This is a genomic window from Sphingobium sp. CFD-2 (assembly GCF_024611135.1).
GTDB lineage: Bacteria > Pseudomonadota > Alphaproteobacteria > Sphingomonadales > Sphingomonadaceae > Sphingobium > Sphingobium fuliginis.
The window spans coordinates 1-54,999 of the sequence record NZ_CP084409.1 but is presented as its reverse complement, the minus strand read 5'-3'; the positions used below and the strand labels follow the sequence as shown (position 1 = coordinate 54,999).

At 61.5% G+C, this 54,999-nt stretch carries 65 protein-coding genes and 1 pseudogene (1 of these 66 only partly in view); 24 read left to right on the top strand and 42 right to left on the bottom strand.

All coding sequences use genetic code 11. The features are described from left to right. Window positions 1-2,308, bottom strand: partial view of a CehA/McbA family metallohydrolase gene (locus LDB29_RS28525; protein ID WP_306812611.1) — the 5' portion only. 263 nt of this gene lie to the left of the window's left edge; the window shows 2,308 of its 2,571 coding nt (coding positions 1-2,308); it begins with the start codon at window positions 2,306-2,308; its stop codon lies off the left edge, out of view. Between the two features lie 38 nt (window positions 2,309-2,346). Beyond that, window positions 2,347-3,741, bottom strand: coding sequence for a glutamine synthetase family protein (locus tag LDB29_RS28520; RefSeq protein WP_257558806.1), 1,395 nt, complete (start codon window positions 3,739-3,741; stop codon window positions 2,347-2,349). On the opposite strand from LDB29_RS28520, the gene LDB29_RS28515 reads away from it, so the two are divergent. From LDB29_RS28515 to LDB29_RS28420, 20 genes are all read left to right on the top strand, one after another. After that, window positions 3,718-4,482 (top strand): IS6-like element IS6100 family transposase, encoded by a 765-nt coding sequence (locus LDB29_RS28515; protein WP_001389365.1) that lies wholly within the window; start codon window positions 3,718-3,720, stop codon window positions 4,480-4,482. The two genes, LDB29_RS28520 and LDB29_RS28515, sit on opposite strands and share 24 nt — an antisense overlap. A 213-nt stretch (window positions 4,483-4,695) precedes the next feature. After that, window positions 4,696-5,004 (top strand): hypothetical protein, encoded by a 309-nt coding sequence (locus LDB29_RS28510; protein ID WP_056379785.1) that lies wholly within the window; start codon window positions 4,696-4,698, stop codon window positions 5,002-5,004. 59 nt (window positions 5,005-5,063) lie between these two features. Then, window positions 5,064-5,387: a hypothetical protein gene (locus LDB29_RS28505; RefSeq protein ID WP_004213198.1), complete on the top strand. Its 324-nt coding sequence runs from the start codon at window positions 5,064-5,066 to the stop codon at window positions 5,385-5,387. Between the two features lie 14 nt (window positions 5,388-5,401). Further along, the gene (locus LDB29_RS28500) at window positions 5,402-6,067 is read left to right on the top strand and encodes a lytic transglycosylase domain-containing protein (RefSeq protein WP_056379784.1); all 666 of its coding nucleotides are present in this window, start codon (window positions 5,402-5,404) and stop codon (window positions 6,065-6,067) included. A 21-nt stretch (window positions 6,068-6,088) separates the two neighbouring features. Next, on the top strand, window positions 6,089-6,430 hold the full coding sequence (locus LDB29_RS28495; protein ID WP_056379783.1) for a TrbC/VirB2 family protein: 342 nt from the start codon (window positions 6,089-6,091) through the stop codon (window positions 6,428-6,430). A gap of 6 nt (window positions 6,431-6,436) precedes the next feature. After that, window positions 6,437-6,781 (top strand): type IV secretion system protein VirB3, encoded by a 345-nt coding sequence (locus LDB29_RS28490; RefSeq protein ID WP_006949650.1) that lies wholly within the window; start codon window positions 6,437-6,439, stop codon window positions 6,779-6,781. Further along, window positions 6,768-9,152 (top strand): VirB4 family type IV secretion/conjugal transfer ATPase, encoded by a 2,385-nt coding sequence (locus LDB29_RS28485; protein ID WP_006949654.1) that lies wholly within the window; start codon window positions 6,768-6,770, stop codon window positions 9,150-9,152. Before LDB29_RS28490 ends, LDB29_RS28485 begins: the two co-directional genes overlap by 14 nt. 13 nt (window positions 9,153-9,165) lie before the next feature. Next, on the top strand, window positions 9,166-9,879 hold the full coding sequence (locus LDB29_RS28480; RefSeq protein WP_021223006.1) for a type IV secretion system protein: 714 nt from the start codon (window positions 9,166-9,168) through the stop codon (window positions 9,877-9,879). A gap of 2 nt (window positions 9,880-9,881) precedes the next feature. Beyond that, window positions 9,882-10,187 (top strand): hypothetical protein, encoded by a 306-nt coding sequence (locus LDB29_RS28475; protein WP_056379782.1) that lies wholly within the window; start codon window positions 9,882-9,884, stop codon window positions 10,185-10,187. A gap of 40 nt (window positions 10,188-10,227) precedes the next feature. After that, window positions 10,228-11,244: a type IV secretion system protein gene (locus LDB29_RS28470; RefSeq protein ID WP_056379780.1), complete on the top strand. Its 1,017-nt coding sequence runs from the start codon at window positions 10,228-10,230 to the stop codon at window positions 11,242-11,244. A 340-nt stretch (window positions 11,245-11,584) separates the two neighbouring features. Further along, entirely contained in the window at window positions 11,585-12,268 is a 684-nt protein-coding gene (locus tag LDB29_RS28465) for a virB8 family protein (RefSeq protein WP_004213217.1), read from the top strand. Beyond that, window positions 12,265-13,107 (top strand): TrbG/VirB9 family P-type conjugative transfer protein, encoded by an 843-nt coding sequence (locus tag LDB29_RS28460; protein WP_021223056.1) that lies wholly within the window; start codon window positions 12,265-12,267, stop codon window positions 13,105-13,107. Before LDB29_RS28465 ends, LDB29_RS28460 begins: the two co-directional genes overlap by 4 nt. A 1-nt stretch (window position 13,108) precedes the next feature. Continuing rightward, window positions 13,109-14,377: a type IV secretion system protein VirB10 gene (gene virB10 / locus LDB29_RS28455; RefSeq protein ID WP_056379778.1), complete on the top strand. Its 1,269-nt coding sequence runs from the start codon at window positions 13,109-13,111 to the stop codon at window positions 14,375-14,377. Beyond that, a complete protein-coding gene (virB11, locus tag LDB29_RS28450; protein WP_056379775.1) occupies window positions 14,374-15,366 on the top strand; it encodes a P-type DNA transfer ATPase VirB11 in 993 nt (330 codons plus the stop codon). The genes virB10 and virB11 overlap by 4 nt, the downstream gene beginning before the upstream one ends. Continuing rightward, complete coding sequence (locus tag LDB29_RS28445) at window positions 15,344-17,245, top strand: type IV secretory system conjugative DNA transfer family protein (protein WP_056379774.1); 1,902 nt, start codon at window positions 15,344-15,346, stop codon at window positions 17,243-17,245. Before virB11 ends, LDB29_RS28445 begins: the two co-directional genes overlap by 23 nt. Beyond that, window positions 17,235-18,443, top strand: coding sequence for an LPD7 domain-containing protein (locus tag LDB29_RS28440; RefSeq protein WP_159832024.1), 1,209 nt, complete (start codon window positions 17,235-17,237; stop codon window positions 18,441-18,443). The genes LDB29_RS28445 and LDB29_RS28440 overlap by 11 nt, the downstream gene beginning before the upstream one ends. 38 nt (window positions 18,444-18,481) lie before the next feature. Next, on the top strand, window positions 18,482-18,931 hold the full coding sequence (locus LDB29_RS28435) for a hypothetical protein (protein ID WP_056379772.1): 450 nt from the start codon (window positions 18,482-18,484) through the stop codon (window positions 18,929-18,931). Window positions 18,932-18,990: 59 nt separating this feature from the next. Then, window positions 18,991-19,221, top strand: coding sequence for a hypothetical protein (locus LDB29_RS28430; RefSeq protein WP_056379769.1), 231 nt, complete (start codon window positions 18,991-18,993; stop codon window positions 19,219-19,221). Window positions 19,222-19,315: 94 nt separating this feature from the next. Beyond that, entirely contained in the window at window positions 19,316-19,678 is a 363-nt protein-coding gene (locus LDB29_RS28425) for a helix-turn-helix domain-containing protein (RefSeq protein WP_070936432.1), read from the top strand. Further along, window positions 19,614-20,261: an IS630 family transposase gene (locus LDB29_RS28420; RefSeq protein WP_056379675.1), complete on the top strand. Its 648-nt coding sequence runs from the start codon at window positions 19,614-19,616 to the stop codon at window positions 20,259-20,261. Before LDB29_RS28425 ends, LDB29_RS28420 begins: the two co-directional genes overlap by 65 nt. A gap of 12 nt (window positions 20,262-20,273) precedes the next feature. Here the strand turns inward: LDB29_RS28420 and LDB29_RS28415 are convergent, their stop codons facing one another. The 9 genes from LDB29_RS28415 to LDB29_RS28375 all read right to left on the bottom strand — a co-directional run bounded on the left by LDB29_RS28415 (window position 20,274) and on the right by LDB29_RS28375 (window position 26,702). Next, window positions 20,274-21,317: a relaxase/mobilization nuclease domain-containing protein gene (locus LDB29_RS28415; RefSeq protein ID WP_056379678.1), complete on the bottom strand. Its 1,044-nt coding sequence runs from the start codon at window positions 21,315-21,317 to the stop codon at window positions 20,274-20,276. Continuing rightward, window positions 21,304-21,855, bottom strand: a complete 552-nt coding sequence (gene mobC, locus LDB29_RS28410; RefSeq protein ID WP_021223042.1) for a plasmid mobilization relaxosome protein MobC — start codon at window positions 21,853-21,855, stop codon at window positions 21,304-21,306. Before mobC ends, LDB29_RS28415 begins: the two co-directional genes overlap by 14 nt. A 190-nt stretch (window positions 21,856-22,045) precedes the next feature. After that, entirely contained in the window at window positions 22,046-23,071 is a 1,026-nt protein-coding gene (locus tag LDB29_RS28405) for a ParB/RepB/Spo0J family partition protein (RefSeq protein ID WP_056379680.1), read from the bottom strand. Next, window positions 23,068-23,826 (bottom strand): ParA family protein, encoded by a 759-nt coding sequence (locus LDB29_RS28400; RefSeq protein ID WP_191225260.1) that lies wholly within the window; start codon window positions 23,824-23,826, stop codon window positions 23,068-23,070. The genes LDB29_RS28405 and LDB29_RS28400 overlap by 4 nt, the downstream gene beginning before the upstream one ends. 30 nt (window positions 23,827-23,856) lie before the next feature. Beyond that, window positions 23,857-24,147, bottom strand: coding sequence for a hypothetical protein (locus tag LDB29_RS28395; RefSeq protein ID WP_056379681.1), 291 nt, complete (start codon window positions 24,145-24,147; stop codon window positions 23,857-23,859). A gap of 66 nt (window positions 24,148-24,213) precedes the next feature. Further along, on the bottom strand, window positions 24,214-24,465 hold the full coding sequence (locus LDB29_RS28390) for a helix-turn-helix transcriptional regulator (protein WP_007016081.1): 252 nt from the start codon (window positions 24,463-24,465) through the stop codon (window positions 24,214-24,216). 106 nt (window positions 24,466-24,571) lie between these two features. Further along, window positions 24,572-24,886 (bottom strand): single-stranded DNA-binding protein, encoded by a 315-nt coding sequence (locus LDB29_RS28385; RefSeq protein ID WP_056379684.1) that lies wholly within the window; start codon window positions 24,884-24,886, stop codon window positions 24,572-24,574. Window positions 24,887-25,279: 393 nt separating this feature from the next. After that, a complete protein-coding gene (locus LDB29_RS28380) occupies window positions 25,280-25,978 on the bottom strand; it encodes a recombinase family protein (protein ID WP_021223037.1) in 699 nt (232 codons plus the stop codon). Beyond that, window positions 25,968-26,702 (bottom strand): sigma factor-like helix-turn-helix DNA-binding protein, encoded by a 735-nt coding sequence (locus LDB29_RS28375; RefSeq protein ID WP_056379686.1) that lies wholly within the window; start codon window positions 26,700-26,702, stop codon window positions 25,968-25,970. Before LDB29_RS28375 ends, LDB29_RS28380 begins: the two co-directional genes overlap by 11 nt. A gap of 155 nt (window positions 26,703-26,857) precedes the next feature. Between LDB29_RS28375 and LDB29_RS28370 the strand changes: the two genes are divergently transcribed. Together LDB29_RS28370 and LDB29_RS28365 are read left to right on the top strand one after the other, a co-directional pair. After that, window positions 26,858-27,115, top strand: a complete 258-nt coding sequence (locus LDB29_RS28370) for a helix-turn-helix domain-containing protein (protein ID WP_056379689.1) — start codon at window positions 26,858-26,860, stop codon at window positions 27,113-27,115. A gap of 32 nt (window positions 27,116-27,147) precedes the next feature. Next, complete coding sequence (locus tag LDB29_RS28365) at window positions 27,148-27,408, top strand: hypothetical protein (protein WP_226998750.1); 261 nt, start codon at window positions 27,148-27,150, stop codon at window positions 27,406-27,408. A 15-nt stretch (window positions 27,409-27,423) separates the two neighbouring features. On the opposite strand, the gene LDB29_RS28360 is transcribed toward LDB29_RS28365, so the two are convergent. From LDB29_RS28360 to LDB29_RS28310, 11 genes are all read right to left on the bottom strand, one after another. Beyond that, the gene (locus tag LDB29_RS28360) at window positions 27,424-27,663 is read right to left on the bottom strand and encodes a hypothetical protein (protein ID WP_056379691.1); all 240 of its coding nucleotides are present in this window, start codon (window positions 27,661-27,663) and stop codon (window positions 27,424-27,426) included. A 62-nt stretch (window positions 27,664-27,725) separates the two neighbouring features. Continuing rightward, the gene (locus tag LDB29_RS28355; RefSeq protein WP_004213291.1) at window positions 27,726-27,947 is read right to left on the bottom strand and encodes a hypothetical protein; all 222 of its coding nucleotides are present in this window, start codon (window positions 27,945-27,947) and stop codon (window positions 27,726-27,728) included. A gap of 231 nt (window positions 27,948-28,178) precedes the next feature. Continuing rightward, a complete protein-coding gene (locus tag LDB29_RS28350) occupies window positions 28,179-28,652 on the bottom strand; it encodes a hypothetical protein (RefSeq protein WP_072598985.1) in 474 nt (157 codons plus the stop codon). A gap of 617 nt (window positions 28,653-29,269) precedes the next feature. Then, window positions 29,270-29,587, bottom strand: coding sequence for a hypothetical protein (locus tag LDB29_RS28345; protein ID WP_021223033.1), 318 nt, complete (start codon window positions 29,585-29,587; stop codon window positions 29,270-29,272). 221 nt (window positions 29,588-29,808) lie between these two features. Then, entirely contained in the window at window positions 29,809-30,087 is a 279-nt protein-coding gene (locus LDB29_RS28340) for a hypothetical protein (protein WP_191225261.1), read from the bottom strand. A gap of 52 nt (window positions 30,088-30,139) precedes the next feature. Then, window positions 30,140-30,763 (bottom strand): DUF6884 domain-containing protein, encoded by a 624-nt coding sequence (locus tag LDB29_RS28335; RefSeq protein ID WP_031293059.1) that lies wholly within the window; start codon window positions 30,761-30,763, stop codon window positions 30,140-30,142. Between the two features lie 11 nt (window positions 30,764-30,774). After that, window positions 30,775-31,584, bottom strand: a complete 810-nt coding sequence (locus LDB29_RS28330) for a hypothetical protein (RefSeq protein WP_056379693.1) — start codon at window positions 31,582-31,584, stop codon at window positions 30,775-30,777. Then, the gene (locus tag LDB29_RS28325) at window positions 31,581-31,829 is read right to left on the bottom strand and encodes a hypothetical protein (protein ID WP_021223029.1); all 249 of its coding nucleotides are present in this window, start codon (window positions 31,827-31,829) and stop codon (window positions 31,581-31,583) included. The genes LDB29_RS28330 and LDB29_RS28325 overlap by 4 nt, the downstream gene beginning before the upstream one ends. 316 nt (window positions 31,830-32,145) lie before the next feature. Further along, window positions 32,146-33,597 carry a DUF4942 domain-containing protein gene (locus LDB29_RS28320; RefSeq protein WP_257558832.1) on the bottom strand — a complete coding sequence of 484 codons (1,452 nt, stop codon included), beginning with the start codon at window positions 33,595-33,597 and terminating at the stop codon, window positions 32,146-32,148. 2 nt (window positions 33,598-33,599) lie between these two features. Next, complete coding sequence (locus LDB29_RS28315; protein ID WP_022684511.1) at window positions 33,600-33,860, bottom strand: hypothetical protein; 261 nt, start codon at window positions 33,858-33,860, stop codon at window positions 33,600-33,602. A 399-nt stretch (window positions 33,861-34,259) separates the two neighbouring features. Continuing rightward, on the bottom strand, window positions 34,260-34,496 hold the full coding sequence (locus LDB29_RS28310) for a hypothetical protein (protein WP_022684645.1): 237 nt from the start codon (window positions 34,494-34,496) through the stop codon (window positions 34,260-34,262). A 465-nt stretch (window positions 34,497-34,961) separates the two neighbouring features. On the opposite strand from LDB29_RS28310, the gene LDB29_RS28305 reads away from it, so the two are divergent. Continuing rightward, a complete protein-coding gene (locus tag LDB29_RS28305; RefSeq protein ID WP_257558829.1) occupies window positions 34,962-35,252 on the top strand; it encodes a hypothetical protein in 291 nt (96 codons plus the stop codon). Window positions 35,253-35,264: 12 nt separating this feature from the next. Here the strand turns inward: LDB29_RS28305 and LDB29_RS28300 are convergent, their stop codons facing one another. From LDB29_RS28300 to LDB29_RS28230, 15 genes and pseudogenes are all read right to left on the bottom strand, one after another. Further along, window positions 35,265-35,798, bottom strand: a complete 534-nt coding sequence (locus LDB29_RS28300; RefSeq protein ID WP_257558828.1) for a hypothetical protein — start codon at window positions 35,796-35,798, stop codon at window positions 35,265-35,267. Continuing rightward, the gene (locus LDB29_RS28295; RefSeq protein WP_004213310.1) at window positions 35,795-36,004 is read right to left on the bottom strand and encodes a hypothetical protein; all 210 of its coding nucleotides are present in this window, start codon (window positions 36,002-36,004) and stop codon (window positions 35,795-35,797) included. Before LDB29_RS28295 ends, LDB29_RS28300 begins: the two co-directional genes overlap by 4 nt. Before the next feature lie 12 nt (window positions 36,005-36,016). After that, entirely contained in the window at window positions 36,017-36,283 is a 267-nt protein-coding gene (locus tag LDB29_RS28290; RefSeq protein WP_257558827.1) for a hypothetical protein, read from the bottom strand. Continuing rightward, window positions 36,280-36,567, bottom strand: a complete 288-nt coding sequence (locus tag LDB29_RS28285) for a hypothetical protein (protein WP_006953883.1) — start codon at window positions 36,565-36,567, stop codon at window positions 36,280-36,282. The genes LDB29_RS28290 and LDB29_RS28285 overlap by 4 nt, the downstream gene beginning before the upstream one ends. 11 nt (window positions 36,568-36,578) lie before the next feature. Then, window positions 36,579-36,968 carry a DUF3768 domain-containing protein gene (locus LDB29_RS28280; RefSeq protein WP_056379706.1) on the bottom strand — a complete coding sequence of 130 codons (390 nt, stop codon included), beginning with the start codon at window positions 36,966-36,968 and terminating at the stop codon, window positions 36,579-36,581. A 328-nt stretch (window positions 36,969-37,296) separates the two neighbouring features. Beyond that, window positions 37,297-38,577 (bottom strand): Fic family protein, encoded by a 1,281-nt coding sequence (locus LDB29_RS28275; RefSeq protein ID WP_257558826.1) that lies wholly within the window; start codon window positions 38,575-38,577, stop codon window positions 37,297-37,299. Window positions 38,578-38,580: 3 nt separating this feature from the next. Then, window positions 38,581-38,841, bottom strand: coding sequence for a hypothetical protein (locus LDB29_RS28270; RefSeq protein WP_006968047.1), 261 nt, complete (start codon window positions 38,839-38,841; stop codon window positions 38,581-38,583). A gap of 147 nt (window positions 38,842-38,988) precedes the next feature. Next, window positions 38,989-39,231: a zincin-like metallopeptidase domain-containing protein gene (locus tag LDB29_RS28265; protein WP_257558820.1), complete on the bottom strand. Its 243-nt coding sequence runs from the start codon at window positions 39,229-39,231 to the stop codon at window positions 38,989-38,991. A 324-nt stretch (window positions 39,232-39,555) separates the two neighbouring features. Then, on the bottom strand, window positions 39,556-40,422 hold the full coding sequence (locus tag LDB29_RS28260; RefSeq protein WP_257558350.1) for an ArdC family protein: 867 nt from the start codon (window positions 40,420-40,422) through the stop codon (window positions 39,556-39,558). 169 nt (window positions 40,423-40,591) lie between these two features. Next, window positions 40,592-42,754, bottom strand: coding sequence for an integrase (locus LDB29_RS28255; protein ID WP_257558349.1), 2,163 nt, complete (start codon window positions 42,752-42,754; stop codon window positions 40,592-40,594). Beyond that, window positions 42,751-44,538, bottom strand: coding sequence for a hypothetical protein (locus LDB29_RS28250; protein WP_257558348.1), 1,788 nt, complete (start codon window positions 44,536-44,538; stop codon window positions 42,751-42,753). The genes LDB29_RS28255 and LDB29_RS28250 overlap by 4 nt, the downstream gene beginning before the upstream one ends. Then, on the bottom strand, window positions 44,535-45,881 hold the full coding sequence (locus LDB29_RS28245; protein ID WP_257558347.1) for a site-specific integrase: 1,347 nt from the start codon (window positions 45,879-45,881) through the stop codon (window positions 44,535-44,537). Before LDB29_RS28245 ends, LDB29_RS28250 begins: the two co-directional genes overlap by 4 nt. A gap of 156 nt (window positions 45,882-46,037) precedes the next feature. Then, a complete protein-coding gene (locus tag LDB29_RS28240; protein WP_257558817.1) occupies window positions 46,038-46,430 on the bottom strand; it encodes a zincin-like metallopeptidase domain-containing protein in 393 nt (130 codons plus the stop codon). Then, on the bottom strand, window positions 46,418-48,469 hold the full coding sequence (locus tag LDB29_RS28235; protein WP_257558685.1) for a reverse transcriptase/maturase family protein: 2,052 nt from the start codon (window positions 48,467-48,469) through the stop codon (window positions 46,418-46,420). Before LDB29_RS28235 ends, LDB29_RS28240 begins: the two co-directional genes overlap by 13 nt. A 503-nt stretch (window positions 48,470-48,972) precedes the next feature. Continuing rightward, window positions 48,973-49,335 (bottom strand): annotated as a pseudogene (locus LDB29_RS28230) (ArdC-like ssDNA-binding domain-containing protein); the annotation flags it as partial. 338 nt (window positions 49,336-49,673) lie between these two features. Here LDB29_RS28230 and LDB29_RS28225 point away from each other — a divergent pair. Continuing rightward, a complete protein-coding gene (locus LDB29_RS28225; protein ID WP_139181870.1) occupies window positions 49,674-50,063 on the top strand; it encodes a hypothetical protein in 390 nt (129 codons plus the stop codon). 80 nt (window positions 50,064-50,143) lie between these two features. Here the strand turns inward: LDB29_RS28225 and LDB29_RS28220 are convergent, their stop codons facing one another. From LDB29_RS28220 to LDB29_RS28200, 5 genes are all read right to left on the bottom strand, one after another. Further along, the gene (locus tag LDB29_RS28220) at window positions 50,144-51,919 is read right to left on the bottom strand and encodes a ParB/RepB/Spo0J family partition protein (RefSeq protein WP_056379709.1); all 1,776 of its coding nucleotides are present in this window, start codon (window positions 51,917-51,919) and stop codon (window positions 50,144-50,146) included. A 283-nt stretch (window positions 51,920-52,202) separates the two neighbouring features. Beyond that, a complete protein-coding gene (locus LDB29_RS28215) occupies window positions 52,203-52,523 on the bottom strand; it encodes a hypothetical protein (protein ID WP_056379711.1) in 321 nt (106 codons plus the stop codon). 116 nt (window positions 52,524-52,639) lie between these two features. After that, on the bottom strand, window positions 52,640-53,230 hold the full coding sequence (locus tag LDB29_RS28210; protein ID WP_020819817.1) for a thermonuclease family protein: 591 nt from the start codon (window positions 53,228-53,230) through the stop codon (window positions 52,640-52,642). After that, entirely contained in the window at window positions 53,224-54,105 is an 882-nt protein-coding gene (locus LDB29_RS28205) for a toprim domain-containing protein (RefSeq protein ID WP_056379713.1), read from the bottom strand. The genes LDB29_RS28210 and LDB29_RS28205 overlap by 7 nt, the downstream gene beginning before the upstream one ends. Window positions 54,106-54,216: 111 nt before the next feature. Further along, window positions 54,217-54,978: a replication initiation protein gene (locus tag LDB29_RS28200; protein ID WP_235538614.1), complete on the bottom strand. Its 762-nt coding sequence runs from the start codon at window positions 54,976-54,978 to the stop codon at window positions 54,217-54,219. Between the last annotated feature and the right edge of the window lie 21 nt (window positions 54,979-54,999).

The window sequence follows — 54,999 nt, the reverse complement described above, 5'->3', positions numbered from 1 at the left end:
TACCCTTGCCATAGGCACGTACGGCCAACCACATCGATCCCGACGGCTTGAACTTGTGCAGTAGCCGCAATTCGGACGCGTGGCTCGTCCCGCTGACGAGCTTCAGAACCTCACCATGACCGACGAGTTCGGCGCGGTCGATCGCATCGAAATCGGGATTCGCGCGGATCACCGCGTCGACCGTTATTTCATCGCCCGCCCGAATGTGATATTCGGTCGCCTTCTTGTCTCCGTTGACGGAATAGTCGGCCGACAGCCAGTTGGTGATGAACGACCTGCGCGACCTGAGCCCGTCGAACCAGGCGCTCGGCGAAGGCGATCCGCCAACGTCGACGTAAACCCGCTCCGCGCCCGGGAAGTCGATGTAGGGATAATCGGAACCGGCGCTCGGCAGCAGCTTGAAGCCCATGTTGAGGAAGTCGTAGAGATAGGCCGTGTTCATCGTGCCATATTGAAGCATTTCGACGAAGTCGACCTTGCCTCTCGGCACGTCAAGCGCCAGACTGTAGTCGACGTTGAAGATGTCCAATGCGACGTGGGCGTATCCCCAAAGCCCACCATCGGCGCGGATCATGTCTGATGTCGCGTCGTAGATGAAATAGTCCTTCTCAGGCCAATGGAACTTCTTGGCATTCAGGCCGATCGAATGGCCACGGTGCGATGTTCGCGGTGATTCCTGGCCGGAGACGAGGAAGTGGCCGCCATTTCCATAATGCCCTTCTTTGCCGAAACCATATTGCTTGAACTGCGACCCTTTGAGATTCCCCGCTTCCAGGAGATTGGCGACCCCTAGGTCTTCCGCACGCATATAGGCGAGAATCTTGTCGTTCTCCGCTGGCGTGGAGCGGCCGATATGAATATGGTCGTCACCCGAAAGCCAGCCCTGCTTCGGCAAATCGGTCCACCGCTCCATCTTCACCTGGATGGACTGCGGCGTTCCGGGGGCAATACGGACCTTGCGCTTCTGGATTCGATACTCCGGTCCCTTCATGACGAACAGGTCATATTCGCCCGCGGGCACGTCCGCCGCATAGTTCGTATCGACGAAGAACACATATCTGCCGTTCGCCGACCATCCCTTTGGGACGGAGACCATGGGGAGATTGCGTGTATACTCCGTGTAGCGCTGAACGGTGAGCGCGCTGCGGCCCGCAAGCGGCGCCCAGCCGTCGGACCGATAGAGGCCAACCCGCGCCGCGGTCGGTCGGCCGGCCTCATCAAGCACCTGCAATGCGAACTTCCCGGGCGAAGGCGCCTGCGGCTTGCTGGCTTCGCGGCGGACCTTGACGTCGCAAAGCGTCACCTCGCCGCCATCATTCGATCGTGGAAGCTGGCTCCCGAGCCCCCCGACCGCAAAGTCCGTTCCGTAATATTTCCGGTTGGCGAAGCGTGCGCGGTCGAGGCGCACGGTCTCGGTATGCCAGCTTCCCTTGTTGTTCGCATCGAAGCGAACCTTTTTCGCGGTCGGCTGCACGGCCTGATCGTAGGAAAAGACGAACCCGTCAGTCTCGGGACGAAAGAAGGTGAGATCGACCAAGATCGTTTCATCGATATCAAAGGCGAACCGATCGTCGACATCGAACAGCAGATAGGCGCCGGTGATGCATTGCCGGTTCTCGTGCTGCGTCATCCGGGCCGAGGGGCTCCAACTGATGAAGTTTCCACCGCCGTGAAAATCGAAGTTCAGGGAGACCGTTCTTTTGATCTCGGGGCTTGGCTTCCAGCCATGCTCTATCTTGCCTAGTGGCCCCGTCGAATGCGCAAGCGCAGGTCCGCTGGCCATGAGGCTGGCGATGGCCGCGTGGATGATCAGACGTGTGACATACATATGGCGCTCCCTGATCGTTGAGCGTGCCGGCGCGCCGTTCTTCGCGACAGTCGCGCTGCCGCGCCTGCATTTTTCCGGCCGTGGGTTCGGTCTCGTGATCGAAGGCGACAACCACTTCAGAGATTCCACTCCTAGACGAAACTGACCGCTTTCGTTACGCCCGACCCGGCCATCTAGTGCCGCCGCCAGAGCCTGGGCTCCGAAACAGATACCCACGACCGGTGCAGCAGAAGTTGCGCGGACGTCACGAATGAAGGCAAACAGGCGTTGAGTCAATGGGGCATCAAGGTCATCTACTACCGATTTTTCACTGCCGCTGATGACATAACCGTCATAATCCTTTACCTGCTCAGCAAAGTTAGGGTCGGCGGGAGACAGGACATCCCATTGCCCCGTACCGTCAGATAATTGACCCAGCATGTAGTCCCGATATTCCAGCAACATGTTGTCGGAACACCATATCAATGCAAACTTTTTCATAACTGTCCTTATGCGATGTGTCTGCTGCGGCTACGCATTTACATCAATTCAAAATATTCGCGGTGTTCCCATTCGGTAACCTCGTCTTGCTGCATGTCGACCTCGCCTTCAGCGGCCACAAAGCGTTGCCATTCGCTACGACGTAAATGCAGCCAATAATCGATGAACTTGTCACCAAAGGCTTCGCGGTAGAAGCTTGAAGACTCAAGGGCGTCAAGTGCCTGCGACAGGTTTACGGGCAACGAGCTCACACTGGACTCGTACGGCGATTCAACGGGTTGGCCGGGGTCAAGCTGGCGCCGGATACCATCAAGGCCGGCAAAAATTTGTGATGCAAGGTACAGGTACGGATTGGCCGCGGGTTCACCGGCACGGTTTTCAACACGGCTGGCGTTATCGCCGGGCGCGGAAATTACTCGCGCCATGGCAGCACGGTTATCAATACCCCAGGTCATACGATCAGGGGCCAGTGAATACGGGCGACGACGGCGATAACCATTGATGGTGGGTGTCGTGAAACTTGATGCTGGCCCGGCATGCTCAAGCAAACCCGCCACATACGATAGGCCGGTCGGTGACAAGGCATCGTTCCCGGTGGGAACAAACAGATTCGTGCCTGTTATTTTGTCGTTCAGAGATTGATGCAGATGCCAGCCAGAAGCATAAAAACCGGCAATTTTTGGCTTACACATAAAACTGGCCAAATAACCGTTGCGCCGGCAGATTTGCTTGACTGCATTGCGGAACAGCACCATCGTATCGGCCACATTCATCCCGCTCATGACATCAAACGTAGTTTCCATCTGGCTTGGCGCCCATTCATCCTCGATACTGCGCAGCGGCATGCCCAGAGCCAGAACATGATCGCGGATAGTGGACATTAGCGGTTCGACCTCATCAAGGTGGTTTTCCAGCAAGTAGGAATAACCTTTGGCAACCGGCATGACCTTGGGAGGTGCTGCTGGTGTGCCAGGTCCACCCAGCGTTTCTGGTTCAAGACATGGATCAACAATACGTGTGAGGTACCACTCAACCTCAAGACCGGCCTTAAATTCGTAGCCCATATCGCTGGCTTCTTGCAAGGCCTTTTTAAGAATTGCGCGCGGGCTCAATGCAAACGGTTTGCCGCTGCGCATGTACAAATCGGCCAGCATCCAGCCGGTACGATCGGCCCACGGCAAAATGCGAAACGTGGTCGGGTCAGGGACCATCACGACACTAGGGCTGCCAGACAGCTCCGAGTCGCCAAAGCCACCTCCGGCCTGAAACGGGTTGAATACAATGGCGCTGGCCGTATCGAAAAAGAACGGTGCCATCGTGACTTCAGATCCGCTTGAAAACGCTGACTGGCTCTGTTGCAAAAATCGTGAAGCTTGAGCATGCTTGGCGGAGATTGGACGGACGGAACGATGACGGATTTCAAGTGGCGCCATTTCCAGGGTGATGTGATCCTGTGGGCGGTGCGCTGGTATTGTCGCTATCCGATCAGCTATCGCGACCTTGAGGAAATGCTGGCGGAACGCGGCATTTCGGTCGACCATACGACGATCTATCGCTGGGTCCAGTGCTACGCCCCGGAGATGGAGAAGCGGCTGCGCTGGTTCTGGCGGCGTGGCTTTGATCCGAGCTGGCGCCTGGATGAAACCTACGTCAAGGTGCGGGGCAAGTGGACCTACCTGTACCGGGCAGTCGACAAGCGGGGCGACACGATCGATTTCTACCTGTCGCCGACCCGCAGCGCCAAGGCAGCGAAGCGGTTCCTGGGCAAGGCCCTGCGAGGCCTGAAGCACTGGGAAAAGCCTGCCACGCTCAATACCGACAAAGCGCCGAGCTATGGTGCAGCGATCACCGAATTGAAGCGCGAAGGAAAGCTGGACCGGGAGACGGCCCACCGGCAGGTGAAGTATCTCAATAACGTGATCGAGGCCGATCACGGAAAGCTCAAGATACTGATCAAGCCGGTGCGCGGTTTCAAATCGATCCCCACGGCCTATGCCACGATCAAGGGATTCGAAGTCATGCGAGCCCTGCGCAAAGGACAGGCTCGCCCCTGGTGCCTGCAGCCCGGCATCAGGGGCGAGGTGCGCCTTGTGGAGAGAGCTTTTGGCATTGGGCCCTCGGCGCTGACGGAGGCCATGGGCATGCTCAACCACCATTTCGCAGCAGCCGCCTGATCGGCGCAGAGCGACAGCCTACCTCTGACTGCCGCCAATCTTTGCAACAGAGCCCGTTGTCTGGCGTACCATCCACGCGATGCCCTCTTATAAGCGTGCGCGCACATTTCATGGCGTTTATGTGCGCGCACGGCAAGAGACGACAAGCCGGGTTGCCCTCGCCGTCAAAGCGAGGATAGACATATCCTAATCGGTAAAAGGGAATAAATCACGATGCCGCATAGCGACGATTGGCAGTATGATCCGATCCTTGAGCGCGAACTAACCACCCGCCGCCCCGCTGGGGGATTGATCCAAGCGGTCGAGATTGCGCAGCTGCCGTCGAGTGAATGGATCATCAATGTCAAAGTATCGTGGCGTGGCGATAAGTGGCTGAATGTCTGCCTTTTCGAGCAACCGACGCTTAAAACCTACAAGCGACTGTCAAGTGCTGTGCGACATGTCGTGCTCGATTACGGATATGAGGATGACCATATCCGATTGGTCCCTGACAAACAATGTAGCAACAAAGTGGCGTTTTAGGCTTCCCTTTCCCCTTCATCGTGATATGTGCATAAATCTCGATGACGAGGGAGAAAGCGATGAAAGCTTTTAATTTCGCGCTCGCGACTGCCCTGGTGGGGGCTGCGGTGCAATCGACCCCCGCTGTAGCGTCGGACAATACCTGGGCATGTGAGGTTGTGCTGTGCATCTCCAACCCGGGTGGTCCGACGCAATATCCAGCCTGTGTTCCACCGATCACGAAACTGTGGCGCGTGCTGGCTCTCGGCGGCAGCTTCCCGACATGCACGGGCGGGGGCATCGCGAAGACCAAATACAAGAAGCCGGATGATGGGAGGCCTGGGCGCTTGACGGTCACTTGGACTGACGGGCGGCAACAGACCTACTATCAGCCGCGCAACTGACCGGGAGCGGGAGCGTGTTCCTCGAAACCGGAGCCGTTCTTGCGCTGGCGGCGCAATGCGCCCCAGCGGTATCACCGCATACGATCGCCGCGATCGTCGATGCGGAATCTTCGAACTATGTTTTTGCGATCAACGTCAACGGCGTGGCCACTCAGCCGCGCCGTCCGCGTAATGAGGCTGAGGCCATCGCAACCGCACGTTCCTATGTCGCGCGCGGCTACAGCGTGGATCTCGGCCTCGGCCAAATAAATTCACGCAACATGGGTTGGCTCGGCCTGACGTGGGACACTGTTTTCAAGCAGTGCGCCAATGTCGAAGCGGCAGGCCGTGTGCTCCTGTCCAATTTCCGTTCGGCCAAGACGGGTCGCACCCCGCAAGAGGCCCTTCGGGTCGCACTCAGCATGTATAACACAGGCTCTCAATCGAGAGGTTTCCGCAACGGCTATGTCGCCCGCGTGGAGAATGCAGGCCGGCGCGTTAGCGGTCGGCCTGCGACCGCAATCCCGACTGTCATCGTGGGCGATCAGCCCGCCAGCGCCGCCATGAGCGACACTGGCGCCGGTCGTGTGCCGGTGGAGCTGGCGGAAATCGCAGCGGAGAACATGGAGGCGGCTCCACCGCCTGCACCGCCTGCGTGGGATGTTTTCGGCCGCGCCCAACACGCGCGGATTGGTTCGTAAGGCGAAGATAGGAGTTGTCGAATGTTTCGTATCTGGAAGATCAAAGCTGAATCCCGGCTCGATGCGTTGCTCGCGCGTTTCAAGCCCTCGCCGCTCATGGCGCGCGCGCTGCCCCTGTCGCTGCTGGCAAGCCTGCTCGTAGCGGAGCCGGCTTTTGCGCAGGCAAACTTTGAAGGCCTGGCCGACAACATTCTCGGCCTGCTGAGCAACGGTTTGCTCCGCACGCTGGCGATCATTGCGATCATCGTCGTCGGCCTTTTGTGGTTCCTCGGCCGCGCTTCGGTGCAGATGCTCGTCACGGTCGTAGTTGGCGTGGTGATCGTGTTCTCCGCGCCGTGGATCGTCGACACGATTACGGGGTGATCGGGGATGGACGGTCAGGAAGAAATGACAAAAGACCCGCTGTTCTTGGCCGTCACCCGCCCCGCTTTGTGGGCGGGTGTTCCCATTGAAGCGGGCGCGCTCATCATCATGGCGGGCGCAATCACGTTGGTTGGTTCGGGCAATCCTCTCTACGGCGGCGCAGCCGCCGTCGCGCTTTATGCGATGGCGCGGCTTATCGTTCGGCATGACGTGAACGCATTCCGGCTGATCTTCCTGTGGGGCCGGACCAAAGCGGCGAACCGGAACCGCGTCTTTTGGGGTGGGTCGAGCTACACGCCGCTGCCGCTCTACGGAATCAAGCGAAAGGGATTTGGTCGTGGTGTTCGGTAAGAGCGCGCTCGCGGAGAAGGTGCCTTTTGACAAGGCCAAGCGGGAGGAAATGCCCGAGAAATTCTTGCCGTATTCGCGGCATGTCAATGAGCATGTGGTCGCCCTCGATAATGGCGATCTGATGCTCATGCTCGAACTGGATGGGCGGCCCTTCGAGACTTCGGACGTGCGCGATCTGAACGATTGGCACACGCGCCTCAACGGGGTCTGGCGCAATATCCATGACGAGCGGCTTTCGATCTGGACGCACATGCTGCGGATGCGCGTGCGCGACTATCCAGGCGGCACGTTCCGCTCCCATTTCGCCGCTAAGCTCGATCAAAAATATTATGAGCGGATGACGGCCGAACGCATGTTCCGCAACCGCTTTTTCATGACGGTCGTGATCCGCCCAACGGCAAACGCGACCGACAAGCTGATGGATTTCCTGCGCAAGAAGCAGGAGGACAAGAACGCCAATATCGCGGAAGCCCTAGAGCTGCTGGAAGACAAGGTGCGCGATCTGGAAAAGCTGCTGCTGCGCGTTCGTCCGCGCCGTGTCGGCATCTATGAGCACCGCGGCCTCCTGTTCTCCGAACCGCTGGAAATATTGAACCAGGTGATGACAGGGCGCTATCGGCGCTGCCCTCTGGTCCGTGGCCGTCTCGGCTCGGCGCTCTATGCGAGCCGCGCGATCATCGGCGCTGAGACATTTGAGGTCCGCGACGCCGATCATTCGATGTTCGGCGGCATTTTCGGTATTCGCGAGTATCCGTCATCGACAACGCCGCGCCAGTTTGAATCGCTGCTGTCGGTCGATTTCAGCCTCGCCATAACGCAGTCGTTCACGTTCCTGTCGCGCACAGCGGCAACAGAACGGTTTCGGCTTCGCCAGACCCAAATGGCGAACGCCGGTGACAAGGCGATCAGTCAGATGGATGAGCTGATCGACGCGGCCGACGATTTGCAATCGAACCGCTTCGTGCTGGGGGACCATCATTTCACGCTAACGGTGTTCGCGGAGGATTTGAAAAAGCTGCGCGATAACATGTCGATCGCGCGCGCGGCCCTGGCCGATACGGGCATGGTCGCCGCCCGCGAAAGCGCGGCGCTGGAAGCTGCCTATTGGTCGCAGCTGGTCGGCAATTTCGCGTGGAGGGCGCGCCCCGCGCCGATCACGTCATATAATTTCTCGGCGTTCTCGCCCTTCCATACCTTCCCGGCAGGGCACGAGGACGGCAATCATTGGGGGCCTGCGGTCGCCTTGCTCAAGACAAGCGCTCGCAGCCCCTATTACTTCAATTTCCATTCGGCGGACCTGGGCCATTCGATGGTCATTGGTCCATCGGGCGGCGGCAAGACGGTGCTGGTCAACTTCCTGATGGCGCAGCTCGAAAAGTTCAACGCGCGCCATATCTTCATCGACAAGGATCAGGGCGCGGAAATTTTTGTTCGAGCCAGCGGCGGCACCTATCTCGCGCTGCGCAACGGGGAGCCTACGGGCTTCGCTCCGCTCAAGGCGCTCGACAATACGGCTTCCCATCGCGCGTTCCTCGGTCGCTTCATCCGCCAGCTGGTGAAGCAAGAGGGTGCGCCGATCACGGTGCAGGAATCGCACCTGATCGACGATGGCATTGAAGCCGTGATGAAGCTGCCACGCGAGCAACGCTCGCTGTCGGCGCTGCGGACCATGCTCGGCATGTCGGATTCGGGCGGCGTCGGCGCGCGCCTGGTCAAGTGGACCTCCGAGGGGAACCTTGGCTGGGTTTTCGATAATGAGGAAGATTCCATGTCGCTCGAAGCCCGTTTCGTGGGCTTCGATATGACCGACTTCCTCGAAAACGCGGAAATCCGCACGCCGGTCATGCTCTACCTGTTCGAGCGGATAGACGCGCTCCTGACAGGCGAGCGCATGGTTATTGCGATTGACGAATTTTGGAAGGCTCTGGCCGATCCGGCGTTCACGGCATTCGCGCAGGATGGCCTCAAGACATACCGCAAGCGCAATGCCTTCCTCGTCTTTGCAACACAGTCGCCTGCGGACGCGCTGCGGTCCACGATCAGCCATTCGATCTTGGAGCAGGTCGCGACGAAAATCTTCCTGCCCAATCCGTTCGGCCAGCGCCGAGATTACATCGAAGGCTTCTCGCTGTCGGAGGCGGAATTTAAGCTGGTGCGCGAAGAGCTGTCGCCGGAAAGCCGCAAATTCCTCGTGAAGCAGGGCCATGACTCCGTTGTGGTCGGCCTGGATCTCATTGGCATGGACGATGAACTGGCCGTGCTGTCGGGGCGCGCTGAGACAACGGGCGTGGCCCGCGAAGTGATTGCCGAACTGGGCAATGATCCGAAGCTCTGGTTGCCGGAATTTCACCGGCGCCGGCGCCCAAGCTGAAAGGAGTGAGACTATGAAGCAGCTTTTCTTGGCGGCTGTGTCGATCGGGAGCCTTGCGGCCGCGACGCCAGCCAGTGCGCAGGGTATCCCTGTGTTCGATAGCACGTCCGTGCTCAAGCATATCGAACAAATCCAGAAGACCATGCAGATGATTGAGCAGGGTCGCCAGCAGATTGCGGAAGCGCAGCAGCTCTACCAAGGGCTGAACCAGCTGACCGATGTTTCCTCGATCGCCAACCAGCTCAAGACGGATTCGCTTCGCACGCTCGGCGTCGATGTGAACTCCCTCGAACGCATGGCGCGCGGCGATTTCAGCGGCGGCGGCGGCTACGGCGGCCGTTCCGATGCGATCTATCAGGACATGCTCGAACGTCTCGGCGTGTCCGCGAATGGCGATCAAACCGATGTTCGCTATCAGTCGGCGCGCTCGATCGCGATGGACAAGGCCATGGCCGAAGGGATGGGCGAAGCGGCCACATCGCGCGGCGAAGGCTTGGAAGAGCTGCGCAGTCGCCTAGCGTCGGCGTCAACGGCCAAGGAAGTTGCTGACCTACAAGCGCGCATCCAGCTCGAAAGTGCGTCGATGATGAACGACCAGCTCCGCGTCGATGCCATGGAGCGGGCGCGTCGGGCTGAGCAAGCGGCCAAAACGGCGGAAGCACTGTCCAGCTATTCCCGCGATCGTGAAGAGCAACTGGCCCGCGCACGGGCAGCGGCGGGAATGTAAGAATGCGAAAGATGGCCTTAGTAGCATTGAGCGCAGCCGGCTTAATCGCCGGCTGCCAACGCGCGCCCGCTTTTCCCGAAATCCTCATGACCTACCACGACGTGGAATGGCTCAAAGCCAATGAAGATCAAATTCCGGTGATCGTATCGGAGTGCGACAAGATCATGAACAGCGAACTCAAACAATCCGATCTTCCCATTCCCGTCGCCAAGAATTGCAGAGGCATCAAGTCCGCCATCGCGTCCATCAAATATTCCCGTGACCGAGAAGATCAGATGGCTCGCGCTCGCAAAGCGGCGGGAATGTGACAGCTCGAAGCTCAATTAAATAATAACGCGGAGCGATCTGGTGGAATACGATCTATTCACAAATGCCTATCAGGGCTTCGTCAACGAACTCAACTCTTCTGTAGTTTCAAACTACGCTGGGTTTGTTGGCTGGATCGCTGGGCCGCTCCGCACGGGAATGGTGATTTATATCATACTGCTCGGCTACGCTATCATGCGCGGTGCTGTGCAATACCCGTTCCGCGAATACGTCTATCGCTCCCTCATGCTCGCTGCACTCTATTGGGCTGTGACAAGCCTTTACGGAGCATCAATTGCACAAATGATCGTGACGGGGCTGCCTAATGAGTTTGCCTCAATCATCGGAGGCTCGCCAAATGGCGTCGGTGGGTCGTTTGATACGATGTGGGCGCGCGTCGATGTTGCGCTGATAGGGATGCAGGATGCCACCAAGGAATATGCGGAGCAGAACGCCAGCATGTGGGATTTGCAGGGGGCAGCGACTGCGATCATCCTGTGCATCGGCGCAACCATAATCATCTTGCTAACCGCTGTAGCCGCGTTGTTCGCGCTCGCGGTTGGCTTTGTGATCGTGCTCTATGCGCTGTTCGCGCTGGCCTGTCTGGCGGTGGTTGGTCCGATATTCGTCGGTGCGCTGCTGTTCGATTCCACCAGAAGCTACTTCTTCTCGTGGCTCGGTAGCGTCCTGAACTTCTTGATGCTGTCTTTGTTCGCATTGTTGCTGGTGCTTGTCGTCGCCAACGTCGCAGAATCTGCAACAGCATCCTTCGACGGTCAGTTTGAGCACGTTTGGGACACATGCGTTCGCATCATCGCCTTCTACGTCCTCGCCTGCTTCTTCTTCCTACAAATCCCCGGAATTGCGGCCTCGTTGGGCGGTGGTGCTGCTGCGATGGTGTCGCAGTTCGGTAACGCCGTGATGAGCGGTGGCGGGGCAGTGGCAACGGGCGCAGGGCACGCGGCCAGCGATGCCCGCGCCATGGGGGCCAGCATGGGACGGGGCTTCTCGTCGGCGGTTCGCCGTTGGCGCAACCGAAACACAATCACCAGAGCTTGAGGGAATGAATATGCGCAAGTTGCTTGGACTCGGAATCTGCCTGGCGCTGGCGGCCTGCGCAGGCCAGCCCGTCAAAAAACCAGCCAAATGCGAGGGGCCGATGCGGCCCGCAAATCCGCATGGGCTTACCCTTCCCTCGATCCCGGATCAGGCCGCGCAGCGAACCGCCCCGGCGAATGTGGACGTGTTCAATCAGGGCACACCGGCAACTCCGGACGCCGCCCCGGCAGACCCTGCCACTCCGGGGAATGAACAGTCGGACGCATCGCGGGCGGTCGAAGTGCCGCGTCTAAGCGCCTCGCTGCGCGGCCCGATCTACTCGAATTGCTGAGGTGTTACGATGGCAGTTGGTATTCCAAAGGACGAGCTGAAAGCCTATTTTGAAGAGGCTGCAAGCTGGGAACGTGACAAGCTTGCGGCGGCCGAGCGCTCCAAAAAGCTGGCGTGGGTCGTCGCTGGCGTTGCTGGCGCCCTCGCGACTGCTGGCGTTGTGGCCGTTGCAGCGCTGACGCCTCTGAAAACGGTCGAGCCATATGTTATTACGGTGGACCGTAACACGGGCGAGGCGTCGATCGCCGCCAAGCTCCACGGTGACGCGACGATCACCTATGACGAGGCGGTCCGTAAGTATTTCCTCGCTACCTATGTCCGCTATCGCGAAGGCTGGATAGCGGCCGCTCGCGAAGAATATTTCGATGCGGTCATGGTCATGTCGGCGCGGCCCGAACAGGATCGGTGGTCACGCTTCTACAAGACCGACAATCCCCAAAGTCCGCAAAACATCCTTGCGAACCGCACTGATGTTTTTGTCGAAATCAAGCGGGTGTCGTTCCTGGGCGGCAACGTCGCGCAGGTCTATTTCACCAAGGAATCTGTGACCGGCTCGAACTCGACCAAAACCGATGCCGTCGCGACCATCAAATACAAGGTCGATGGCACGCCGAGCAAGGAAGTGGACCGCTTCAAAAATCCGCTTGGCTATCAGGTCGAGAGCTATCGCGCTGACGTGGAGGTGCCCCAATGACCGTGTTGAAGTGGAGCGCCCCGTTTGCGCTCGCGATCGCGCTGGCTGCGTCGCCGGCGATGGCCGAAGAAACGCCCCATGCGACGGTGCTCGATCACCGGGTTCGTGAAGCGAACTACAATGATCGGCAAGTCTATGAGATTCCGGGCGTGTTCCGCATCGCCACGGAAATCGTCTTCGCCAAGGATGAAGTAGTCGAGCATGTGGCGCTGGGTGATACCGTGTCCTGGGAAGTCGCACCGGCTGCCAATTCGCTCTTCATCAAACCACGCGAGCGAGCGGGTCGCACGAACCTGACAGTCATTACACGTTCGCGCTATGGCCCGCGCAGCTATCGGTTCGCTCTGTCGCCAACGCAGCGGGGCAGCGGCTTCTATACGGTCGTTTTCCGCTATCCTGAACAGGAAGCGGCCGAAGCGCAGGCGCAAGCCGCCATGGCCCAGCTGGCCCAGCTGAAAGCCTTGGAACGCGGCGCGGTGAAGTCCGCGCTCGATATTGGCGTGCTGGAAGGCACGCGCAACGCCGATTACATCATGCAAGGATCGACGGCCATCCAGCCCTCCGAAGTGTCTGATAACGGACAGTTCACGGTGATGCGCTTCCCCAACCAGCGTGAGTTGCCGGCGTTCTTCATCGTCAATCCTGATGGATCGGAAGCCATCGCCTCCTTCGATGTGCGCGATGAATATGTGGTGCTGCACGGGGTTTACAGGACAATCCGGCTGCGCCGGGGCCTCGAAGTGCTCTGCATCCATAATCAGAAGACTGACTATTACGGGCGCGATCCCAAAACTGACACGGCCTCGGGGCTGGTCGAGCGAACCACAGGGGTTGAGTAAGATGGCTGCGAACGATCATGACAATGCGCCGCATGGCGACAACATCATTTCGCAGGGCGAGACGGTCGAAAACCGGCCCCTCGCATCGGAGCCGGTGCCCGATCCGGAAGACATTGAGCGGCAAAGCGAGCGCCAGGCCAAGATTGCCGCCCTTCCGAACAGGTCGATCGACCCCAAAAAGGCGGTCGTCCTCGCTGCGATTGCCTGCGGCGCGATCGTGCTCGGTTTCAGCACAATCGACGCGATGCGGAGCGATCCGACCGAAAAAGCCGAGAAAGCCGAAAAGCCGGATGAAAGGCAGCTCGCCAACTACGATCCCAAGTCGATCATAGCGCCAACGCTTGCCGATGCGCCAAATGATCCGAACGCGCCGGTGCCCATGACGGAAGTGCCCGCCCTTGATGGAAGCCAAGCGCCCCGCACAGCCGGGGCAAGCGGCCGCCCCCAAAAGTCTGAGGGGCAAGTCATCGCAGAGGCCCAACGCCGCGCCGGGATCATGGCTTATGGTGGCGAAAACAGCGGCGGCGTCGGTGGAGCGGTGGCAGCTGCCACCGGCCTGCCCATGGGCGGCGGCGCAGGAGCACAGGGCGCGCAGTTGATTGGTGCGTCGGCCGATGGCGATGGGCAAGGTGGATCGCGACGGACCAATCTGGAAAACATGCGCCAGACCTCGCAAATTGATCGGGTCTCGGGCCGCGACATTGGCAACCGCGATATGCTGATCCTCGCGGGTTCGTTCATTCCGTGCGTGCTGCAAACCGCGATGGATTCCAGTCAGCCCGGATATGTCAGCTGCATCATTCCCCGCGACATTTATTCGGACAACGGCCGCGTCGTTCTGCTGGAAAAGGGAACGCGCGTCCTGGGCGAATATCAAACCGGCGTCCAGCGCGGGAAATATCGTCTCTTTGCGGTATGGAACCGCGCCGTCACGCCTCGCGGCGTGGCGATCGACGTGGGTTCGCCCGCCAGCGATGCGCTTGGCCGTTCGGGCATGGCAGGCGGCGTGAAGAACTTCTTTTGGGAACGCTTCGGGGCGGCGCTGTTGTTCAGCTCGCTTAACGATGCCGCTTCGATCGCCGCCTCGGAAGTTTCCGACGCGGATAACGTCACGCGGGTTCCCAGCCAAGCGTCAGACACGATCTTGCGGGATACGATGCAGATTCAACCGGTGCTTCGTATCAATCAGGGCGCGGAAGTGGGGATCATGGTCGCGCGCGACTTCGATTTCTCCAACATCTACGGCCTGCGGCTTCGGCGCGGCCAATGAGCAATACGGCTGTCCTCGAAAACGCCTTGCTGCCGCTGCGCCCTCTGCTCGCGCGTGAGGACGTAACGGAGCTGGTGATTAACAACGCTGGCGAGGCTGCGATTGAAACGCGCGATGGGTGGTCCTGGGAGACATTGCCCGACCTCAATGAAAAGTCGCTGCTCGCGCTCGCGCGGGCAGCGGCGGCTTTCACGCATCAGGACATAAGCCAGTCCACGCCGATCTGCTCCACAATCCTCCCCAGCGGCGAGCGTGTGCAGCTGGTAGTGCCGCCTGCTGTCCCTGCCGGCACAGTCTCCATCACCATCCGCAAGCCATCATCGGTGACGTTGACGATGGAGGATTTCGAGCGCGGTGGGCTGTTTAGCGAGACAAAGATCGCAACCCGGCAAGTCTCGCCGCTCGATGTTGAATTGCGCGATCTGCTCGACGCAGGAAAGCACGTCGAATTTTTCCAAAAGGCAGTCCAGGGCCGCAAGAATATCCTGATTTCTGGCGCTACCGGCTCGGGAAAGACGACGCTCTCTAAGGGGCTGATCCAGCTCATTCCGCCGCATGAGCGTCTGCTGACGATCGAAGACACGCGCGAACTGGTGGTCCCGCATCGTAACGTGGTCCACATGCTCTATGCGAAGGACAAGCAGGGCACCGCGAAAATCTCTGCAAAGGATCTTCTGGAATCGGCCCTGCGTATGCGGCCTGACCGGATATTGTTGCAGGAGCTGCGCGACGGCACCGCGTTCTTCTATCTCCGCAACGTCAACTCGGGCCATCCTGGCTCGATCACGACGATCCATGCGGACTCGGCCGAACTCGCGTTCGAACAGCTGACATTGCTGGTCAAGGAAAGCGAGGGCGGCGCCGATCTGGCCCGTGACGACATTCGCAGCCTGCTCAAGCTGCTGGTTGATGTGGTCGTGCAGACCAAGAAGGTCGAAGGCCGCTTTCGCGTGACGGAGATATATTTTGATCCAGAAAACAGGCTCTAACAGGCTCGCACTGGCCCTCGTCCTCCTTCCGATCACACTCCTGCTGATCGGCCTGCTGACCGGCACGGTGGCGTGGTTCTTTCTCAAGATGCCCGCCGCGGCTTATGATCCGCTCAAGCTCCCCGGCTTCTTCTGGTATTACCGCCATGATCCTGTCGTGACCGAAGCGCTCTGGCGAGGGGCGGTCATTGGCGTGCCGCTGCCGGTGTTGCTTATGGCGATCGTCCTGCGGCCGAAAAAGAACCTTCACGGTGAAGCCCGCTTCGCGCGCGAAGGTGAAATCCGCAAGGCGGGCCTTCGCGCGAAAAAGGGCATTGTGCTCGGCCGCGTCCGCAACCGCTTCCTCATGGTGGGCAAGATGGAGCATGTATTGCTCGAAGCGCCTACCGGATCGGGCAAGGGCGTCGGCATCGTCATCCCCAATCTGTTGCAATGGCCGGATTCGGTTGTCGTGCTCGATATTAAGCGCGAGAACTATGAAATCACGGCGGGTTTCCGCCGCAAGGGCGGCCAAAAGGTTGTGCTGTTCAACCCTACGGACAGAGAAGGCCGCACGGCCCGCTACAACCCGCTTAGCTACATCAACAGGGCCGATCCAATTGAGGTCCTGGTCGAATTGCAGAAGATCGCGACGATGCTCTTCGTGCCCCCGGAGAAGGGCGAGGCATTCTGGACGGAATCAGCCCGCACGGCCTTTGTCGGCATTGCATCGTGGATCGCGGCCAAGCCTGAACGTCCCTTCTCGTTTGGCGAGATATACCGGACCATCACGATGCCGGGGATGAAGGCATTCTTCGCCAAGGAAGCTGGCGATAGCGCGCTATCGGAAGGGTGCCGCGCCGCGTTGAGCGATTTTACGTCCAGCGCGGACAACACATTCACCGGCATTATCCAGACCGTCACCTCGAAGCTCAATCTCTGGATCAATCCCATTGTCGATCGCGCGACGGCCGAAAGCGACTTTTCCCTGACGGACCTGCGCCGCATCCCGACCTCGATCTATCTCGGCGTCTCGCCGGATGAACTCGATAGGGTCGCGCCGCTCTACAATTTGTTTTTTCAGCAGCTGATCGACCTCAACACCCGGCAACTGCCCGACGATAGCGAAAAGCTGTCCGTGCTGCTCATTCTGGACGAATTTGCGCGGCTCGGCCGCGCCCAGGTCATTGCAAATGCGTTCTCCTATGTGCGCGGCTATGGGCTTCGTCTGCTCCCGGTCATCCAGTCCCGGTCCCAACTGCGGAATGTCTATGGTGAGCATGGCGCGGACGAAATCGTATCGAACTGCGGTGTCGAAATTGCCTTCACGCCGAAGGAGCTGCGGGTCGCAAAGGAACTGTCGGAACGCCTCGGCTTTCTCGGTCAGGATGCGGAAAGCCGGTCCCTGACGATACATGGATTGCTCGCCAATCGAAGCAAGACGATCTCGGAACAGCGCCGCGCGTTGATGCTCCCGCAAGAGCTGATGCAGCTGCCCGAAGACGATATTCTCGTCATCCGTGGCGGTATCCCCGTCATTCGCGGGAAGAAAATCCGCTATTTCAAGGATTCGGTTTTCCGCTCGCGCCTGACGACTGCCCCGGCAGTGCCGGCGCTGCCCAAGCCGGTCGTGCCGATCGCGCCCGTCGATGATCTGAGCGATGAAGAGCTGGCGGCTTTCAACGATTATTCCGCACTGGCCGATGACCAGGTGCAGGACATTCCCGAAGACGTTCTCGCCCTCGATCGCGACATGCCGAACCTCACGGTGAAGGACGGCAGCATGGCTTTCGATGAAATCGACTTCGACGACATTATTGGTCCCGATCCGACGAAAGAGGAATGGGAAGGTCAGCGCCGGGATCTAGTTCTAAGTGAAGGAGAAGAATATGGCCGATAATGGTGAACAGGCGCCCGCAAAATCAGCTGATGCACCGGCCAAGGCGTCGGATAAAGCCGACGCGCGCCTTTTTACGGTCAGCGACACGCGAGGCGCTAAGGTATTCCAGACCTTCCCCGAAGCCATTCAGGCGTTCGCAAAATCAAATATCCACGGCGATGTGGCACTTGATATGAAAGTCGGTGACAAGCGCGTGCAGCTGGCTTGGACGTCCTGGGAGAATGATGGGTCCAACGCCGTGCCGGGCTACTACAGCCCCTCCGTCAAATCCTACCTCCAGTCGGCGGACAAGGCCACGCCCGATCAGCTGCGCGAAAAGCTGGCGGCCGCACAGAAAGATATTGATAACTGGCCGAAGAAGCCCAAGCGTGAAGCGGCGCCCTCCCCCTCGGCCGACAAGACGCTCAACATTCATGAGGGCGCTCGCGCAAAATCCGGCCCGGAAGAAATGGCCGCACCTTCGCGCGCCGATCAGGCGGCAACGTCGAAACCCCAAGCCAAACAGGTTGACGATAAAGCCTTGGCGCTACCGGCCCAGCTCGAACGAAAATATCTGCGCGTAGGCGACGATCTGTTTCGAAGCGGTCGCGATGAAAAGCCCGATATGTCGATCAAGGGACAAGATGGCATCCGCATCAACAAGGACCATGCGATTGGCGATGCGGTCGCCATTGCGAAGCATAATGGCTGGCAGTCGATCCGTGTTCATGGCAGCGATGATTTCAAGAAGGCGGTCTATCTGGAAGCTGCCCGCGCCGGTGTCGCCGTCAAAGACTTCGAGCCTTCTCCCCAGCTGAAACTTGAGGGAGAGAGATTGGCGGCGCGTGACAAGGCGCGCGAAGCTCAAGACCCTACGAAAAGAGCGAGCATGGCAAAGCAAGACCCTACCGAGTCTCGCGCGGCGGCCGAACAATTCCGCCGTAACTCCCACCGCGAGAATGCGACCGATCCGCAATTCAAGGCCGCGCAATCGCACGTCCTGGCGGCCTCAATCGAAGCTAAGACGCGCTTTCCCAAAAAGGAGGATCAGGCGCGCTACGTCGAGAACGCGAAGGAAACGGTGGCCAAGCGGATTGAGAACGGCGGACCGATCCCTGCGGCACGTTTCGAGCAACAGCGCCAGAATGAGGCTACCCGCATAGCCCGCGAGGATTTGACGCTTCGCCAGCAGGAAAGAAAGCCGTCCCGCTCGCGCTAGATGCATGGCTCGTGCCTTTTGGAAATGGGAGCCGCACGATGAACATTCCCCGGCCTGATCCAGTGGCGTCGAGAGACGTGTCAGATCTCGATCGTCACATTGAAACCTTGCTTCGCGTGATTCATTCCAGAAACCTCGCTTGGTCTGATCTAAGCGAAGTGGGTAAACAGATGGACCGCCCTCTGACGGACGTTGAGCAATTGCTTACAAATGTGGGCGACGACGCCCATGAAATCACCCTTGCTACCGAGACGATCATAACAGCCCTCAAGCTGCAACGTGATGCGCTCGCGATCCAAAGCTCTCGCCGTAGAACACGCTTCGGCTCGATGCTCCTGCTCATGATCCCCGTGTTCTTCGTAGGTTTGATGATTGGGACATCTTACGGGATAGATGAAGGTCGGGCGCGGGAGCGTGAAGCCTTAAAGTATCCGGTGCTACCCCAGCTGTCCGTAGATCGTGACAGGCTCAAAACTGACGGAAGGTAGAGCGGTGGCAGCTGCCACCGCTCGCGATCTCTTGATGGGCTATGGCCTCATGAGGCACGATGAAGAAATCTGACAGGGCAAAGAAACATACCGCCAAGGTAATCGAGGCGGCTGCACGCGCCCATGAAGCTCTCGATTATTTCAACGGCAACGTCACAAATCCGTTCGATGAGCTAACATGGCCCAGCATTGCCGAAGGATATCTTCTAGTCGCGCAGAAGGCGGTATCAGACGCCTTGATCGCCTTGGAACGTGCAAACAGCGTTGGTTGGACCAAGCACGGCAAGTAGCTAGAGTCGGATGCGACCAAGTTGAATCGGCGAGGATTCCCATCGGGCTGATTTTCTGATTCAGAGTGCTGGCTGGGACGGAGGCCGGCATGGGATGGGCAAGCCTTATTCAGATGATCTGCGCGACCGTGTCGTTGCGGCGATGGCGGCGGGGAGGAGCTGCCGTGACGTTGGGGCGGCGTTCGCCATCGCGCCGAGCACGGCGGGCAACTGGTATCGACGCTATCAGCGAACGACGAGCCATGCGGCGCGGCCGATGGGTGGCGACCGGCGCTCGAAGCTGACGGAGCAAGCGGGATGGATCGCCGATCGGCTGGCGCAGGCGTCCGAGCTGACGCTGGGCGAGGTGCGGGACGATCTTGCCAGGCGCGGCGTCGCGGTCAGTTACGCGAGTGTCTGGCGGATGGTCAGGCGGCTCGGGCTGCGGCACAAAAAAAAGGACCATCTTCGCGACTGAGCAGGACCGGCCCGATGTCGTCATCGCCCGCGACATCTGGCGCGCGGCGCAGGCCGGGCTGGACTTCGCTTCGCTGGTGTTCGTCGACGAGACCGGGACCACGACCAGCATGACCCGGCTGCGCGGCTGGGGTCGCAAGGGCAAGCCGCTCTACGGCCAGGCGCCGCATGGCCACTGGATGACGTCCACCTTCGTCGCCGGGCTCCAGCACGATGGCATCCTCGCGCCGATGCTGATCGACAGACCGATGAACGGCAGCATCTTCCGGCAATGGCTCGTCGAACACCTGATCCCCGAGATGCGGCCGGGCAGCATTGTCGTCTGCGACAACCTGCCGGCGCACAAGGTGGCCGGGATCCGCCAATGCCTCGAGGACGCCGGGATGGGACTGCTCTACCTCCCGCCCTACAGCCCCGACTTCAACCCGATCGAACAGGCCTTCGCCAAGCTCAAAGCCTTGCTACGCCGCGCCGCACCCCGATCGTTCGAAGCCATCTGCGACGCCCTCAAGCTCATCCTCAACCGCTTCAGGCCAGCCGAATGCGCGAACTACCTCCGACACTCGGGCTATGTGCAAACCTGAGCGAGTCTGACTCTAGCGTTCTGGCCCTTCACGCGAACGATCGCGGTCCCTAGATCGTTCGTTCTGCCTCTTCCGCTCGATCGCGGCAACCGATCGCTCATGGATTGTAGGCGTTCGCCCTGCCCCCACAAACTCCCGCACCTGGTCGGCAAGCTGGCGATCAGCTGGATCGCTGCTTACCTCAAGCCGCTTGGCGGCGGCTAGATAGCGGCGATGCGTCTCATTCCATGCCTGCCGCCCGCGCACCACGAAATCCGGAGCGGTGGACCGTCCCGCCAGCTGGTCGCGTGCGGCGGCAGTGATTTTCTGATTGGCAAACGGCGCAGGTGCGGTGCCGGCCATGTAGCGCTGCCGCATCCGATTCAGGGCCATGCTTTGACCGGCTCGGCCGACACCACGCGCTGCGCGAGGCGTTGCCTCCGCTGTAACCCCCCTCGCCCGCAATTCCTCGGCAAAGCGCTCTCGGTAATGATGCAGCGTTTGAGGTCGCGGGTTGAAGCGTCTTCCCGTGTCACCGCGCGCCGCAACCGTCACATGAACGTGGGGCCGCGGTGTGTCCGTATGCAGCGCCAGGACGTAATCCCACTCATGCCCGATCTCGCTCCGCGCGACCTCGCGCACCGCTGAAAGAACCTTGTCGGGGTCTGTCCCTGACGGCATCGAAAAAACCATGCTCACGGCGGCTACGGTAGAATTGTCACGCCAATAGACAGGATCGCCCCAATCGCGCGCCAGCTCCGCCCGATCTTCCTTGTCAGTCAGAATGTCGCCATCACGCGTTTCAAGCGGCACATCGCCTTTTCGACCGATATAGTCGAAATGCGCAGCCGCGTGGTTCTTGCCCTTCGGCCTGCCCGTAACCTTGACCATGACCTCCGGAGCACGGCTGACAACGCGGGCAAGCCGCGCCCGGGTGCTCCCGCCCTGGCCTGCCCGCCTCGAACTCAGCGAGCGCAGCAACATGTCAGCCCCGCGCCTGTTCGGGTCGCTGGTCAGCTTTGGTTTGAACAGCGCGGCGAGCTGTCCCGCCTCAAAGCTGCTGTCAAAGTCGCTCACTGGAAACCTCCCAATAGGACAGGTCAGCTTTCGTAGCAGCGCCGATACCTTCGACGGCAGCGCCGATCGCCGCGCGCAGGTCGTTGACCTTTTGCAGCTCGCCGGCGATCTCCGCTGCATTGTCCGCCAGCGCCATCTTGTTCGCGGCTCGGGCGATCTGATTCACGTTGCGCCCAATGCGCTGCAACGCCTGACGGCAATTCAACAGCTCCTCGCGCAATTCGCGATCGACAGGCGCGGCAATGCCGATGTGTCGCCGCACAAGAGCCATGGCCCAGGTCGCCGGGGTCATGCGGCGCTCTTTTGCGCGATGGCGGATCACGGCCAGTTCGGTTTCGGTCGGACGAAGATAAAGGCGATGCTCGCCAGCGGCCTCGCGGTCGGCAACAGGCGCGGCCTCGCTGGCCGCCCCGGACTGCCGGAGCACGGCGTCCACCAGCTGACGCATAAAGGGGCCGCGCCCTCCCCTTGTCTGCGCGAGCGCGTCGATCTTTGCGAGTTTGGTCGCCTCGATCTTGAAGCCCAGCGTCTTTTCCATGTGGGGTAGGTATCTCCCAACCGTGAAGCGCGATCCGATGGGATTGAGCGTAACGGTTAACATTAGCCGCCGCAAGGCTTATCCTGCCATACAGTAGATACCTACCCCACAAACAAAAAGCGGTGGCAACTGCCACCGCTCTAAATTCCACGTCGCCTCGATGCTGAGTGAACGTGGACGGTAAAAGCTATCAGAAGTCGAAGGTTTGGGGCGCGGCCTCGCCGTCGAACCGAACCGTAACCTGGCCGCTTAGAACAATCCCGCGACGGCCCTGAATGATGATGGCCGGTGCGTCGGTGGCCTCTTTCGGCTGACGAGGGGTGCGCGGCTTGTGATCGGAAGGATCGGCAAGCGTTGCGCCCTCCCCTTCCCGCTCGTCGGCGCGGGCATCCGGTTCGGGCCGCTCCTGACGTTCATCCGTCGCACTGGTGGCAACTGCCACCGGCGCGCGCGAAGTTTGGGGCGGCGCTGGATCGTCAATCGCTTTAGCGGCACCGGCCTGCGCACTCTCTTCCTCGGGAATGCCTTGGAGCGTAGCAAGAAACTGCTCACAGGCGGCGGCTGTTGGATTTTCGTTTGCGACCACGAAATTGCGCGTAGCCTGCTCGTCCAGCTCGATCGCGTGTTTGATCGCGACGGCGGCACGCGGAGAACAATTCTTCAACGCGGCGAGAATGTCCTCGGGCAAGGTGCGCAGCGAGTAGAGCCGCTTCACTTCCGAATGCGGCTTGGCGATGCGCGCGGCTAGATCCTTTGTCGAGAGCGTATCACTGACGCGGCTCGCGATGAAACTGACGCGCTCGGCCAGACTCAGGGCTTGGCGTTGCTCGTTCTCAAGAAACTGGTCGAGGCCAATATCGCGTTCGGCGTCCGCCTGATCCAGAACGGTGTCGATCTGATCGAAACCAAGCTGGCGGCACGCGCGATAGCGCCGCTCGCCGTAGCGGATGATGTAGCGACCATTCGACGTTGGCGCGACAACGATGGGTTGCAGCAAGCCGCGGTCCTTGATGGTCGCGGCCAGTGCATCAATCTCGGCCTGGTCGAACTCTCGGCGAACCTGCGTGGGGTCTGGATCAATGTCATCGAGCGGAAGGCGCTGAAACCGTCCAGCGGCCTTGAACTCGGTATTCGCGGGGACGGCCGAAAAGTCCATCGCGTCCATATCGAAGTCGGCAAAGCTCTTCTTCGCCGGTTTGACAGCTGCCTTGCTCATGCGGCCTCCCTCTCAGCTTGATCGACAATGTAGGAGACGACTTCGCGCACGATCGGCGCGCTACGCCGCGTGTCCTTTGCCAAGCGCCAAACGGGAACTTCGAGTAGAGCCGCCTCGCGCATGTGCTCGCGGTGTGGAATGGTGTGCGGCACCACATTGGCAGGAAGCGCCTGCCCAATGCGGTCCATCAGCATTTTTGAAACTTCGCTCGTTGTCTGAACGCGATTGAACACGATCCCGAACCGGGTCGCGTTCCCCTCCCCGCGCACCTTGTTTGCAAGGCTGATGCTTTGCGAGATTTCGTTGAGCGACTGACGCGCGGTTTTGTCGGGGTCCAGTGGGACCGCGACATAATCGGACGCAATCAAGGCCATGAGGTTCCGGCCATCCCACGCGGGTGCAGTGTCGATCACGCAGTAGTCGTAGTGCTTGGCAAGGCCGGCACGAATGGCGCGGACATAAGCGCCGATGTGCTGGCCTTGCTGCGGGCTGTCAGTCGTCAACTCGACGATCTGGCGTGTGTTCTTGAAACAGGCCAGCGCCGGAGGTTCTTTGTTCGGCTCGAAGTCAAGAATCGACTGAACCGGGCCGATCTGCTCGAACTCCGCTTTCAGCATCCCGGCACTGTGGCATTGCTTGTCCAGGTCCAGGACCACGACACGCTTGCCCTGCTCGGCCAGATGCCACGCGATATGACAGGTAAGCGTGGTCTTGCCGATGCCGCCGCGCTCATTGGTCACTACGATTGTTCGCATTGAGAATCCCTTCAATGGCTGCGCCACGGGCTACTTGTGCCAGCGGTTATGGGCGGCGCTGTTTCCCGATCCGAAGCGATACTGCGACTGCATATACCATGGGTTCGGATCGTCATTCAGGTTGAGGCCCTTGCCCTTGCGGCGCGGGCCGGTCTGTTCGGTCGGTGGGTCTTTGCCGAAGAAAACGATCAGCACGAAGACGGCGACGGCTCCCACTCCGAGCCAGCCAAAAGCGAAATAGGCCGCGAGTCCGACTGCAAGGACGACGATCAGCGCGATTGCCGCGATCGCAAGCCACAGGGCAAGCGATGCCCAAAGCATGACAGTCCGTAGCACGCTGGCTGCGCGCCGAAGTTTGCTGGCAATCTCACGGCGCATAGCGGCCTCCTAAGCTGTTCGGCTCTCGCCTCGCTCGGAGCCGATCAACTTAGGGAAAGGCTGCTCCCTGAAGATGTTCGGCACCTCGGTTCGCAGGGCACGCGACATACGGAGCGCCGTCAGCAAAGTGGCGTCCTGCCTGCCGTTCTCGATGGCCGCGACTGTTTCAGGTGAGACTTGAATCCTCGCTGCCAGCTCGGATTGCGTAAGTCCGGAAGCGACGCGCAAGCTCGCTACACGATTGAACAGTTTGGCCGCCACAGATGCCTCGCATAGTTATACCCTATTCTTGTTAGGGTCTGTAAATGGCATTGTCCACAAAAAAGGGCGGCCACCAGGCCGCCCGCTTTAGGTAAAGGAAGGGGGCTTAGTCAGCCCCGCCCCGAGCCAAGATACCCAGCCCCTCAGCGATCAGGTCCACCGAGTAGCGGGTTTCGCCATTGCTCTCGTAGCTGTTCTGGCGGACCCGTCCGGTGATGTGAACCAGGTCGCCCTTGCCCAAGTCAGCGGCGCGCTCTGCCAGCTGGCGGAAGAACGTCACGCGGTTCCAGTGCGTATCGGTCTTCCATTCATCGCCATCCTTGCGGTTGTAGTTCGCGGCGACGGAAACATGGGTGACTTTATCGGTCGTATCGACACTGCCAACGCGGCCGATGATCCGAAATTCAGCGATGTTCTGCATGGTAGTCTCCTTTGGATAAGCGTTGCTGACGGATTTTTTGCGGCGGAGCTGAGCCACGCGGGCAAGCTGAAAATGGGAGGGTCCGCTTGCGGAAACCCAAGGCCGAAGGCCGGTTTTCTGCTTGCCCGCATTAGTGGTGATGCGGAGTTCGTATCCGTCAGACAGCAACGCCCAAAGGAAACGGCCCGAGTAGATGCAGCAATTTGGACTGGCGGCGGTGGCAGCTGCCACCGGCCATTGGCGCTCATAGGTCGCTGCGCTCGATCGGCGCGGCGGCGATTGGAAAACCCTGTCGCGGTTCCGCCGCTCTTGCCCTGGCTGGTAGTCCGATGACGCGGGCAGGGGACTGCCGGTGGCAGCTGCCACCGGCTTGAAGCCGAACAGAAAGGGCGATCAGCGATTCCGCTCATGGTGATTTCGTTGAGGGCTGGGTTCTTGCACCTGGGCGGCACGGTGGGCCGCCCATACCCGCTTGACGGTGCTGCGGTCGCAATCGGCCAGCTCTGCGGTTTTGGCGATGCTCTTGCCCGCCTCGCGCAATGCCACAATGCGGGCGTGCGTTGCCCGATCGCCTTTGCGCCCTCCACTGCGGCCTGCGGCCTTTGCCAAGGCGATACCTTGGCGCTGTCGCTCGCGCCGATCGGTGTAATCGTCGTGGGCCATCTGCAGGGCGATCTTCAAGAGCATCGCCTGAACGGATTCGAGCACGATGCGGGCGATGCCCTCGGCGTCGGCCGCGAGGTCGGACAGGTCCACGACGCCGGGGATGGCAAGTCGCGCGCCTCGCGCACGAATTGTCTCAACCAGTTGCTCGGCCTCGGCCAAGGGAAGACGACTAATCCGGTCGATCTTCTCGGCAATCACCACTTCACCGGGTTGAAGATCGGCAATCATGCGCAGCAACTCGGGGCGGTCGGCACGGGCACCCGATGCCTTCTCCCGATAGACTGCCGCGACATAATAGCCCGCTGCCTTCGCCTCGGCCACGATGGCATCCTGTCGGCGTAAGTCCTGTGCATCGGTGCTGACGCGCAAATAAACGCGGGCGATCTGCGGCGCGAGGGCAGGGGACGGCTCAATATCAGTGGCCATCGTTTGTTGAAGCTTCCTTGCCTAGCTGGGGACCATCCGGGGGAGAAGCCAGCATGTTGGATATGCTGGCTTCTGCGCTCGCGATCGCATCGCGGATTTCATCGGCCTGTTCGCGCAGCGCCGCTAATTGGCGGTCGCGCGGCAAAATTGCCCTCAGCCAATTAGCGCGCTGCTCGATTTGAGCGATCTGTTCGGCAAAAAACTGAGCGTCGGATTTCATCCGATCAAGCTCAGCCTGCGCCATGCGTAGTTTACGGTTCCAAGCGGAATCGCGCGCCTTCGCTCGCCTGACCTCATCCCGGTCTTGCTTGGCCTTGCGCTTCCGCTCCTGATCTAGCGCCTTTTGCAAGGCATCGCGTTTCCTGATCCGCTCGGCCTCAGCCGCTTCATCATGCCGGCGCGCGATCAAAGCATCCAACGCCGAACGATCGTGAATGTCTATGTTGTTGCAGACCCATCTGATCCTTCGGAATGCCTTGTCCTCGATTTGGCCGATGCGGCTTGGCGACACACCGACGATCTTTGCAGTCGCGGCTAGAGTGAGCGCGGGAGAGGGGCCAAGCCCGATCCGCAAGCGGACAACCTGTTGCTCATGCGGCTCCAGCATCGCGATCAACCGCTCGATGGTTCGATGGTCGGTAATCGGCCTCTCCACATCGCGCTTTGCAAGCCGAGCTGCGAACAGCTCCATGGCCGATTTCATCGCGTCGTCCTGACCGTCCATGCAGGGTTTGAACCTCGCTCGTCCAAATATGGCGCACAATCTATACCATCTGCGCTAGGCGCGAAAGCCATGGCGCAGAAAGCCGTTTGAGCAACCCTATTGCGCCATGCCGTTGGAACCGACATTCTGCGCCTAGCGAAAAGGAAACGAGCGCGATGCCAACCCTACACCTGAAACGAACATCGCCGTTGATGACCCAGCTCGGGGCCAACATCGCTCGCGAACTAAAGAAACTAGGCATAACTCAAGGGGAGTTGTCCGAACGCTCGGGCGTTGCGGCGTCGCATATTTCATACATGGTTCGCGGACAAGGCAATCCAACGCTTGCGACCTTGGAGAGCCTTGCCGATGTTTTCAGATTATCGGTTGTCGAATTATTGGCAGCGGATAGCACTTCCGACGATAAGTCCTGAAAGGCAGTCGCTTTATTTGATTGGAACGATCTATGTCCAGTAACCCGCCCCGCGAATTTGACCGCCTGCCACAAGATGCGCCGTTGGTGCGGGCAATGGGGGGAGCACTCTCGATTTTTGCCACGCTGCTTGCGCGCCAAGGCATTGTCGAGACGGGCGAGGTCGCAAACTTGTTGGGTATCTATGCGGTAGCGACAAGCGAAGTCGATAACGAAGAGGGCATGATCTTGGGATGCTGGGCAGCTATGATCCGCGACGTGGCAGAGCAACAGCGCAAAGCCGCTCGCGGATAAACCCCGCGCATGGCGCTAGCCGTGCGCCGCCTCGATGTGCTGGGCCAGCTCGGCCAGATGATCGGGATCAAGTAGATCCTCTGCGGCAAGATCGACCGCGAAAAACTCGCCCTCACGGGGAGGCGCGCGATCGGCGGCAAACGCGGCCAGATAGGGCCGTGCCTCGTCCGTGGCGATCCAGCGCCAGAAAGCATTGCCCTGGCCGAATAAACCGCTCTCGAACATATCGAGCCGTGCTTGTGCGAAGTCGGTCAATTTGCGTCTCCTGACAATCGGGCGGTTCGGCAAAAAAAGGGAGGCCGAAGCCTCCCTTTGTCTTACTGGAACAGTTTGATGAATGCGGGCGCGAGGCCGATGACTGCGAGGACGAAACCGACACTGCCGATGACCCAGGTTTGCGCCGTCAGCTTGCTTTCGATTCCCTTGTTCGCCTCCTGAACCTTCACGGCGATATACTCCTCAATAGCCTCTACAACTTCCGCTGCGGCGTCGTCGGACAGATTAGCCGCTTTCAGTGCTCTAAACAATTTGATGTGCATCCGGTTCTCCTTCTCGTTGGTGACGGGAGACACCCGGCATGGGCACCGGCGCCGGCTGTCAGGGACCGCGAAGCGGCCGCGTTAGCGGGCGGTGGGGGAGCCGATTTGCGTAGCAAATTGGGGGAACCGCCGATCCTTGAAAGCTGGCGCGCACCCATGCCAAAATGCCACGACACACAGAGAGAAGAGATTGCACGGGCCGGGGTTCGATGCCCCGGCCCGTGCACGCGGCTACGGAGTTACGGTCAGCGCGGCCCCGGTGTTGAGGTTAGCATTGTAGTTGCAGCTAGACCCGAAATTCACCGAATTGAAAAAGAACGACGTTGCGTTGTTTCCGCTCTTCATAATGGTGAAGGGCACGTTCTGCGACGTGCTGCAACCATTGAGGTTGCCGCCAATGATCCTGAATCCATGCAGAACCCCGGTCGTAGCTGACGTAGCTGACCAGGTGGTGGCGGGCACCGAAAGCTGGCCGCAATTCGGATTGGTATCTCCGACACCGCCGGAAATTGTTCCGCCCGTGGATGAGGTGGTTTGCGCCTGCCAAGTCCAACCGCAAGCCCAAATATTACTGCCCTGAACCACGTTCCCACCTCCCTTGAGGGTGAACGGGTAGCTCGTTGGTGCAACGGTCGCTGCGAACGATGGGCTTGCCAGGGCAAGCGTCGCCAATGCGCCAAGCATGGCGCGAACAGCCATTTTCATGGCTCTCTCCTTTTCAGGTTGTGGGACCGGTCCTCGCGGTTATCCGGCTCCCGTTAGCGGGATCATTCCCCGCCCCTGAAAAGTAACGCGAAGGGGCGGGCCGACGCCAATCAACTTATTGTGATCGCTTGCTTGCGGTCGGTGGCGCGCAGGCTCATATCCTGATGGTTGGTGAGGAAGGCGTATGGGCGTAGCGGCAAATTCATTGAAGATATGCGCGTTGCTCTCGATCGCAGCGCCGGTTGCCGCGCAGTCTGCCAGAGAACACCCGCGCGTCGTCACTACGCCAGATGGCCGCACCGTGTATGTGGTGCCGGCGCAGCCGGGGGCTAGTCGCACGAACAGACCCCCGGTGCGAACCGTAGTCACGCCCGATGGCCGCACCGTTTACGTTGTGGAAGAACAGCCCAAGGACACGCGCAGCCCAAGGCAACGTTGCATTGATGAGGAAGTGGCGCGCGAAGGCGGTTCGCCTTCGCAGCTCACAATGGGCGCGATCGACCTAAAATGCAGCCAGCGTTAAACGATAAGCTCTAGGCCCGCACTGGATGGGGCACCGAGATCATCGGTTTCGGTCAACGGGCGAAAAGGGGCGGGCCAGGCCCGCCCCCCCGGCGTCAGCCGGATTGGCCGCGCTTTGCTTTGGCCTCTAGGACTAAGGCGACAAGCTGCGGATCAAAGCACTCGCCGCGCTCGATGTTGCGGATGCCGGGACCGTCCAGCACATCCTTGATGCGATCCGCAATGATCTGCGCCAGCTCGGCCGAAACAGCCTCGATGTCGGCGCTCGTCTTGCCGATGAACATCGGATCTTTCGGCCACATGCTCTCCGCATCGAAATGGTCCTTGTCGTTGACCGCATTCCTCAAGGCGTCGATCGCTGCATTTCCAAGCGCGCGCTCGAAAGCCAGCTGAGCGAACAGACGATGAGACATAACAACCTCCTTGTTGCCGGAATTGGCAAGGCCAAGGGGAGGGTCGCGCCGGGTCGGGTCAGGGACCGCGAAGCGGCCGCGCTAGCGGGCGGTGGGGGAGCCGATTTGCGCAGCAAATTGGGGGGACCGCCGATCCTTGATGCGGCCTGGTGCGTCCCTCATGCTAGGAGGACACTGACGGGGGGATTTAACAAATCAACGCCTGCCCGAAGGGCAGACCGCTACCTTGGGGCTTCCCTCGCCCGCACCATGGCGCTGTATTCCAGCAGTGCTTGCCGGACATTCTCATCATCGGTGACGGTAAGGGCATGACTGGTTGCGGACGCATGATCCGTCCGCATTTCAAGCCACGAGATACGCGCTGCATCTGGCTTCTGACGGTCCTGTTCCAGTGCAATTTGTTCGCTGTAACCGGCGATCACGTCATTGATCGCCTCAAGCGCTGCCTCATAGGCAATGGCCTGATCTTGCGTCCACAAGGGTTCTGAGGGGGCGTCCATAATCACAGGCTAATTTAAGGTGTCAAACCGCCTGACGGCAAGCTGCACTCCGTCACCATTCTTGAGCGAGCCAAGCGAGTTGCTGGCCGATCCCAAGCCCTTCCATCGGCGCGGACGCGCGCCGCTCGATTTGCGGCCACAAAGGGTCGCGATAGTGTCGGCCTGCGAGAACGATCAGCGGCGCAGCGGCGTCGATCTGGTCGGCCATCGCCTCGATCACGCGCGCGCCCCAAAGGCGGCGCGCGCTTGCCTTCATCGCGCATAGCGTCTCGTCATAAGGCGCGATCACGGTTTCCGGCGCGATCAGGCCATGCTTTGCGGACAGGATGAACCATGGCCCTCCCTGCCTTTCGACATAGGCGCGTGCCTTCTGAAACCATGGCGATATGTAAAGATCGCGCGCCGGGGCGGGACGGTCCAGTTTCGCCGCTACGCAAGCGACAAGGAAAATCGGAGGCGGGGGCGGGGCCGGTTCAATTGCGGGCAAAGGTGCGGCCTCAAGATCAGCAATGACGGTGCAGCGGCCCCATTTCTGCAACTGGCGCTGCCATCCTTTCGGCGGCCCCTTACGCTCGGCAACGTGGGAAAGGGTCGGGCCGCCGAACAGGTCGGGTTGTTCCCCGATGCGTTGCACCGGGGGAATGTAGCGGGGTTCTCGGATGCAATGACGTGCCATGCTCGATCCCGTCAAAAGGCGAAAGCGGTCTGGCCGCTCGCCTCGGTGTAGCTGTCACTATCGCCTGCGGCATAGCGGTCGCGGCCCTTGGGGGACCATTGCAGGAAACCCGAACGGTCATAGGAGAACCAACCGTCCTCAATCCCGACGATGAAGGACCATGCCTTATCCTCGGCGCATGGGCCGTGAAGATTGATCGGCCAATGCTCGGCCCCGCGATCCTGCTGGCACGGGGACGGGGCGGAAAAGCTGCGCAGCATGGCGGCGCGATCGGTCGGCTCGGTCGCTCCCATTTCCCGCATGATCTGGCGGGCCTCCCCGGTGCTGATGTGGCCGCTCGCCTTCTTGTCCTCATGGTGCGAGTAGGTCAGGCCATAGACAACGGCATTGAAGATGTTGCGCGGCTCGGTGAACTCCTGCGTTTCCAGCAAGTCACGCCATTTCCCGGCGCTGATAAGGTCCACCGCATGATGCCAGAGCGAATGAGCGCGATTGCTGTAGCCGTGGCGGTTCGTCACGCCATCGCGAGCGATCTCGATCCCTAGCGCGCGCTCGACGTGCTGCACAAAAGGATGGGCGGCAAGCAAAGGATGGCGAAGGCCGATCTTGCGCGGCTCGTCCTGCTCTGCGCGGATAACCTCAATGGGGAATTGGAACAGGCGCGACGGCAGATTCCACGGCGCGGAAAGGGGAAAGTCGCGGGGCACATCAAGCGCCCCGTTAATGTCCAGCAGAAAGCCGTTCGGCGCGAAGCCTGCGGCAATGATCTGGTCGCCCAGCTCGTCGGCCTGCGCGGTGCGGATCGCGGCGGCGGCGCTCATGCGCTCAACTCCGCATAGGTGGCGCTGCACTCGTAGCGGATCGCATCGCCATCCCACATAGGACCGCAAACGCCCTTGAATTTCGGTGCGCCCTGCAACTCAAGCCGCTGGCTCGGATTGCTGTTGTAACCGCTGCATTGAAGCCCCTCGACCGCTGCCCGGTTGACGATGGTTTCAAAGGTCGCGCCCTCGATCTCGATCCGGTCAAAGTCTTGCTCGGTCTGGCGGTAGATACGGATTTTCACGGGCTTTCCCTTCCTAATTGAGCCGAAGGCGATGACGGGTCATCGACTTCTGCCGAAAGCGGGCGACGCTGGGCCGGGGAATGCCGCAAACGGGGCCGGTCAGGCGGGAGGGGGATCACCCGTCCTGCACGGAGCGGAGCGAAGGAAGGGCGGGGAAACCCGCCTGATCGCCAAGCGGAGCCGCGCAGCGGCGGAGACGGTCTAGCCCTTGCGGCAGGGGGCAGGAACAGGCCCCAAACGCGACAAATCAGCGCGGCGGCTTACCGCCTCAATCTGCGCCAGGACAGGCGGTGGCAGCTGCCACCGCCTGCACCGATCAGCCAGGCTTGCGGATCGCAAGCAAAACGGTGTTCACGTTGGTTCCGGCGTGGGCGAAAGAACCGGGGGGAAGGTCGATCCATTTGCGGCCGTGGAAATAGATCGCCTCGCAAGCAGCGATCATGCGGTGTAGCGCCTTGTGGCGCTGATCCTCGCCATACTCTGCCCGCGCGCTCATGATCGCCACCAGCACGCCTCCCGGCTTGAGAAAGGCGAGGGCATGACGCACATGGTCACAGTCGCGGCCTCGATCAAAAGGCGGGTTCATTATCACCGCGTCGAACGGTGCATAATGGGCCGGGTCCAGCGCAAGAAAATCGCCCTCGATCGCATCGGCAAAGCCATGGATTATGCGTAGTTCATGGGCGAAGCCGGGTTGCAGCTCCACGCAAGTTACATCGGCACCGGCGTTGCGCGCGGCCGAAGCAAGCGCGGCCTTCCCCGCGCTAGGCTCTAGAACGCGCTGGCCTGTGCTAATCCTCGCATGTTCGATGACCTGGGCGGCGATCTCCGGGGAAGTCATGAACGCGCCGAAGTTCTTGGCGGGCGTGATATGATAGGCCGGGGCCGCTTCGGCCTCGGTCGTCTCATAGCCGTCACCGATAGCCTCGCCGTAGTATTCCGCGAGCAACAGATTCACGTTCTGCAAAAGGTCGTCGCGCTCAAACCATATGTGCAGATTGCCATTCTTGAAGACGCGAACGCGGAAATAGTCGCCCTCGATCACGGTTGGCAGCGATCCGCGCACGCGCGCGGCATCGGCAACCTGTGAAGCGATGCTCTGGCCCTCTGAAACAGGGGGCTTTTCGTCCAGTTCCAGAAAGACGCGCTCCACGTCCCGCAACGTGTCGCGGCGCTCGTAGCGGTCCCATGATCCCCATTCGTTCAAGGCGCGGTCGATGATGAGACGCGCGCCGATCTTGAAACCGTTGTGCGAGCGAAAGCGGCGATCCAGCTTGGCGAAGACGTTGGCGATGCCGCGCAAATAAAGGTCGCGCCGGTTGGTCCAGATATTCCCGAAAGTCGCGGCGCAGTTGTCGGGCGTGAACGGCACGGGATCATCGCGCAAGCCGTCATGAAACTCCTTCCGGGCCTGCTGGTCTAGCAGCTGGTCAAAACCCAGCTGCTCCATGAGGGCCGCCCAGCACCGGCGGTCCATCGTGTGCGTCAAGACGCGCTCGAAATTGTAGCGTGCGTCGATGGTCTTGCGCGCTCCCGTCTCCTTGTCGCGCTGGTCGATAGGCTGCGACTGGATAAAAGCGCGGGTCAACGTGTCCTCGGTCCAGTCGCGGCCACATGACAGCGACAGTGCGCCGCCAAGGGTCAGGCGCGCCGCCTCGTCGCGGGTTGCATGGTAGGTGTCATAGAGGCCCAGCCAAAGGGCTATGGCCTTATCTCGGCCGTCGCAAATATCCGCAATCTGCGCGGGCGTCATAAGCTCCTGGCCCATGCTCACGCCCCCCCGATGATAAGAGCACCAAAGCCGAAGCCCTCGGCGGCGTCCTCGATGGTGGTCACAAGGCCGTCAAAATCTTCATCCGGTCCTAGTAGGTCGGCAATCTCGATGACGGCGGGAAGGTCAGCGCCATGATTTTCGGCAAGGTCTTTGATGTAGCCGAAGCGGTCAAAATTGCCCTCTTCCTCATAGCGAGCGAGCGGAATGGTGCGTGCGGCGTTGATCCGAAGAATCGTTGCCAACGGAATGTCGGTCATGTGCTGTTTTCCCTGCCTTGAATGGAGCCGAAGGCGATGACGGGTCATCGACTTCTGCCCAGCGGCGAGCAGGGGCGGGGAATGCCGCAAGTCAGGGCCGATCAGGGGGGAGGGGGATCACCCGTCCTGCACGGAGCGAAGCGAAGGAAGGGCGGGGAAACCCGCCTGATCGCCAAGCGAGGCCGCACAGCGGCCGAGACGGTCCAGCCCTTGCGGGAGGGGGCAGGAACAGGCCCCAAAGTCGAACAGCGGACGCGGCGGCATTGCCGCCTCAATCTAGGGAAAAGCGCCCGCCAGGTCATAGCATAGCGGCGACCTAGCGGATGCTGCGGCATGTCGCCGGCGACATGCCCAACGGATAGCGCCGGAAGCATCCGAGCAATCGGATCCTCCGTCATTTTAATTGCCCGAGCGGTTGCGCGACACGTCCGCATAAGGCTTGCGGCGGCACTGGCTGCACCGAAGCCGCGCGATCAGCTCGTAAATGCGGGTATCGAAAGAAATGCGGCGTGAGCGGGCGAAGTCGCCCAGCGGAGCGACGACGCGGCGACCACAAGCGCAATGGATGCGCAGATAGCAGCCTTGCCGATACCAGATAGGATCAATGGGCTTGGGGCGGTTATAGTTCGCGGCCATTGGGCGCTTATGCGCCAAAGGGAACAGACGGGGAACACCACGCGCGCACGCCGGTTATTGGATTGGCAAGGGAAAAGGGCTATATAGGCAATGCTTCGTGTGCTGATTCATTTCACGCACCTACCTGAACCCGCCGTGCTGTCACACGGCGGGTTCAAACATTTAGGGCGGGCGGCCCTGTCAGACCACCCGCCCCGCTAGATCAGCCCTTATCGGACTTCCCCAGCTTCACAATTGCGATCACGAGCGCGACGGCTGCGATCGTCAATTGAGCTGCTTCATATGCTGTCAAATCACATCACCTCCTTTGAGCGAGAGGATTTGCGAAGGGCCGCTGTCACAGTCCCTCGCCCTCGCTCGATGGGGGCTATACAACGGATTGGCGAGAATGCGCGCGAAACGCGCTTCACATTTTCGTGAAGCCGTTGGATGATCGCCGGCGACCGTTGATGAAAAGGGGAAGCTATGGGCCTCGTATCGCAGGTTAGCGCCGATGACCGGGAAAGTGCATGGCGAATAGTCCGTCATCGCGAAATCATGGAACGACTGATTCCGCTTTGGGCTGTGCTTGGCGTTGCGCTGTTGCTGATGGGCGTGGACCTGGGCGGGCGTCTGCTGTGGACGCTGCCAATGATCGGATATGTCTTTGGGGTGATGGCGGTCGATTACGGCCCTGATTACCGCGCCGCGAATTATTGGGTGCCGGTCCTGGGAAGCCAAGCCGCGGCGCTGCTGCCTCTCATCGCCAGATTCTAGATCTCTCTGGCGTCAAGCTCTGCCCTCGAAGCGGGCGATCAGCTGTTCCGCTACGGAAGTAATTTCGGCGGGGTCGGCGGTTTGAGTGCAATCGCCGCCTACAACAGCGCCGAGCGTGCCGCCGTCCAGTTGGACAACGTGGACACGCCACACGTCGCGCCGAAGTTCGTATTGATCGGGAAGCGGCCTCTGCATGATTTCATGAAACACCAGGTCAACCCATTGGCGCGCGTCCGGATCAGAAGACGCATCGGCGTAGTCGGCGCGGCTCGCCATGACGCTGTATCGGTCGCCTAGCATGAATTGACGTTCGCGCGCGCGCCGGTCCTGCTCGATCCGCGTCACGCGATCTTTTTCCGCCCGCTTCATGGCCTGTTTCATCCGAACATCGTCGGCGCTGCGCGCCAGCGCCGCCATGATGTTGAGGACGCGCGCGGGCATATAATGCCCCGCGCGCTCGGCCGCCTCGATCACAAATTGCAAATCGCTGATCTCGGTGGGGGAGAGGGTGACGCGAACGGCGGTCGCCGTGTTGCTGATTTTCATGGCTGCGGCTCCGGCTCTTCCTTCGCCTTGTAGGCGGCAAGGCCGATCCACGATCCGTTATCACCGCGAAACTGGCGCACAACATCGCCACCGTCCCAATGGCCGGTGAAGATGCCGCGCCGGTTGATGCCGCCGACGGGGCGCGTGCGCGCCGCCAGAAGGCGGGCGCGGCGCGTGTCTCGATCTAGGTGGCGCATGGGTTGCATGGTCAATCCTTCCTATTCGCTGGCGGTGTCGAGTTGCGTGCCGATCTCGTCGGCGTCGAAGTCTTCAAGGGCTGAAATCGCGCTTTCCAGTTCGGAAACTGCGGCGTCCATCGCCTCCGCGCGTTCGCTGTCCTCAAAGCTGGGTGGCAGATTCTCGCGGGCGGCCTGCTCGTCCTCCTTGACGGTTTCCAGCATGTCGCGCGCCTCATCCAACAGGGCCTTGCCCTTGTCGATCAGCACGCGCGCGGCGGCGATCTGCTTGCGGCGTTCGCGGTTCATGCCTCTGCCCTCACGTCGCCGCTGTCGATCTGGAATCCTGCGCGGGCCAGTTCGTCACAAAGGGCGCGCTGCCGATCCTCGCGGGTGCCGCTGGTGGCGATGTAGCTGCACCGGCCATCGTGGAAGGCGAAGCCTGCGCGTTTCAGGCATCCGCGAAACCGCTGGTGGGTGCGGTCGCTCCAATCCAGTGTGCCCGCATAGTTGCGGAAGGCGGCGACAGCGCAGACGGAACCGTAATTCTCATCACGCCAGCTAAGCTCGATCACCGGGGGCGATTTGGTCATGGTGGCCTCCCTCAATATTCGCTGGTTAGGAGAATGGTGAGCACGCGGGTTGTGGCATCGGGATTCCACGGTTCGGCGCTGCCAAATTCAAGATCGCGGTCGTAATAGTCGAACTTCCACATGACCGAGAGGGCTGGGCGTGCGCTGTCGTCGGTCCAGCGGGTATGCCATTGGCCGATCACATCGCGATAAAGGAAACCGGCGTCATGCTCGCCGTGCGGGTCGTTGTCGGGTGTGAAATCCTCAAAACCTTCGATCATCTTGAGAATGTCGGTCTGCGTATTCTCGTCCAGCGCCGCGATGCCTTGCGTAATCACGGTGCGGCAAGTCACGCCCATCGTTCGCCGCGCAATGTCGTTCAGCGCCGCGACGGTGGCGATCTGGTCAGTTGTCGCTTCCATTTTCCTCACTCCTTTAGGCGAAGCCGCTGCCTGCGGCCTGCGGCTCTGACCCGCTGGCGAAGCGCGGGATGGGGAGGGGGGAGCAAAATCGATGGGAGTGGTGCGGGCGGCACGGTTAGGGAGGCCCCGGCGCGCGCGAGCGCGCCGGAACTGGCCGAACTTGGCGTGCAACCCGGTCCTGTCGATTATGCTTCGGGAACGAAAGGGCGGGTGCCCTTGGTGTTCCCCCGGTGGCAGCTGCCACCACCGGCAAGGCGCGGCCCTGGGCCGCTCGATCCTATGTGGCAGCTGACAGACTACTAAGCGCGCGGCCCTGGCCGCTCATTTTTCAGCGCTCGCGGTCCTTTGATTTCTCGGCGGTCGGCGTCGGTGATTTGCCTTCGCGCAATGTTGCGGCGACATGGGCCTTTGCGCTTTCGACGATCTGCGCCAGCTGTTCCTTCGATGCGCCGCGCTCGGTAGCTGTCGCGACGCGCTTATCAATGGCGAGCTGGAATTGCGCGAACCTGGCGTCGGCGCGGTTCTGCTCAGGCGAGTTTTTCTCGAATTGCGCAGCAAGGCGTAGATCAACCTGACTGACGCCGGGAGGCATGACTTGCAGACGTAGCGCGCGATCGGCGGCCTGAATGTCGCGGTCGGTCATTTTCGAAAGGAAATCTGCGGCGCCCGCGCTGATGGCGCGGACTCTTTGCAGCGGGTCCATGCCCTCGGACCAATTGACTTCGATCTGATGATAGCGGCGTTGCTCAATCAGCTGAAGGTGGTGCATCGGCCCTTTGGGATCGCGGAAAAAGGCAAGCTCCTGCGCTGAACGCGCGGCCAGCTGGCGCATGTCAGCGGACGTTTCCGCGATCCGGTTAAGCTGCTCATGCTGCCGCGACGCAACGGTTTGCGCAGTAGGTAGGTAACGGCTGATTTGATCCTTGGCCTGCTCGATACTCATTGCGCGTCGTTCGCCAACTGGCATGAGAGATTCCATCGAGGGCGGAAACGCGATGCCCGCTGGCCCACGCGCTGGCTCGACGCGGTTCTGTTCGAGCGGCATTGCATCACGGATGACTTTGGCGAGAGAGGCGTGATTTCCGGTATGGAAGCTGTCGCGGCTCGCCTCCATCCAGTCCTTCGGCCCCATTGCCTGGATCGAGACGAATTTTTCGGCCGCAAGGGAATGTAGCTGCAAGTGCAGCCGCATGGTGCGACCATTGCCCTCACGGAACGGATGAACGGCATTTAACTCGGAAATATGCCGCCCCATGGTATCGGCAAAGCGATCACGATCCATCGACTTGAGGGTTTGGAGGTCGGGCAGCTGCTTAAATTCGTGCTCCATGCTGCGGGCAATGAAGTGCGCTCGGGCAAAAGTGCTGCCCGGTTTGCTTATGTCCACAATCCGAAAGCGCCCCGCCCAATCATATACGTCCTGAAACAGATGATTGTGCAGTTCGCGATACTCGCGCGCGTTCGTCGCCGGCGCGGCGCGCTGCACGACCAGCTCGCCATGTCGGACAACCGAGAAGAAAGCTTCTCGCTCCTTGAGGATATTATCGTCGCGGATTCCCAGCTTGTTCCGCAGAACGTCGCTGTTACGCCAAGTGTAAGGGTCGCTCACCTGTCATGCAGCGAGTTTCTGGCGGGACAGAACATCACGGTTGTAGTCCTGCGCCAGACCAATCGCCACATCGACGGGAATTTGGGTTTCGACCAACAGCAAACAAAAAGAGTGGTCATCCGAAACCAATTCAAGTCCTTCAATCTTGCAATTTGCGATTGCTTCGCAATAAGCTGCCATCACGTCAGGAATCTCTTCCTGCCGACGCGGCTCATACCCCATCGCCTTGATGCGATTCCTGTAGGTGTCGATGATATTTTCCATTTTGCACCTAAAAACGACCTGCTCCCGCTCATAGTTAACATGTCGGGATTTGTATATAAACCACATTGAGTAGCCCCCATATTTCACCTTCCTGAAATGGGACGCCGCGCTTGCGCGGCGTCTCGTGCATTTTGCGGGGCGGGCATTTCAATCCGCTTGGTCGGTCATCATCGCCAACAGGTAGTCGGCGGCGTTCTGAGCCTCACGGGCCGCCTCGAAAATCGCGCGCTTGTCGTTGCGGAGCGCGGTCAACCAGTGCTCGATATACGCGACATGGTCTTCGCGTTCCTCGACCTTGAAACCGACAATCGCGCCGATGAAGGATGCGCCCAGCTCGGCAACATATCCTGACAGTCCAGCGAAAAATGGCGGTTGGAAGGTGAAAACCATCGGTGCCTCCAGCACTGCCCAAAACCCATGGCTCCCCCGAAGCGGGGGTGGGCGGCGAGAACGACCGGAGAGGCCCGCTGTAGCGGCGGGCCGCACCCGGAGGGGCGAAATGAAATGGAGCAGCTCGGCGAAGCCGGGCTTGCGGCGCGCCGTGGCGGGCCTAGCAGGGAGCGCCGACCAGACCCGCATCGAGGGAGGCCCAATAATCAGCGCCGCCGCGCCAGCGGCGTCCGCTGGTGAGCGGGCGAAGCCCGCGCATCGCTGCGCGCGACGAAGCGGCCGAGCCCGCTGGGGATCGGCCGCTCAGCCTTGGTCGCCGCTGGATCATGGCTGCTGGGCGTGCATCCAGTCGGCTGCCGCCTGCGCCTTGCTCGCCGCGGTGAAGATCGCCCGAGGCTCGTCCTTGAGCAGTTGCAGCCAGGAGGCAATGTAGGCCGCGTGATCGGGTCGCGGTTCGTGCGCGATCCCGAGATCGGCGAGCAGGAACGATGCGGTCAGTTCGGCGGTCGCTTCCTCCATGGCGAGCGCGTGCCTGGTCCACTTGGCGCTGAAATCCCGGTCGAGCCGATGGGCTGCGCCGCTGGCATGAGCTGCCTCGTGAATATGGGTGGCATAGAATCCGTGGGCGTCGTGGAAGGCGCTGAAATCCGGCATGTGGATGCGGTCTTCGGCGATGTGATAATAGGCGCTGGCCGAGCCGTAGACGGTATCGATGCCGAGTGCGGCGATGAAGGCTTCGGCGGCGGCGAGGCGTTCGCTCTCGGGCAGGACCGGCCCCTGTTCGAGCGCATAACCATCGACCTGATCGGCGTTGAACAGGCTGAACGCCTTGGCGAAAAGCCGTCGGTGGTCGCCATCATCGTCGCTGGCTTCGCCGCCCTTTGCGCGAAACTCCTTCCAGAGGACGCCGAGGCTGGCATGTTCGCCCTTGCGGACCTGCGCGCCGAGCGCCTGCCACTGGCGATAGGTGCCCCAGACCCCGCTCGTATAGCCGCTGCCATAGGCGGCCGCCCAGAGCGAGACCGTATTTATGCCGCGATAGGGCTTGCCGCTGGCGACGTTGGTCGGGCGGGTGACGTCGGCGCCGGAATGATGCCACGGCATGCGCCAGGTGCCGGTGCCGGCTTCGATGACGGCGACGATCGCGTCGGTGACGCGAGCGTAGACGTCGACACGTGGTGAGGCTGGCATGATCTGTTCTCCGTTCTCGCGCCGGGGACCATCCCCGGCGGCGGAGGCCCGTTCGCGCCGGGCACAGGGGGGCTCGCGCACCCGCCAGGGCCGCAGCGAAGCGGAGGACGGCGAAGCCGTTGCGCGGGCGCGCCGACCGGCGCAGGAATCCGCCAACAGCCGGGGCGGTCTACGGCGCGGGAGGATCGATCCCGGCAATCACTGCGGTCAGGCGATCGAGCTCGCGCTGGAGCGCCTGACGCTGGAGATCGGAGATGCGCCGCTCGCGCAAATGCGCCTTGGCATCAGCGGCTGCACGCTCCCACGCCGGCCTATGGCGGGCGGTAATGCAGGCGTTGGGGCAGCGGGTCGGCTCGCACAGGGCGGTGAGCGGCTGTGCGGGATCGGGGGTCGTCACGCGCTTGAGGCAGAGCGCGGTCGCGGGATCGAAGAAGCAATCCGCGAGCGGGCCGACATGGAAGGTGCGCGCGACGCTGGCGAGCATGACGCGCAGGCGGGCGCGATCGGCGATCATGGCGGGCAAAGGCCCTTGTCTGACGGCGGCATCGTCGAGCGTCCGCGCGATGCGCGGTCCCGCCGGACCGCCGAGCGATGCGCCGCCCTGCCGCTGGTCGAAATAGTCCAGCAGATCGTCAGTCTGACCGAGCCGGCGCTGTGCCTCGACCTCGGCACGAAACCCCGATGCGCTGGTGCCGGCATAGCCCTCGAAAGCGGCGACCGAGGCGTGCTTATACTGGATCATGCCGGCGACGGTGCCGAACGGACGGTTGGCGATGTGCCACGCGATCGTGCGCCGGAACTGCCGCGTCGTGATGCGCCATGGCTTGCCATCGGGACCGGATGGGATGATCGGCGCATCGGGGCTGCCGAAGGCGGTGTTGAGGTGGTCGCGGAAGGCGTTGAGCTGGCGGACCACCTCGCTCGACAGATGCGTCTTGGTGACGGCGCTCGGACGCAGCACCGGCCAGAGTGTATCGCTGCCGCTGGCACGCGCCGGTCCTGCCGACAGGCGTTCGAGCACCGCGATCGCGTCTGCGACCGGCTCGATCGTCACCCAGCTCGCCGCCTCGCCCACGGCCCGTCGGCGCTTATAGATGGTCGATCGGATACGATGCCGCTCGATCAGGCCGTCCTCGCTGCGCGCGATCGTGAGGCAACCGCGGCGCATCGCCTGCACCTCGCAGTCGCGCATGCCGGTCAGATAGGCGCACACTATGTAGGCTGCGGCCTGGAGCATCCGTTCCTCATGTGCGAGAGTCTTCGCGTCGAAGCGTTCGCGCCATGGCCGACCGCTCTCGGGGTCGATCGAGATCGGCGTGTCCATGCCGCCGACCTCCACCCCCAGCTCGGTCGCCACTGCGTCGATCAGCCTCGCTTCACCGCCGGTCAGCATGAGATGCGCGCCTGGCTCGGTCTGCACGTCGATCCCGGCATGGAGATGCAGGAGATGGGCGTTGATCGGTGGGGTCACGGTGCCGGTGTTGGGATCGACGCGCAGCTTGCCGTTATGAGCGGTGCCCCAGATCGGTGCGCCGCGCCCTTCGCGGCGTCGGCGATCGAAATAGGCCTTCAGGCGGGTGCGGCGACGTTGCCGGCGATCAGCATCCGGGAGGCCGGCGTCGGCGGTGACAAGGCGATCCCGGCGCGCTTCGAGCCGATCAAGCTCACGGCGGGCCGCGAGAATATCGCCGGCGAAGGCGGTGACGTAGCGCAACGACCAGGCGAGCAGCGCGGCGATGACCTCTTCCGGAAACCGCGGGGTCCGGTTCTCGCGGACGTGCCGGTAGCCTGCAACGCGGGCGGGCGACTGTCCGCCCCAAGGCTCAAATGCGAGGCCTCCGCCAGCGAGGTGGTCACGATAGTGATAGAGATCGGAGACCACTTCGAGGAGGTGGCCGACTATGACGGGTCGCCGCGCGGGATCGTCGCGAAGATGGCGGGCGTAAGCATCGACCAGCGCGTGATCGATGCGGCCAAGGTCGAGCCGTCCGAGCGTCAAGCGCGCGAAGGCGAAGAACCGTCGTGCGCGGTTGAATGCCTGCCGGATGCTCGCCGGCGGCAGCTTGGGACGGTAGCCGGGAAGATCGACGTTGAGGCGGGCGTAGAGATAGGCGCGCATCGCCGCCTGCACGTCGGGATGTTCGAGCACGTCGAAATGCACGGTGACGTGGCAGCGCCGGGCGTTCTCACGGAATACGGCGGGACCGAGATCCCAGCTCGGGTCGCCGACGCGCGACAGCTCCTCGCGGGCATGGCCTGCCTTGAGCGGCGCGCTCGCCAGCACGGGCCGATCGTCGAACGCGGGTGCGCGGGCATGGGCGGGCGTGGTCATACGCGTGCCTCCGGCGGCAGATAGAGCCGCTCGCTCGCCATCTGCCGACGCGCATCGGCGATAACGGCATCGGAGAAGGCCGGCAGAACCTGGGCGGTGATGCGGGCATGGACGCGGCCGAACTTGGCCGCCCAGTCGCTCGCCGGCAGGCTCCGACGCTGCTCTTCGACGAACGCGAGGAAGGCGAGGATCGCGGGGAGCTTGCGCGCGGTGATGACGGCGTTGGGGCAATCGAGGCACCCCCAGAAGGGCTGCGCGCAGGGCGAACCGGGCTCGGCGAAGGGACTGCTATGGAAGCCTGCGCAGGCGGCGAGCCAGACATCCTGTTCGCCGTCGAGCAACGGACCCACCGTATCCGGCTGCATCAGCGGCGCGGCCTGTTCGGGCGCTGCGCGCAGCGCCTGCTCGGCGGTGGGCGGGAGCACGGTCGGCATCGCGGCGGCGACCGCTTCCCGAAAGGCATCGGCAATGGCAGCCTCGTGCAAGGGCCGGAGCGACGGCAGATCGGCATAGTGGCGCGCCGCGACCTCGCGGGAGTGGCCCACCGCGAAACGGGCCATATGCCCCTCGGTCTTGGTGTACCACAGCGCCTTGTGGGTCTTGCGCAGCCGGGAGAGCAGCAGGTGGAGCGGCTTGCCGTCATCGTCGACAATAGCATGCTGCGCCACCCAGGCAGCGATACGTTCCGTGGGGTGAGCGACGCCTGTCCGGAGGCCGCCTGCGTTATGGTAAGCCCAGAGGCAGTCGTCGGTCAGATACCTGCGGGCGGTCGCCGTGACGTCGATCAGGCGACGAATAAGGCCACCAGGCGTGCCGCCACCGCCGTCACGGACGCGCATGCTCTTGTGCTCGGCACCGCGGGCGCGGCGCTTCAGATAGCGCAGCTCCACCGTGCCGGCATGGGGGTTGGTGAGACAATCCACGGTCAGCGCCTTCAGGCACTCGGGCTCGAGACCGGTATCGAGCGTGAGCAACACGAGCAGCGCCGGCAGATCACGCGCGAGCAGATGATACCGGCCATGAAGATCGTCGATGAGCGTGCTGAACGGCAGGCCGCGCCGCAGGCGCATGAAATAGAGGCGGCGCACCTCGACGCGGTCGGTTAGAATAGCTCCATGGCGTGCGATGATCGCTTCGACATCGGCGCGTGCCCTGGCGATTACAGGGTCGCCTCCATCGGTCCGGTCGTCGGCGCCGAGACGACGAAACATCGCTTCGACATCGGCCCGCGCGGCGTCGCGCAGCGCGCGGGCGACGAAAGGACTGTAAGCATCGCGCGGGGTCGAGCGGCCCGCCGAAGTAGCCAGTGTATAGCGCAGCCGCTCATGCAGGTCGGGCGCGATCCGATCGGGCCGGTCGGCCTCGATCGCGCGCAATGTGTTGATGATCTTGCCGACCGTTATGTGCCGGTGGATCGCGCCCATCCCGCGCTGCTCGAGCACGGAGGCGAACCCATCGATATGGACTGCGCGCAGGTCGCCGACGCTAGCCACGTTCAGCGCTTCATCGCCAAGCCAGGCGAAGAACAGGCGGTAAGCATTTACATACTGCTTGATGACGCTGGCCGCACCGATGGGGCCGCCGAGCGCTGCTGACCGACGCAGCGCGCCGGCGAAGGCGATGGCGAGTGGGCGAGGATCGAGCCCCGTCATATCGATCAGGACCGTCCCGCCATGCCGCGCCTCGATGGTGAACTTGAGGCCGAGCACCGGATCGGGCTGCGGTCGCTCCGGCGCGATCGGTGCGAAGGCGACGGGCCGACCCTTGCGGGGACGCCCGCTCATGCGCCCTGCGGTCCCGGCAGCAGCGCGAGCAGCTCCTCGACGGCTGCGTCCACCGTATCGGCGCGGGTCGCGATATGGTCGAGGTAGATATAGGTGGTGGTGAGGCTCGCGTGACCGAGCAGGCGTTGCACCTGTTGCAGCGGGTCGCCCAGGATCAGCCGGTAACTCTCCACCGGCCCCGCCGGCAATGCCGCTTCGCGCAGCCGCTGCTGGATCAGCAAGGCGAGCATATGGACTGCGAAGGTGTGACGAAGCTGGTGCGGACTGATCGACAGCGGGAAGCCGTTCTCCTCGCACCGCTTGCAGGCGCGGGTGAAGATCACCTCCCACGAGTTGGGGCGAACAGGCTGCCCGACTTCGGTCAGCCATAGCGCCGCCGGCTCGTGGGGCGTTCCATCCTCGTTGCACAGGATCAGGCGGCATCGTTCCTCCGGGGTGCAGACATCGCGCATGTGGTCGAGACCGGCGCGGGTGACAGGGATCGGTCGCTCGAAGCTGGCCGCGCCGCCGCGTGCGGCGAACTTGGCCACACCCGCGGCGCGCTCGACGGCGACATAGGCGGCAATCTGACGAAGCAGCCGGCGCGGGACCAGAACGCTGCGTCCCCGGTCGCCCTTGGTGAGCGGTGGTGGGAGAGGCAGCCAAAGCTGTTGGGCGTCGCCGTCGCCGCGGTCGATCGCTGCGAGCTCGGCGGCGAGCAGGCCCGACGCCTCTTCAAGGCGCAGGCCGGTGGTAACGAGAAGGTCGGCGAACAGCGCGTTGCGCAGCCCGTTCCGATCGCGAGCGCCGGGGCGCTCGGTGCCGTCAGGGGTGAGGCCGCGCAGGCCGACCTCGCGGAAGATGCGGTAGTCGTCCATCGTGACGAACCGCACATCCGACCGCTTGGCGACACGTTCATAGGCGTCGTTGCGCGCCGCGATCATGCCACGACGGCCACCCTGCGCCGGTCGCCACACGGCGCGACGGCTGAACGGTGCCTCGGCAATCAGCCCTTGCTGCTCGCCCCAGCGGTAGAGGCGATCGAGGCTGGCGACGGCCCGGTTCCAGCTTGCCGCCGTGATCCGGTGATCGGCTTCGTCGCGGCGTCGCTCACGATGATAGGCGCCCACATCGTCGCGGGTCGCAGTCCACACGGTCTTGCCGCAGGCATCGAGAAAGCGAAGCCAGACCGCGACATCATAGGCATAGGCGCGAAGCGAATGCCGCGAGCGGACCCCCGACAGCGGCAGGTCGAGAAAGAAGCGATCCAGATCGGGATCATAGAGCGCGTCACCGCGCAGGATCAGCGGCACATGCGCATCGAGACCCTTGGCCTCGCGGCGCTCGCAGACAATGATCGACACCGGCGCGAAACCCTCCCCCCGGACCCCCCACCCGGAAGCTGACCTCGCACCGTTGCGCCCTATGGCCCGGCAGCTATCAGGCTGGCCTCCGCCAGCTCTTGGGTCAGCGCTACGGCCAGCCTGATAACTGCCTACCGTGGGCGTCCATCGCCGACCTTACTGCAATGTTGCGGACGGCGCAGACTGTCCAGATAAGGCTACGAGCTCGTCCCTCGCATAGTCGGCGCGGCTCGTTGAAATCAGGGTTTTCCGGTTGAGGCGGCTTTCATGCCCTGCATGATGCACGGCCTCATGCGCAAGCGTGGCATAGTAGTCGTCGGCGGAATGGAACGCTTCAAAAGCGGGCATTTGGATATAATCGTCGCGGGTGTGGTAATAGGCTTGCGATCCGCCGATGCGAACGGTTGCGTCGATGCGAGAGAACATCACTTCAAGCTCAACGTCGCGGGCTTCGGGATTGGTGATGATCGGAGCGGGCGCGGGATATTTGCCGTCCAGTCCCTCGACCTGATCGGGTAGGGTAGGCCGGCAAAGTCTCAGAGAGAACATTGCTCGGCCCCCCTCCGAACCGGACGTGCACCTTTCAGCGCATCCGGCTCTCCACGACTGCGTGCTATCCGCCGTTGGCGGTCGGTTGGTTGACCGGCGTGGATGCTATTGTGGCAAGCGACGCAGAGGACCGCACGCTTGCTCTGCCGTGCCGACCGCATGTAGCGGGACAGCCCGGCATATTGCATCTCCGCGACCCGGCGGACGTGATGGACCTCACAGGGAAGGTCATCCCGACCACAACGCTCGCACTGGCGGGCGTTGAGTCGTTCGACCAGCTCCGTTCTGCTGAACACGAACTGGGCGGAGCGGGGATTATCGATCCCGCCCCACGATCGGACATGTCGTCGCAGGTCCTTCAACTGCCATAGCTTGATCGCGCGGGGTTCATCTCCCACCTCGAAGCGGATGAAGAAGTCCATCCCACGCCGCAGTCTGGCGAAGACGCTGCGAGCTGATGTCCTATGCTTGGCGGCGATGGTTTTGACGCAGGAGAACAAGGCGAAGTAACCGGCCTTATTCAACTTGCGCTTCACGTCGTCAGCTAGAGCATAATAGTTCGCAAAGCCGCGCCATTCGGCATTGTAGGCAAGGACGATCTCCACGTCGCTTGCGAAGCGCAGCGCGGGCCGATGACGCGGGCGGAAGGCTTCATAGTCGCCCCAGCCCTTATCATTGACGAACCGGACCACCCGGTCCCTTGGCACTCGGAGCCGCAGCCGGTCAGCCAAGCCGCGCCGCAAGGTGGATCGACCATAGAAGATCGCCTTGTGCGGATTGCGGTTGGTGCTGGTGCAGACCTCGTATCCTAAGAACCGCGCCCCGTCCGTGGCTTTTCGGATTCCACTTTTCTCGGCAGACATTTCCAGCTTCAGGGTGTCGGTCAGGAAGACCCTGACCTCGTCCATCAACTGGCGTGCATCCGCCTTGCTGCCGGTCACGCCGATGAGGAAGTCATCAGCATAGCGGCAGTACCGTAGTCTCCTATAGTGGGGATCAAGGGCATCGTTGGCCGGAACGGTTGCCCGTTCTGCCTTGAGCCGACCGATCTCCTCCAGCACGGAGGCGATCTTTTGGGAGTCTGCGGACCCTGCGGCCCGCATCGCATCCACTTTCTTCCGAAGGTAGCAGACCTTTAGACCCAAGCGCCTCGCATCTTTCGATGGTGCGCGCTTGTTGCCTCTGGTGAAGCTGGCGATCCTATCCTGCATGAACATGTCAAGTTCGTGCAGATAGATGTTCGCCAACATCGGGGAAACGACCCCGCCTTGCGGTGTACCGCTGTAGGTCCGATGATAGACCCAGTCCTCAATATAACCTGCCTTGAGCAGGCCTTGGATCAGACGCACAAAGCGACGATCCGCGATCCGCTTCTCCAACAGACCGATCAGGACATCATGATCGATATTGTCGAAGAACCCGACAACATCAACGTCGATCAGCCACTTCACCCCCGTCCATTTGGCGCGGATAGATTCCAACGCCGTATGGCACGATCGCTCTTTCCTAAATCCATGCGAGTGCTGCGAGAACAGCGGCTCATAGATTTGCTCAAGGAGCGTCCGCACCACTTCCTGGACGAGCTTGTCCTCCGTGGTCGGCACGCCAAGCGGCCGTTTCTTGCCGTTGGCTTTCGGGATATACACCCGACGTACCGGCTTGGGCCGATAGCTTCCGTCCGCCAACCGGTCGATGATCGACCTGACCATCTCGGGCGAAAAGCCGTCGAGTGTCTTGCCGTCAACGCCGGGCGTCATCGCACCCTTGTTGGGCGCGATCTGCTGATAGGCATGCTCCCAAAGGAGCGGGCTTTTCATGAGGCGGAAGAGTCCATTGACCCGCCGACCCGACCTGATGATGGTCGGGAGTGATCTGACGGCCCTCTCGATGGTAACTGGCAGCATTAGCACACCTCCTCGTGAGATTGTCTGATCGCAGTCGCTGCCGCCCTTCCCCCGAGCGGTGAGGCTTTTCACACGGGTTGCCCCGCACTTATGGCCGCGCTCGTTCCCCATCAGAGTGGAGACTGTCCCGACCATTACGTCGGGCATTTGAGTACTATGGCGGCTCCGTCGCCATGCAGGTCCGGCAAGCCGTCCTGTTTAGGCGATCCCGTAATTACGGAAGTCGGAGTTCCGACGTGGTTAGGTGCCCCGTTCGTTCACTTGCCCCTCCCTACAGAGGGTGCGCCGGAGAAGCTGGCAGGCTCGCGGCATCACCGCTTGCTCGGGAGGAACTCAACGCCCTTTCCTCCATTTCTCCGATGTGCCGCGTCAACCATTCTGCGACACCGCTCCGTTATTAGCCGCTGCAAACTGGGGTTCAGGCAGTATAGCTTTCACCATACACGTCTTGCCCTGATCCATGACGCCGCAAATGGTTCTGGCGCTTCCGGACCTTTTCTGAACATGCTACTTTCCCCTGTCCCTTTCGGGATTTCAGCTATTTCTAGCCAAGGTTGGTCCAGTGGGCATGATCTATAGCCAGCAAGATCATCTACTCATGGTAGAGCTCCTTTTTACTTCCGCCTTTACGGCGCACCATTGAAAACCGTGTATCGTTTCAGGAACGGAATGGCGCGCTCGTCGTCCGTTTCGGAGTCTTTAACGACAAGCTTGTTGGCATAGACAACGGTGGTCCCCTTGCTGCCCTTCCTGACATTGCCGCCAAGCTCCAATGCCTGTTTGAAGGTCAGCCAATAGGGCGAGGCGAAGCCCTGACGCATGGCACTGGCCCAAAGGCTGAGGACATTGATCCCACGATAGGCAACCCCATTGTGCCGGAGCGGAATGGTCGGCCCACCGCTCCACGGCTTCACCCAAGGCTTTGTCCCCGCTTCCAACATCGCAAGAATGTCGTCGGTGACGGCCTGATAAATGTCGATCCGGTTCGTTTCCTTGGCCATTTTCCTCACTCCTTTAGGCGAAGCCGCTGCCTGCGGCCTGCGGCTCTGACCCGCTGGCGAAGCGCGGGATGGGGAGGGGGAAGCAAAATCGATGGGAGTGGTGCGGGCGGCACGACTAGGGAGGCCCCGGCGCGCGCGAGCGCGCCGGAACTGGCCGAACTTGTCGGGCAACCCGGTCCTGTCGATTATGCTTCGGGAACGAAAGGGCGGGTGCCCTTGGCGTTCCCCCCGGTGGCAGCTGCCACCACCGGCAAGGCGCGGCCCTGGGCCGCTCGATCCTATGTGGCAGCTGACAGACTACTAAGCGCGCGGCCCTGGCCGCTCATTATGGCGGCGGGTTGCATGATTTTGTGTGGAATCTAAACCAGTTGCCAGATGAAACAGCAGGTGAATCAGAAATGGAGTTCGTTCGCAGAATATTTGGGGCTGTAGAGCCACGCTACCTCATCCGGGCCTATATTTTTGGCGCTCTGTTCTTCGCCTTCATGATGGCGCTAGGCCCGAAAACCCCGTTCCTGATTATCTATTTTCTGATCTGCACGGCGCTATTCCCATTTGCCAAGATGGTTTGGGACACGGCAATGGATACGATGCGCGGCAACACGATATTCGTCATGCCAGCGCTGATCCTGATCGTGCTCAAGCTGTTCATCAACATGATGCTGTGGTGCTTTGCGCTGTTCGTCGCACCCATCGGAATTTTCTTCCTCAACAGGCGCATTCGCTGATCGCAAAGGCGGGGCGGTGGCAGCTGCCACCGCCCCGAAGTTTGCGGGGAGCGCGGGAGTGAAGCGCGCTCCCCGTGCCGTCATGCCGCTTGGCTTTCGCTATCGGCGGCATCGGGCAAGGCAGAGGGTCGAAGGGCGGGGGGCAGAATGCGCCGCCCCGCAAGACGCTCGTTGACCGTCACAGCAAGGTCAGAGCGCTTCATGGTCTGGCAATTCTCTACAGCGTCGTTGCCGCAACCTTCGGCCAGCAGCTTCAAGAGCGTGGCCTTGCTAAGCTGGTCATAGAATACCTGATTAGGTTCCCACTTGTCGGCCATGTCGATCTGCGCGACCCCGACGATCTGCGCCAGCTGGCGGTCGCGGTCGCTGTGGAACGAAAGGCTCGTGATCTGCGAGGCCACGCAGTAGGCCAGCAGCCGCAATTTCGCTTCGCTGTCCATCTGGCGCATGTCGTCCAGCGTGGGTGCTTCGGCCAAGCGGTCAAGATCGGCCCTCGCGATCTCGTCAATGTCGGCAATCGTGGAATGGCCCATGACCGCATCGTCAACATGGAAGCGGTTCTTCTCGGCGGTGATTTCGGCGGCTTGTTGCCACGAATAGGCGTTGCCGCGAACCTGTCCCAAGAGGCCCGTCAAGAGCACGTCCAGCGCCAGTTCCGGGTCGCTGGCAAGGGCTTCTCGAACCGCCATCGTGCGGATGCCGCCCAGCTGATCCATGACTTTCTGCGAGTAGTCGGGCCGGGGAGGCTTGGGGCCATCGGCGGCGGTCCCCTTGGCGCTGCGGGTGAACGCGACCTGTTCGATACCGTCATGGCCGATAAAGACGATAAGGGAGTGCTCGGCCTTCTGCTCGGCAGTGAAAACGCGGCAAGCCGATACGATGGCGTCCTGCTTGCGGGTCAGGGCGCGCAACTCGTCGTCATAGTCGTGCTCGTCCTCGTCCACCTCGCTTTCCCGCTTGGCGATTGCCGCCTCGATCTCGACCAGCTGCGCGGTTTCTTCCTCGGTCGGGTCGCGCTCGCCTGCGGGTTCCAGATGGCCGCGCATCCAGTAGGAATCGGGCCGGTAGAGCTGCCCTTCTGCATCGCGCCAGCCATCTTCGCGCGCCGCCTTGGCGATGGCGTCGAGCCGATCTTGCACAAGGTCCATGACAAGGCCCGCATCATCACAATAGCGACGTTCTCCGAAAAGATCGGTGGTGAAGGTGCCGCCTGCGGCGCAATAGGCTTCCTCGCCCACAATGCGGAAATGCTTGTCGGTATCGGCAACCTTCTCCTGGGTGAGCATGGCCCGGATTTGATGGGCGTTGTCGCCGGTGCGCTTGAAAACCTCAAGCTGGCGGTCCTGATCGTCGGTCAGCGCGAAAGCCTGCGCCGCGCCCATGCCGATTTCGTCTTTCTGGAAGGCTTTGAGAATGGTCGGGTGCAGCGCCGCCAGCTTCAACACGCGGCGGACATAGGCGGGGGAGACGCCGAACGATGCTGCAACATCGTCAACGTCCTTGCCGCTGTCGATGATCGCCCGATAGGCTGCGATGGCATCGGCGGGGTGCATGTCCTCGCGCTGCGCGTTCTCGGCAAGCGAGATTTCCAGCGCCTCGTCCTTGCTGCGGATTTCAACGGGAACCTCGAAAGTGCCGGGGATGGCCTTTGCCTTCTGCAACAGCTTCAAGGCCCGGTAGCGCCGCCCTCCGGCGCAAATCCTGATTTTGCCGTCTTCGTCATAGCCGATCAGGTTTTGCAGCACGCCCCGCGCCTGAATGTCGGCCGCGAGGGCTTCGATTTCCTTGGGCTTCACCTTCCGCACGTTGAGGTCGGAAAGCGCCAGCTTGTTCAGTTGGATGGTCTGGATGGTCATTTCTCACTCCTTTAGGCGAAGCCGCTGCCTGCGGCCTGCGGCTCTGACCCGCTGGCGAAGCGCGGGATGGGGAGGGGGAAGCAAAATCGATGGGAGTGGTGCGGGCGGCACGACTAGGGAGGCCCCGGCGCGCGCGAGCGCGCCGGAACTGGCCGAACTTGTCGGGCAACCCGGTCCTGTCGATTATGCTTCGGGAACGAAAGGGCGGGTGCCCTTGGCGTTCCCCCCGGTGGCAGCTGCCACCACCGGCAAGGCGCGGCCCTGGGCCGCTCATTTTTAGCGGCTAGAGAATGGCGAGCGCGAGAACCGCAACGATAGAAGCACACAAGGCGGACATGAGCATGAGGCGTATCGTCGCGGCATTGATCGTGATCGCAGCGCCGACACAGGCCCATAGCAGGGCAATTGTGGGTCCAGCGCGGTAAATCAGGAAGCCGAAATAGCTGTTCGGCAGGAATTGCGGATAATCGAGGATCAGGCGTGCGACGATCCCGCCGCCTGCGAGAATGAGCGCGGCGATCAGCCATGCCGCGAAAGCCTCGACGCGCGGCGAAACGCTGTGCCTGGGCGCGGCCTGCGTCGTCGTTCGCGTCGCGTCATTCATGCTGAACTTCCCTTCTAGCCCTGACCGTCACCCGAATGGGCGGAGACGGCTTTGCTGGCTCCGTGGAGCCGCGCGGCGCAGCCGTGTGGTGGAGTAGGGCAGGTTCCCGGCTCCGGTCATTTGCACTTGTTCGGCAGCTGGCCCCTCTCGATCGCCAGATTCCTCATTGCCTCGTAATCGACACCCCAAAGGCCTCGTCGCTCATCGGCCGCGTCTTTCATGAAACGAGCATACGCCAGCCCTGAATGTTGCCTGTAATCAACGGCATATCCATGGCGCACCATCGTTGCCGAAACAGATGCCCCATTCGACCGAAACCGGCACGACAGGTTAGACCGGCCCCAGCTTGTCCGCCGCGTGTTGCATATCGGCTCGATCGTCAGCTTTTCGTCCTGAAAATCGCTCGTGCAGTCCATGCCGCCATTTTGCTTCACCAGCTCTTCCAAATAGAGCTGCGCTGCGATCTTGGGCACATTACCCTTGCCGTCCTCATCCGGCGCATCAATTCCCGACAATCGCACCCGCTTTTTGTCGAGCGTTTCGAGCGTATCGCCGTCGATAATGCGCGGGTTCTCGACGTGGATCGAAACCGGCTCGCTATTCCTCGCCTGCATCTGATTGAACAGCGCGCCGAAAGCGAAAACAGAGAGAATGGGCAACGCGATTTGCTGATTTCGCGGCCATTTTTTGAAACCTCGGATCAGCACCTGGCTCTCTCCTGAAGAATGTCGTTCCAGTCCATCGGCGCCGGGGCTGGCGGCAGGATGATTTTCAGTTCGCGGTCGTTTGCAGTGAGGTGGTCGCGCGCGTCCTCTATGGCCTGTGCGGCTTCCTGGCCGTGTTGCGAGTAGATGACGATTTTGCGGATGCGTTCGGGGATCGCGATCAGGCCATAGCGGCGAATGCCGCCAGCGCCCCACACCTTGAATTTCCCGTCACTAAGCTGGGTGACGGAAACGGCTTCCTCGAAGCCTTCCGCGAGGCGCAGAACATCGCCGGTTGGCTGGCCGCCGATCCGCATGGCGGCGTGTCGGACCAGGCCGAGCGTCAATTTCGCCTCGCGCAGCGCCGCATGGTAGCGTTTCTCGCCCGTTGCTGGATCGAGCAAGATCCGCTGCACGGCGATTATGCCTTCGTCGGCCTCGAACGGCACAAGGAGGGCAGGATGCTCTTCGCGGGCGTCGGGCGGACCAACGATGCAGCGCGGAGCGAAGCGCACCTTGAGGCCGGTCGGGTCGATCGCGCGCGAACGCAGATAGCGTTCAGCCGCGGTGCCTGCGATCGGCACGGCGGAATCCCATAGTTGCAGGGCGAGCTTCCGGCGCGAGGGTTCGGGCGCGCGATCGACCGTTTCGCCGCTGGTGTGGCGATTGATTTTGCGGCTGTTGAGCGCGGACCAGACGGCTTCCTGACTGCAACCGGCCCAACATTTGAACAGGACAGCCTTCTTGCCGGGGGTGACTTGGAGCGACGGATTGCGGTCGTTGTGGGCTGGGCAGCAAACCATGCCATAGGAGCCGCGCCAGTGGCCGCCCATATCCGCTACGATCTGACGTGCGCGTGCTTCGACGTCCATCTGCATCGAACTTCTTTCGTCAACGGTATCCCGACATTGGGATTTATACACATTTCACGGAGGCGGGCAAACGATCGGGATATATGCCAATATCGCGCATGGCCCGACTAGGGCCATTCAATATAAATATCTCCGCCGGTTATCTTCACTTGCGGATGACTCACGTTCTTTCGCCTCAATCGCTTCGCCCAAGCTGGCGAGAATGTCCCTCAGCTCGCGCTTGTCCCGCTCTTCGCGGGTTAGCTCCCATAGGGGCAGCTGATCCCTCATGCGCTCCATGTCGCGCGCCGCCTCGATCTGGCGATACTGTTCGCAAGCGGGCGCTGGATCGGCCGCGACGCCGCGACGCCGGCGAGCGGCGAAGATTTTCGAGAGAAAGGCGGGGAAGAGGAAGCGATAGGCGTTTGTGGCCTGCTTGATGCGCGGGCCAGCGCCTTGCGATTCGTTGTCGGGAACCGGCTCGTAGCGCCTGAACCAGTCGATAATGCGCGCGTCTTTGAGGCGCGAAAGCGCCTGAACGACGCAATTCTTGCTCAGGCCGGTTCCATCCATGATGGTGTGAAGGCTGGGGAACAACGCGCCGGTGCTATAGTCGATGACGCGGGCCAGGAACTCGATGATCTGGATGCCGGCCTGTCCGATCGCGCCGTTGCGAACGCGCGGTGTGGTCGTTCGCCGCTGCGCAAGCGTTTGCCGCTCGTAGAGCTTTGCAGCTTCGATCATCTCGCGCATCTGGCGCGCATTGCGGATCGGCGTGTAAGCCTTGGCCCGCTTCTCGTGGCCTACGGCGATGCTGCCGGCCCAGACTTTGACGCGCGGTTTTTCGGCACGCGCAAGCAAGGCGCGGTCGATCGTGGCGAGGCCGGTGCTACGCAGCACGGCGCCTATGGAAGTGGTCAT

Coding starts and splice junctions, on each gene's coding strand:
- LDB29_RS28215 (WP_056379711.1), bottom strand. CDS start 52,523: ATGAATGACGCGACGCGAACGACGACGCAGGCCGCGCCCAGGCACAGC.
- LDB29_RS28405 (WP_056379680.1), bottom strand. CDS start 23,071: ATGAGCAAGGCAGCTGTCAAACCGGCGAAGAAGAGCTTTGCCGACTTC.
- LDB29_RS28240 (WP_257558817.1), bottom strand. CDS start 46,430: ATGTTCTCTCTGAGACTTTGCCGGCCTACCCTACCCGATCAGGTCGAG.
- mobC (WP_021223042.1), bottom strand. CDS start 21,855: ATGGAAAAGACGCTGGGCTTCAAGATCGAGGCGACCAAACTCGCAAAG.
- LDB29_RS28515 (WP_001389365.1), top strand. CDS start 3,718: ATGACGGATTTCAAGTGGCGCCATTTCCAGGGTGATGTGATCCTGTGG.
- LDB29_RS28520 (WP_257558806.1), bottom strand. CDS start 3,741: ATGGCGCCACTTGAAATCCGTCATCGTTCCGTCCGTCCAATCTCCGCC.
- LDB29_RS28285 (WP_006953883.1), bottom strand. CDS start 36,567: ATGACCAAATCGCCCCCGGTGATCGAGCTTAGCTGGCGTGATGAGAAT.
- LDB29_RS28505 (WP_004213198.1), top strand. CDS start 5,064: ATGAAAGCTTTTAATTTCGCGCTCGCGACTGCCCTGGTGGGGGCTGCG.
- LDB29_RS28260 (WP_257558350.1), bottom strand. CDS start 40,422: ATGCCAGCCTCACCACGTGTCGACGTCTACGCTCGCGTCACCGACGCG.
- LDB29_RS28400 (WP_191225260.1), bottom strand. CDS start 23,826: ATGCGAACAATCGTAGTGACCAATGAGCGCGGCGGCATCGGCAAGACC.
- LDB29_RS28265 (WP_257558820.1), bottom strand. CDS start 39,231: ATGGTTTTCACCTTCCAACCGCCATTTTTCGCTGGACTGTCAGGATAT.
- LDB29_RS28490 (WP_006949650.1), top strand. CDS start 6,437: ATGGACGGTCAGGAAGAAATGACAAAAGACCCGCTGTTCTTGGCCGTC.
- LDB29_RS28340 (WP_191225261.1), bottom strand. CDS start 30,087: ATGGACGCCCCCTCAGAACCCTTGTGGACGCAAGATCAGGCCATTGCC.
- LDB29_RS28315 (WP_022684511.1), bottom strand. CDS start 33,860: ATGACCGACATTCCGTTGGCAACGATTCTTCGGATCAACGCCGCACGC.
- LDB29_RS28235 (WP_257558685.1), bottom strand. CDS start 48,469: ATGGTCGGGACAGTCTCCACTCTGATGGGGAACGAGCGCGGCCATAAG.
- LDB29_RS28465 (WP_004213217.1), top strand. CDS start 11,585: ATGGCAGTTGGTATTCCAAAGGACGAGCTGAAAGCCTATTTTGAAGAG.
- LDB29_RS28345 (WP_021223033.1), bottom strand. CDS start 29,587: ATGTCTCATCGTCTGTTCGCTCAGCTGGCTTTCGAGCGCGCGCTTGGA.
- LDB29_RS28220 (WP_056379709.1), bottom strand. CDS start 51,919: ATGACCATCCAGACCATCCAACTGAACAAGCTGGCGCTTTCCGACCTC.
- LDB29_RS28370 (WP_056379689.1), top strand. CDS start 26,858: ATGCCAACCCTACACCTGAAACGAACATCGCCGTTGATGACCCAGCTC.
- LDB29_RS28495 (WP_056379783.1), top strand. CDS start 6,089: ATGTTTCGTATCTGGAAGATCAAAGCTGAATCCCGGCTCGATGCGTTG.
- LDB29_RS28385 (WP_056379684.1), bottom strand. CDS start 24,886: ATGCAGAACATCGCTGAATTTCGGATCATCGGCCGCGTTGGCAGTGTC.
- virB10 (WP_056379778.1), top strand. CDS start 13,109: ATGGCTGCGAACGATCATGACAATGCGCCGCATGGCGACAACATCATT.
- LDB29_RS28510 (WP_056379785.1), top strand. CDS start 4,696: ATGCCGCATAGCGACGATTGGCAGTATGATCCGATCCTTGAGCGCGAA.
- LDB29_RS28425 (WP_070936432.1), top strand. CDS start 19,316: ATGGGCAAGCCTTATTCAGATGATCTGCGCGACCGTGTCGTTGCGGCG.
- LDB29_RS28375 (WP_056379686.1), bottom strand. CDS start 26,702: ATGGACGGTCAGGACGACGCGATGAAATCGGCCATGGAGCTGTTCGCA.
- LDB29_RS28480 (WP_021223006.1), top strand. CDS start 9,166: ATGAAGCAGCTTTTCTTGGCGGCTGTGTCGATCGGGAGCCTTGCGGCC.
- LDB29_RS28205 (WP_056379713.1), bottom strand. CDS start 54,105: ATGCAGATGGACGTCGAAGCACGCGCACGTCAGATCGTAGCGGATATG.
- LDB29_RS28430 (WP_056379769.1), top strand. CDS start 18,991: ATGAAGAAATCTGACAGGGCAAAGAAACATACCGCCAAGGTAATCGAG.
- LDB29_RS28320 (WP_257558832.1), bottom strand. CDS start 33,597: ATGGGCCAGGAGCTTATGACGCCCGCGCAGATTGCGGATATTTGCGAC.
- LDB29_RS28295 (WP_004213310.1), bottom strand. CDS start 36,004: ATGCAACCCATGCGCCACCTAGATCGAGACACGCGCCGCGCCCGCCTT.
- LDB29_RS28380 (WP_021223037.1), bottom strand. CDS start 25,978: ATGGCCACTGATATTGAGCCGTCCCCTGCCCTCGCGCCGCAGATCGCC.
- LDB29_RS28335 (WP_031293059.1), bottom strand. CDS start 30,763: ATGGCACGTCATTGCATCCGAGAACCCCGCTACATTCCCCCGGTGCAA.
- LDB29_RS28460 (WP_021223056.1), top strand. CDS start 12,265: ATGACCGTGTTGAAGTGGAGCGCCCCGTTTGCGCTCGCGATCGCGCTG.
- LDB29_RS28395 (WP_056379681.1), bottom strand. CDS start 24,147: ATGCTTTGGGCATCGCTTGCCCTGTGGCTTGCGATCGCGGCAATCGCG.
- LDB29_RS28435 (WP_056379772.1), top strand. CDS start 18,482: ATGAACATTCCCCGGCCTGATCCAGTGGCGTCGAGAGACGTGTCAGAT.
- LDB29_RS28330 (WP_056379693.1), bottom strand. CDS start 31,584: ATGAGCGCCGCCGCCGCGATCCGCACCGCGCAGGCCGACGAGCTGGGC.
- LDB29_RS28475 (WP_056379782.1), top strand. CDS start 9,882: ATGCGAAAGATGGCCTTAGTAGCATTGAGCGCAGCCGGCTTAATCGCC.
- LDB29_RS28255 (WP_257558349.1), bottom strand. CDS start 42,754: ATGACCACGCCCGCCCATGCCCGCGCACCCGCGTTCGACGATCGGCCC.
- LDB29_RS28310 (WP_022684645.1), bottom strand. CDS start 34,496: ATGGCCGCGAACTATAACCGCCCCAAGCCCATTGATCCTATCTGGTAT.
- LDB29_RS28355 (WP_004213291.1), bottom strand. CDS start 27,947: ATGCACATCAAATTGTTTAGAGCACTGAAAGCGGCTAATCTGTCCGAC.
- LDB29_RS28280 (WP_056379706.1), bottom strand. CDS start 36,968: ATGGAAGCGACAACTGACCAGATCGCCACCGTCGCGGCGCTGAACGAC.
- LDB29_RS28305 (WP_257558829.1), top strand. CDS start 34,962: ATGGGCCTCGTATCGCAGGTTAGCGCCGATGACCGGGAAAGTGCATGG.
- LDB29_RS28270 (WP_006968047.1), bottom strand. CDS start 38,841: ATGGAAAATATCATCGACACCTACAGGAATCGCATCAAGGCGATGGGG.
- LDB29_RS28300 (WP_257558828.1), bottom strand. CDS start 35,798: ATGAAAATCAGCAACACGGCGACCGCCGTTCGCGTCACCCTCTCCCCC.
- LDB29_RS28250 (WP_257558348.1), bottom strand. CDS start 44,538: ATGAGCGGGCGTCCCCGCAAGGGTCGGCCCGTCGCCTTCGCACCGATC.
- LDB29_RS28290 (WP_257558827.1), bottom strand. CDS start 36,283: ATGAACCGCGAACGCCGCAAGCAGATCGCCGCCGCGCGCGTGCTGATC.
- LDB29_RS28440 (WP_159832024.1), top strand. CDS start 17,235: ATGGCCGATAATGGTGAACAGGCGCCCGCAAAATCAGCTGATGCACCG.
- virB11 (WP_056379775.1), top strand. CDS start 14,374: ATGAGCAATACGGCTGTCCTCGAAAACGCCTTGCTGCCGCTGCGCCCT.
- LDB29_RS28350 (WP_072598985.1), bottom strand. CDS start 28,652: ATGAAAATGGCTGTTCGCGCCATGCTTGGCGCATTGGCGACGCTTGCC.
- LDB29_RS28365 (WP_226998750.1), top strand. CDS start 27,148: ATGTCCAGTAACCCGCCCCGCGAATTTGACCGCCTGCCACAAGATGCG.